The 55,467-nt window shown below is 54.5% G+C and carries 56 protein-coding genes and 1 tRNA gene (1 of these 57 only partly in view); 35 read left to right on the top strand and 22 right to left on the bottom strand.

The window, feature by feature from the left end:
• From ribD to PHX60_RS04735, 9 genes are all read right to left on the bottom strand, one after another.
• Positions 1–327, bottom strand: the 5' portion of a protein-coding gene (gene ribD, locus PHX60_RS04775) for a bifunctional diaminohydroxyphosphoribosylaminopyrimidine deaminase/5-amino-6-(5-phosphoribosylamino)uracil reductase RibD (protein WP_300075367.1). Its footprint begins 795 nt before the window's first position; only the first 327 of its 1,122 coding nucleotides appear in the window; it begins with the start codon at positions 325–327; its stop codon lies beyond the left edge, outside the window.
• 27 nt (positions 328–354) lie between these two features.
• Positions 355–939: a Uma2 family endonuclease gene (locus PHX60_RS04770; protein ID WP_300075365.1), complete on the bottom strand. Its 585-nt coding sequence runs from the start codon at positions 937–939 to the stop codon at positions 355–357.
• Between the two features lie 60 nt (positions 940–999).
• Positions 1,000–1,407: a type IV pilin protein gene (locus PHX60_RS04765; protein WP_300075364.1), complete on the bottom strand. Its 408-nt coding sequence runs from the start codon at positions 1,405–1,407 to the stop codon at positions 1,000–1,002.
• Between the two features lie 42 nt (positions 1,408–1,449).
• Positions 1,450–5,511, bottom strand: coding sequence for a PilC/PilY family type IV pilus protein (locus PHX60_RS04760; RefSeq protein WP_300075363.1), 4,062 nt, complete (start codon positions 5,509–5,511; stop codon positions 1,450–1,452).
• A gap of 40 nt (positions 5,512–5,551) precedes the next feature.
• Positions 5,552–6,331: a PilX N-terminal domain-containing pilus assembly protein gene (locus PHX60_RS04755; RefSeq protein ID WP_300075361.1), complete on the bottom strand. Its 780-nt coding sequence runs from the start codon at positions 6,329–6,331 to the stop codon at positions 5,552–5,554.
• Positions 6,332–6,371: 40 nt separating this feature from the next.
• Positions 6,372–7,193: a PilW family protein gene (locus PHX60_RS04750; RefSeq protein ID WP_300075359.1), complete on the bottom strand. Its 822-nt coding sequence runs from the start codon at positions 7,191–7,193 to the stop codon at positions 6,372–6,374.
• Positions 7,194–7,325: 132 nt separating this feature from the next.
• Positions 7,326–7,961: a type IV pilus modification protein PilV gene (pilV, locus tag PHX60_RS04745; RefSeq protein ID WP_300075357.1), complete on the bottom strand. Its 636-nt coding sequence runs from the start codon at positions 7,959–7,961 to the stop codon at positions 7,326–7,328.
• Positions 7,962–7,975: 14 nt separating this feature from the next.
• A complete protein-coding gene (locus PHX60_RS04740; protein ID WP_300075355.1) occupies positions 7,976–8,578 on the bottom strand; it encodes a GspH/FimT family pseudopilin in 603 nt (200 codons plus the stop codon).
• A gap of 75 nt (positions 8,579–8,653) precedes the next feature.
• Positions 8,654–8,974 carry a hypothetical protein gene (locus PHX60_RS04735; RefSeq protein WP_300075353.1) on the bottom strand — a complete coding sequence of 107 codons (321 nt, stop codon included), beginning with the start codon at positions 8,972–8,974 and terminating at the stop codon, positions 8,654–8,656.
• 166 nt (positions 8,975–9,140) lie between these two features.
• Here PHX60_RS04735 and rpsO point away from each other — a divergent pair, with 166 nt between their 5' ends.
• Positions 9,141–9,407: a 30S ribosomal protein S15 gene (gene rpsO, locus PHX60_RS04730; protein WP_091452952.1), complete on the top strand. Its 267-nt coding sequence runs from the start codon at positions 9,141–9,143 to the stop codon at positions 9,405–9,407.
• Between the two features lie 79 nt (positions 9,408–9,486).
• Here the strand turns inward: rpsO and PHX60_RS04725 are convergent, their stop codons facing one another.
• A complete protein-coding gene (locus PHX60_RS04725) occupies positions 9,487–9,612 on the bottom strand; it encodes a hypothetical protein (RefSeq protein WP_300075351.1) in 126 nt (41 codons plus the stop codon).
• Between PHX60_RS04725 and pnp the strand changes: the two genes are divergently transcribed.
• From pnp to miaA, 22 genes are all read left to right on the top strand, one after another.
• Positions 9,611–11,878 carry a polyribonucleotide nucleotidyltransferase gene (gene pnp, locus PHX60_RS04720; RefSeq protein ID WP_300075349.1) on the top strand — a complete coding sequence of 756 codons (2,268 nt, stop codon included), beginning with the start codon at positions 9,611–9,613 and terminating at the stop codon, positions 11,876–11,878. The genes PHX60_RS04725 and pnp overlap by 2 nt on opposite strands.
• A 66-nt stretch (positions 11,879–11,944) precedes the next feature.
• Positions 11,945–12,703 (top strand): triose-phosphate isomerase, encoded by a 759-nt coding sequence (tpiA, locus tag PHX60_RS04715; RefSeq protein ID WP_300075347.1) that lies wholly within the window; start codon positions 11,945–11,947, stop codon positions 12,701–12,703.
• 65 nt (positions 12,704–12,768) lie between these two features.
• Positions 12,769–13,131, top strand: a complete 363-nt coding sequence (gene secG, locus PHX60_RS04710; protein WP_300075345.1) for a preprotein translocase subunit SecG — start codon at positions 12,769–12,771, stop codon at positions 13,129–13,131.
• 113 nt (positions 13,132–13,244) lie between these two features.
• A tRNA-Leu gene (locus tag PHX60_RS04705) sits at positions 13,245–13,329 on the top strand.
• Between the two features lie 73 nt (positions 13,330–13,402).
• The gene (locus PHX60_RS04700; RefSeq protein ID WP_300075646.1) at positions 13,403–13,762 is read left to right on the top strand and encodes an NADH-quinone oxidoreductase subunit A; all 360 of its coding nucleotides are present in this window, start codon (positions 13,403–13,405) and stop codon (positions 13,760–13,762) included.
• Between the two features lie 36 nt (positions 13,763–13,798).
• Positions 13,799–14,278 (top strand): NADH-quinone oxidoreductase subunit B, encoded by a 480-nt coding sequence (locus PHX60_RS04695; protein WP_300075343.1) that lies wholly within the window; start codon positions 13,799–13,801, stop codon positions 14,276–14,278.
• A gap of 9 nt (positions 14,279–14,287) precedes the next feature.
• Positions 14,288–14,896, top strand: coding sequence for an NADH-quinone oxidoreductase subunit C (locus PHX60_RS04690; protein WP_300075341.1), 609 nt, complete (start codon positions 14,288–14,290; stop codon positions 14,894–14,896).
• Positions 14,897–14,923: 27 nt separating this feature from the next.
• Positions 14,924–16,177 carry an NADH-quinone oxidoreductase subunit D gene (locus PHX60_RS04685; protein WP_300075339.1) on the top strand — a complete coding sequence of 418 codons (1,254 nt, stop codon included), beginning with the start codon at positions 14,924–14,926 and terminating at the stop codon, positions 16,175–16,177.
• Positions 16,174–16,665 carry an NADH-quinone oxidoreductase subunit NuoE gene (nuoE, locus tag PHX60_RS04680; RefSeq protein ID WP_300075337.1) on the top strand — a complete coding sequence of 164 codons (492 nt, stop codon included), beginning with the start codon at positions 16,174–16,176 and terminating at the stop codon, positions 16,663–16,665. The genes PHX60_RS04685 and nuoE overlap by 4 nt, the downstream gene beginning before the upstream one ends.
• Positions 16,662–18,026: an NADH-quinone oxidoreductase subunit NuoF gene (gene nuoF / locus PHX60_RS04675; RefSeq protein WP_300075335.1), complete on the top strand. Its 1,365-nt coding sequence runs from the start codon at positions 16,662–16,664 to the stop codon at positions 18,024–18,026. The genes nuoE and nuoF overlap by 4 nt, the downstream gene beginning before the upstream one ends.
• A gap of 15 nt (positions 18,027–18,041) precedes the next feature.
• A complete protein-coding gene (gene nuoG / locus PHX60_RS04670) occupies positions 18,042–20,183 on the top strand; it encodes an NADH-quinone oxidoreductase subunit NuoG (protein ID WP_300075333.1) in 2,142 nt (713 codons plus the stop codon).
• Positions 20,180–21,256, top strand: a complete 1,077-nt coding sequence (gene nuoH / locus PHX60_RS04665) for an NADH-quinone oxidoreductase subunit NuoH (protein ID WP_300075331.1) — start codon at positions 20,180–20,182, stop codon at positions 21,254–21,256. Before nuoG ends, nuoH begins: the two co-directional genes overlap by 4 nt.
• Before the next feature lie 14 nt (positions 21,257–21,270).
• The gene (gene nuoI, locus PHX60_RS04660) at positions 21,271–21,777 is read left to right on the top strand and encodes an NADH-quinone oxidoreductase subunit NuoI (RefSeq protein ID WP_300075329.1); all 507 of its coding nucleotides are present in this window, start codon (positions 21,271–21,273) and stop codon (positions 21,775–21,777) included.
• Positions 21,778–21,817: 40 nt separating this feature from the next.
• Positions 21,818–22,480 (top strand): NADH-quinone oxidoreductase subunit J, encoded by a 663-nt coding sequence (locus PHX60_RS04655; protein WP_300075327.1) that lies wholly within the window; start codon positions 21,818–21,820, stop codon positions 22,478–22,480.
• Positions 22,477–22,785 carry an NADH-quinone oxidoreductase subunit NuoK gene (gene nuoK, locus PHX60_RS04650; protein WP_300075325.1) on the top strand — a complete coding sequence of 103 codons (309 nt, stop codon included), beginning with the start codon at positions 22,477–22,479 and terminating at the stop codon, positions 22,783–22,785. The genes PHX60_RS04655 and nuoK overlap by 4 nt, the downstream gene beginning before the upstream one ends.
• A 27-nt stretch (positions 22,786–22,812) precedes the next feature.
• Complete coding sequence (nuoL, locus tag PHX60_RS04645) at positions 22,813–24,843, top strand: NADH-quinone oxidoreductase subunit L (RefSeq protein WP_300075323.1); 2,031 nt, start codon at positions 22,813–22,815, stop codon at positions 24,841–24,843.
• 13 nt (positions 24,844–24,856) lie between these two features.
• Entirely contained in the window at positions 24,857–26,332 is a 1,476-nt protein-coding gene (locus PHX60_RS04640; RefSeq protein WP_300075321.1) for an NADH-quinone oxidoreductase subunit M, read from the top strand.
• Between the two features lie 24 nt (positions 26,333–26,356).
• Positions 26,357–27,850 (top strand): NADH-quinone oxidoreductase subunit NuoN, encoded by a 1,494-nt coding sequence (gene nuoN / locus PHX60_RS04635; protein ID WP_300075318.1) that lies wholly within the window; start codon positions 26,357–26,359, stop codon positions 27,848–27,850.
• Between the two features lie 8 nt (positions 27,851–27,858).
• Positions 27,859–28,182: a DUF2818 family protein gene (locus PHX60_RS04630; protein WP_300075316.1), complete on the top strand. Its 324-nt coding sequence runs from the start codon at positions 27,859–27,861 to the stop codon at positions 28,180–28,182.
• Between the two features lie 98 nt (positions 28,183–28,280).
• Positions 28,281–29,540 (top strand): NADP-dependent isocitrate dehydrogenase, encoded by a 1,260-nt coding sequence (gene icd, locus PHX60_RS04625; protein WP_300075314.1) that lies wholly within the window; start codon positions 28,281–28,283, stop codon positions 29,538–29,540.
• A gap of 5 nt (positions 29,541–29,545) precedes the next feature.
• On the top strand, positions 29,546–30,772 hold the full coding sequence (locus PHX60_RS04620; protein WP_300075312.1) for a multidrug effflux MFS transporter: 1,227 nt from the start codon (positions 29,546–29,548) through the stop codon (positions 30,770–30,772).
• Positions 30,769–31,779, top strand: coding sequence for a tRNA (adenosine(37)-N6)-dimethylallyltransferase MiaA (gene miaA, locus PHX60_RS04615; RefSeq protein ID WP_300075310.1), 1,011 nt, complete (start codon positions 30,769–30,771; stop codon positions 31,777–31,779). Before PHX60_RS04620 ends, miaA begins: the two co-directional genes overlap by 4 nt.
• A gap of 11 nt (positions 31,780–31,790) precedes the next feature.
• Here the strand turns inward: miaA and PHX60_RS04610 are convergent, their stop codons facing one another.
• Positions 31,791–32,219: an Hsp20/alpha crystallin family protein gene (locus PHX60_RS04610; RefSeq protein ID WP_300075309.1), complete on the bottom strand. Its 429-nt coding sequence runs from the start codon at positions 32,217–32,219 to the stop codon at positions 31,791–31,793.
• A 299-nt stretch (positions 32,220–32,518) separates the two neighbouring features.
• Here PHX60_RS04610 and PHX60_RS04605 point away from each other — a divergent pair, with 299 nt between their 5' ends.
• Together PHX60_RS04605 and PHX60_RS04600 are read left to right on the top strand one after the other, a co-directional pair.
• Positions 32,519–34,168, top strand: coding sequence for an NAD+ synthase (locus PHX60_RS04605; RefSeq protein WP_300075307.1), 1,650 nt, complete (start codon positions 32,519–32,521; stop codon positions 34,166–34,168).
• 46 nt (positions 34,169–34,214) lie between these two features.
• Entirely contained in the window at positions 34,215–34,553 is a 339-nt protein-coding gene (locus PHX60_RS04600) for a P-II family nitrogen regulator (RefSeq protein ID WP_300075305.1), read from the top strand.
• Here the strand turns inward: PHX60_RS04600 and PHX60_RS04595 are convergent.
• Genes PHX60_RS04595 through PHX60_RS04570 form a run of 6 tightly spaced genes read right to left on the bottom strand, consistent with a single transcriptional unit; the run spans position 34,550 to position 38,074 of the window.
• The gene (locus PHX60_RS04595) at positions 34,550–35,143 is read right to left on the bottom strand and encodes a TIGR00730 family Rossman fold protein (RefSeq protein ID WP_300075303.1); all 594 of its coding nucleotides are present in this window, start codon (positions 35,141–35,143) and stop codon (positions 34,550–34,552) included. The genes PHX60_RS04600 and PHX60_RS04595 overlap by 4 nt on opposite strands.
• Positions 35,136–35,546 carry a diacylglycerol kinase gene (locus PHX60_RS04590; protein ID WP_300075301.1) on the bottom strand — a complete coding sequence of 137 codons (411 nt, stop codon included), beginning with the start codon at positions 35,544–35,546 and terminating at the stop codon, positions 35,136–35,138. The genes PHX60_RS04595 and PHX60_RS04590 overlap by 8 nt, the downstream gene beginning before the upstream one ends.
• Positions 35,543–36,079 (bottom strand): RDD family protein, encoded by a 537-nt coding sequence (locus PHX60_RS04585; protein WP_300075299.1) that lies wholly within the window; start codon positions 36,077–36,079, stop codon positions 35,543–35,545. The genes PHX60_RS04590 and PHX60_RS04585 overlap by 4 nt, the downstream gene beginning before the upstream one ends.
• A 21-nt stretch (positions 36,080–36,100) precedes the next feature.
• Positions 36,101–36,997: a DUF3106 domain-containing protein gene (locus PHX60_RS04580; RefSeq protein WP_300075297.1), complete on the bottom strand. Its 897-nt coding sequence runs from the start codon at positions 36,995–36,997 to the stop codon at positions 36,101–36,103.
• Positions 36,998–37,043: 46 nt separating this feature from the next.
• Complete coding sequence (locus PHX60_RS04575; protein WP_300075295.1) at positions 37,044–37,508, bottom strand: DUF3619 family protein; 465 nt, start codon at positions 37,506–37,508, stop codon at positions 37,044–37,046.
• Positions 37,505–38,074 carry an RNA polymerase sigma factor gene (locus tag PHX60_RS04570; RefSeq protein ID WP_300075293.1) on the bottom strand — a complete coding sequence of 190 codons (570 nt, stop codon included), beginning with the start codon at positions 38,072–38,074 and terminating at the stop codon, positions 37,505–37,507. Before PHX60_RS04570 ends, PHX60_RS04575 begins: the two co-directional genes overlap by 4 nt.
• A gap of 273 nt (positions 38,075–38,347) precedes the next feature.
• Here PHX60_RS04570 and PHX60_RS04565 point away from each other — a divergent pair, with 273 nt between their 5' ends.
• From PHX60_RS04565 to PHX60_RS04540, 6 genes are all read left to right on the top strand, one after another.
• The gene (locus PHX60_RS04565) at positions 38,348–40,114 is read left to right on the top strand and encodes an acetolactate synthase 3 catalytic subunit (protein WP_300075291.1); all 1,767 of its coding nucleotides are present in this window, start codon (positions 38,348–38,350) and stop codon (positions 40,112–40,114) included.
• Positions 40,115–40,212: 98 nt separating this feature from the next.
• Positions 40,213–40,704, top strand: coding sequence for an acetolactate synthase small subunit (gene ilvN, locus PHX60_RS04560; protein ID WP_300075289.1), 492 nt, complete (start codon positions 40,213–40,215; stop codon positions 40,702–40,704).
• Positions 40,705–40,758: 54 nt separating this feature from the next.
• Positions 40,759–41,775, top strand: a complete 1,017-nt coding sequence (ilvC, locus tag PHX60_RS04555; protein WP_091452682.1) for a ketol-acid reductoisomerase — start codon at positions 40,759–40,761, stop codon at positions 41,773–41,775.
• A gap of 124 nt (positions 41,776–41,899) precedes the next feature.
• The gene (gene pssA, locus PHX60_RS04550) at positions 41,900–42,736 is read left to right on the top strand and encodes a CDP-diacylglycerol--serine O-phosphatidyltransferase (protein WP_300075284.1); all 837 of its coding nucleotides are present in this window, start codon (positions 41,900–41,902) and stop codon (positions 42,734–42,736) included.
• A gap of 178 nt (positions 42,737–42,914) precedes the next feature.
• Positions 42,915–44,453 (top strand): 2-isopropylmalate synthase, encoded by a 1,539-nt coding sequence (locus PHX60_RS04545; RefSeq protein ID WP_300075282.1) that lies wholly within the window; start codon positions 42,915–42,917, stop codon positions 44,451–44,453.
• A gap of 221 nt (positions 44,454–44,674) precedes the next feature.
• Entirely contained in the window at positions 44,675–45,820 is a 1,146-nt protein-coding gene (locus tag PHX60_RS04540; RefSeq protein ID WP_300075644.1) for a serine hydrolase, read from the top strand.
• Between the two features lie 26 nt (positions 45,821–45,846).
• On the opposite strand, the gene PHX60_RS04535 is transcribed toward PHX60_RS04540, so the two are convergent.
• The 3 genes from PHX60_RS04535 to aat form a co-directional block, all read right to left on the bottom strand.
• Positions 45,847–46,638, bottom strand: a complete 792-nt coding sequence (locus PHX60_RS04535) for an IclR family transcriptional regulator (protein WP_300075280.1) — start codon at positions 46,636–46,638, stop codon at positions 45,847–45,849.
• Between the two features lie 157 nt (positions 46,639–46,795).
• The gene (locus tag PHX60_RS04530) at positions 46,796–47,554 is read right to left on the bottom strand and encodes an arginyltransferase (protein ID WP_300075278.1); all 759 of its coding nucleotides are present in this window, start codon (positions 47,552–47,554) and stop codon (positions 46,796–46,798) included.
• Complete coding sequence (aat, locus tag PHX60_RS04525) at positions 47,551–48,324, bottom strand: leucyl/phenylalanyl-tRNA--protein transferase (protein ID WP_300075276.1); 774 nt, start codon at positions 48,322–48,324, stop codon at positions 47,551–47,553. Before aat ends, PHX60_RS04530 begins: the two co-directional genes overlap by 4 nt.
• 106 nt (positions 48,325–48,430) lie before the next feature.
• On the opposite strand from aat, the gene phaR reads away from it, so the two are divergent.
• Genes phaR through PHX60_RS04510 form a run of 3 tightly spaced genes read left to right on the top strand, consistent with a single transcriptional unit; the run spans position 48,431 to position 54,092 of the window.
• Complete coding sequence (gene phaR / locus PHX60_RS04520) at positions 48,431–49,030, top strand: polyhydroxyalkanoate synthesis repressor PhaR (protein ID WP_300075274.1); 600 nt, start codon at positions 48,431–48,433, stop codon at positions 49,028–49,030.
• A 55-nt stretch (positions 49,031–49,085) separates the two neighbouring features.
• Positions 49,086–50,477, top strand: a complete 1,392-nt coding sequence (gene rimO / locus PHX60_RS04515) for a 30S ribosomal protein S12 methylthiotransferase RimO (RefSeq protein WP_300075272.1) — start codon at positions 49,086–49,088, stop codon at positions 50,475–50,477.
• Positions 50,478–50,480: 3 nt separating this feature from the next.
• Positions 50,481–54,092 (top strand): DNA methyltransferase, encoded by a 3,612-nt coding sequence (locus PHX60_RS04510; protein ID WP_300075270.1) that lies wholly within the window; start codon positions 50,481–50,483, stop codon positions 54,090–54,092.
• Position 54,093: 1 nt separating this feature from the next.
• On the opposite strand, the gene PHX60_RS04505 is transcribed toward PHX60_RS04510, so the two are convergent.
• Together PHX60_RS04505 and PHX60_RS04500 are read right to left on the bottom strand one after the other, a co-directional pair.
• Positions 54,094–54,507 (bottom strand): type II toxin-antitoxin system HicB family antitoxin, encoded by a 414-nt coding sequence (locus PHX60_RS04505; RefSeq protein WP_300075268.1) that lies wholly within the window; start codon positions 54,505–54,507, stop codon positions 54,094–54,096.
• A gap of 449 nt (positions 54,508–54,956) precedes the next feature.
• Entirely contained in the window at positions 54,957–55,163 is a 207-nt protein-coding gene (locus PHX60_RS04500) for a type II toxin-antitoxin system HicA family toxin (protein ID WP_300075266.1), read from the bottom strand.
• A gap of 63 nt (positions 55,164–55,226) precedes the next feature.
• Between PHX60_RS04500 and PHX60_RS04495 the strand changes: the two genes are divergently transcribed.
• Positions 55,227–55,349 carry a hypothetical protein gene (locus tag PHX60_RS04495; RefSeq protein ID WP_300075264.1) on the top strand — a complete coding sequence of 41 codons (123 nt, stop codon included), beginning with the start codon at positions 55,227–55,229 and terminating at the stop codon, positions 55,347–55,349.
• The last annotated feature ends 118 nt before the right edge of the window (positions 55,350–55,467 follow it).

The raw sequence follows: 55,467 nt of genomic DNA, 5'->3' as shown, positions 1-55,467 counted from the left end.
CGGGTCGGCCAGCGAGGCCACCACCCGGCCTATGCCAGCGGCAATCAAGGCATCACAGCAAGGCCCGGTGCGTCCTTGGTGCGCGCAGGGTTCTAGCGTGACGTAGGCGGTAGCGCCACGCACAGCGCGCCCTGCCGCTGCAGCATCGCGCAGTGCCATGATTTCGGCATGGGGGCCACCGGCTTGCTGGGTGTAACCTTGGCCTAGCACTTGGCCAGCGGCATCGGCAATCACGCAACCGACACGCGGATTGGGGTTGGAAAGAAAAAGCGCCTGAGCGGCCAGCTCAAGCGCTTGCGAGATAAAGGGCGCGGATGTTTGCAACATGCCCACCATGTTAGCGTGGTAACGTTCCTATGCCAGCAGCTCCGGCACATCGGCATACACCTCGTGCAAAGGCACGGCAGCCTCCAAACAGTGCAGCGTCAGCACATCGTCCGGCTGGGTGAAGGTGTGGTGCTGCCAACGGCCTTCGTCATCGCGCTGGTACAAATCGGCCTGCACCCGGTCTTGGCGCAGCAAGAGGTACTCGCGCAGGCTGGGCAGCAGGCGGTAGGCGAGCAGCTTTTCAAGCGTGTCGATGCGCTCGGTGCTGGGGGACAGCACTTCTACCAGCAAACAGGGATGGCGACGGTAGTAGGCCGATTCTCGGTCCTTGGGCTGGCAGCTCAGTAGCAGGTCGGGGTAGTAAAAATAGCTCTCGCCATCGTGGTCCACGCGCACCTTCATGTCGGCCATGAAAAGCTGGCACGCTTTGCGGCGTGCCGCAGGCAGCAGCGCCGCGTACAACGAGCCGCCAATTAAGCTGTGTTTATCGCTTGCACCACCCATAGCCACTATTTGGCCCGCCAGATACTCGTGTTTGATGTCGCTGGCCTGCTCGCCATCCAAATAATTCTGAATGCTGGTGGGTGGCTGGGGTTGGGGTAACGATGTCAAGGGTGTTCTCCTGAAAAAAGCCAGGGTGGCACACAGGGGGCAGGCAGCACAGGGGCGCGCTTACTTGCCCCAGCACTCGGTCACAATAGCGCCAGAGGTTACACCCTTGGCACCGCGCAAACCAGCTTGGTCGAGGGTGTAATTGCCGCATTTATCGCCAGTCTGTGCGCCCTTGGGTGTGGCCGTGAGCGTATAGGTGGACCCATCGGCAGACGTGATAGAAATATCGTACCTATCGTTGGGTACCTTTTTGAGATTGTCAGGAAAAGCCGCTGCGAGTGGATAGGTGCCGGTGGCCGTAGCCGCCCGCTCTAGCCACTGCGCCGCTTGCAGCAAGCCCGCCCGCGCTTCAGCCCGGTGCCCACGGCGCACATACTCGGTATAACTGGGGTAGGCAATCGCTGACAAAATGCCAATCACTGCCACCACAATCATCATCTCTATCAGAGTGAAACCTTTTTGCTGCATGGCGCTTGTTTTTGTGGGTATGGTTTGCATCTGGCACTCCAATTACTGAATTTGACGCCAGCTGGGACGCAAAGATTCTTCCGGCATACGGGCCAATTTTTCTTGGTTGTTTTTAGCATCAATGTCCACGCTTTGGTGTCTGCTGGTGCTGATGATAGTGTGTGGCCCCTTGCTCACTTTAGCACGCGAGATGCCGATGTACTTACCGTTGACCAAAACACCATCGCCGTTGGCCATGTCAAATTTTCCATTTTTATCCTTGTCCACCACTTGTACTGAGGGGGCCTTGCCATCCATGATATTGATAAAAGTGCGGAACTGGAGTTCATCATCTGCTGAAGTGAATTCACAGCTTTCCACATTTTCATCAGTAGATGAACCTCTAGCAGGCACTTGTGACCAAACAGTCAGCACGTTGCTGGCATCGTAAAAACCCATAGGCTTAAGTAAGCGTTCACCCGAAGACGGTAAATCAACGTACCAGCCGTTAAATTTAGACCAAGTTTCCTTCTTTAGTTCGTTTTCTGCAGTAGCTGGTTTGATGGCACCATAATCACCACCACCGACTTCCTCAAATTTTTGCTGTGCCAGTTTGGCCGTAACCACCCCTGCACCTAGGGCTGCTGGGGCAGGGATACCTCCACTGCCGCCAGGATGCACTTCTAGGCGCTTGGCTTCGCCAGTGCCAGTTTCTTTGTAACGGGTATTGTCTAACACTGAATAAAGCGTTTGCACATCCACATTACCAGGGTCAGTACGGCTCACGTTGCGGCCTGTACCAAAGGCCACCATCATGCCGCCTACCCGCTCATCTTTAGCAGTGCTTCCGCTACCAGTGATCTTGGTGCGATCATTGGCTCGTACTGTGGGGGGCGCAGAAATAGGTTGAATTTTGGTGCGTGTAGTAGAACCCTGCGCTACTGGCCCTTTGGCAGTAAACAATGGTTCACCACTAAAGGCTACTTTCCAGCTATCAGCGCTAGAGCTGGTGAGGTCAAATTTCCACAAATTGCCCAAGTTGTCGCCAGCATAGACAATATCAGCACGATTATCGCCATTGAGGTCCACCACGCGCGGTGCCCCTAGGCCGTTGTCGGCAGCCAATCCGGTGCCAGGTGTTGGTACTTTATCTGGCTTGGTGCTGTCTTCCACCACAGGAATACGCTTTAGCTTTTTGTCTCCATCCAGATACTGAATAAGCAGCACCGGGCGTTGGTTGGTGCTGTTATAGCCATTGCCCAGTATCACTGCCCAGCGGTTATCATTCATGCGTGTAATCTGGTTGGTACGCATCAAATCATTATCATCTGATACGGGTTTTGCGCTAATGTGACCAATATCCCTTTCTTCTTTACAGAAATTTTTAAGTGTTGCGTTAGATATGTCATCACAATTAGGCGCAATCTCGGAAGATCCACGAGTGCGGTCTAATTTTACCAATTGGGATGCATTGGTTTCCGAAAAACCAGCCACACCAGAAACGGTGTTGGCAGTGGGGTTGGTTACGTCTAACACAAAATAACCTTTTCCACCCAGTCCCAGCGTTCCTACCAGCAGTGTGCGCCAATTGGGGGTATAAGCATCGTAGCCTTCAGCCTTCGGATCTTGTTTCCCCCCATTCATATCGACATCCCCAGTCATAGGAGAACCATCGACAAAATATTTATGTGATTCGTTGTATTGAGGGTGCGTTAAGTATGTTAGGTTAGGAAGAACACCTCGGGGCACATAGGCTATTTTTTCCTCGCCATCCTTAGCGGCAAAACCATGCAACATGCCATCATTGCCACCCACATACAGCATTCCGGGACGACCGCTGTGGTTACGCACAAAATCTGTATAACCTTTAAGCAGGTAATCGGCTGAGGGGGCACCAGTGTACCATACATCTGAGTTTACAATATCACCTTGACGACTTTGGCGCTGGCGGAAAGGCTTGCCATCACCTTCTAGGCTTTGATCACCACGAACGTAGTTTAATCGTTGTTGTCCTTTAGTAGCACCCTCGTCGCTTCCACTGATATTTTTTTGTAACCAAATTTTTTGTGCTGTACTGAGATAACTCTCATCAGAGGCCCATTTGAAAGGTACTCCTCCTTTGTATTCAGTGCTGCTCCATTTATCACTCCAGCTTAATATAAAACGGGTAGTAACATCGCTAAGGGCATCGAGTTTATCAGCCGTAGTTTTTCCACCCCAATTCGGATCGGTCACTGTGGTGCCATCAGGCTTAACTCGATCGGCAGTAACGGCCCCTTTCCACCCGTTTTTTGGCTCGTAAGATGCCGTGTATTTACCAACTTCGCTGCGTGAAACATTCGAACCACTGGTAGCGCTGGCACTGAGTTCTGGGTCAACGTTGCTATTAATAGTTTTTACAATCTGGCGGAAAGCTTCTTTGAGGTCTTCGCCTTCTTCTACGGCATAAAACTGCCCACGCCCATTGATGGCTGCGTGCCACATATCTTCTTCTGATTGTTCGATGGAGTACCACTGTGCTCGACCAGCGGCATAATCGGCAAAGCTACCGTCGTAACCATAGGGCATATTGCTGGAAGGCTTAATTAAATTTCCACTATTACCATTATTGGTAGTTGCATCTGTACTGTTAGCTTTAGTAGGGCCATCGAGATAATAAAAAAGCCCAGTTGTACTACCCCCGTAGTTTTTGGCTCCTGTGGTGCCTTCACGCCAATACTTACCGATATTGCCGGCAGTTTGGCTGCTTGTTCCCATAGGCCTGTATTGTTCTGAGGGGAGAGATGCCTTGCTAAAACCAATGGTAAAAGTGATCATGTGTGCCCAAGTAGCAGGGTTGTAGCGTGGATTCCAGTATTTTTCGAGTGTTGCGGTTTTTTTTGTTTTCGGATTTGTAAAGGTTTCTGTTGGGCTGGCTTTTTCGTACTCAGGCAAAGGTGCTACTTCACCGTCTAAATCTTCTTTGGCTTGCAAACGCACGGCCCAACTTTTGAAAGTCCAATCTGAAAGCGTGCTAATCAGTCCTGGGCGGCGTGACCCATTGTCTTGTATGTCTGTGCATCGATTAACCCATTTGGGTTTAGATTGTGTGCCAGTATTAACTATTGTAAAAGTTCTGCATGGCCTATAGCCTTCGTGCCAGCTGCTGTAAGTCAGATAGTCGATGTCACGGTAAATCCAAGTGTTTGGGTTGTCTCTGCTGTACGGCGTGCCATCGGGCAAGACAAAGCCAGGATAATCTTGTGGATCTTCGCGTGGGTCAATGCCCAGAGGATCTGGAAGTTGATCAGTGCCAGATTTGGCTGGAGTAGCTGCACGCTTACCATAGGCTTTGAAAGTTTTTGAGTCTTGGTTATCAAAATTGATAGGATCTGTGTTGATATCTTCCTTAGGATTATCCCAATTTGTACCTTGATTATAGGGTGAAGATGAGTTGAAATACGTTCCCCCAGGGCCATAGTAGTCACCATTCCAGCCACCGTCAGTGAGTAGAATGTGATAATTTCGGCGGCAGCCCAAAGGCTTTCCGTTTTCTCCGTTGAGTGTTTCTCCGGGCTTGCTAGCCCAAGGGCCGTTTTGGTGCAACGGGGCGCGCATGTACTCATCTGCACGTTTCACCATTTTATGCGTAGGGGTAGATGTGCAGGTTTCGTAGTTTTGCGCGTACTCAATAAAATTGGTCCGGTGGGTGTTATCCAGCAAGCGTATGGTGTTTGCAGCGGTAGTGCTTGCGGCGCTAGTGCCCAGTGTTGTAAAACTCAGTCCTTCGACCGAAGTGCAGTTACCTAAGGACTGCCAGGCCAAACGAATTTTTTCATCTGGTAATAAGGTGGTGTCGCTGAAAACGACCTGTAGAGCTTCTTGTAAGACTTGAACGCGGGTCTTGGTGTATGGGTTGGTGTCCTTATGGTATGCTTTGCTAGGATTTGTTAATACCATGTCTTTTGCATCCATACTGGTCGAATCATCCAACGAGAGGATAACATTGGGGGCTACATAAGGCATTACAGTACCTGGCGGTGCCTGCATCAAATCTAGCGCCCATACTCCATGTGGGGCCAGTGCCGCACCAGCGGCCAAAGCAATTAAATGTTTACGGAAGCGGGGGGCAGCGGTGCGGGGCATGGCGTGCTCCTTTAATAAAATAATGGTTAAATGCAAAAAATCAATCTTTACGCATTTGGCGTGCGTAGGTTTGTTGCAACACTGCCATCGTGCCAGGCTTGCGGCCATAGGCTAGGGCGGTTATGCGGTACACCACATTGGGCGTTAAGTTCAAACGGAGCAGGTTATTGGCATTGGCATTGCTACGTACAATCAAACCATCATTTTTGCTGCTTTCGTCATAGCGCAAAATTTCAATCCAATACCAACCACCTGCATCATCTGCGCTGCGGTCGGCTAAAATGGGGTTGGCTTTGCCATTTTCGCCCGCAGTGGCTCCGGTAAAATCGCCATAGCGTGCGCCAATAGTAGCCTTGGTCATTTCTTTAAGTTTAACTTCACCGGTTTTTAAATCGGTAGGCGCAGGGCTTGTGCTGTCGGTATAGTTCCAAAAATCTTGTCGCCCGGCACGTTTAGCACACAAGCCATAGCTACATTGCGTAGTTTTGGTATTCAGCATGGCCAGCAGCGGCGTTACGTCTTGGCCTTCTAAGGGTATTTTGGGTGCGCCGCTTACCCGGTCGCGGCAGTTGGTGCCCGTGCAAGGCGTACCATCGGCATTTTCTCCCCGAATATCCAATTCAGCATCTTGCAGCAGCGTTTGCGCGGCTTCAAAAGCACGTTGATAATCGGCATCATTGCCCACCACCAACTCATTAAACATGGAGGTGCGTGAGCCCCACAAGGCCAACAGCATCGACAGCATCACAAACACAATCACCACAAACAGTGCCACGCCCTGTTGCTGTGCGCGCAAACGCCGGGGGAGGGCAATAGGCATAAGCATCTTTGCTTGCATCATGGCTTTTATCTATCCAAAGTTAAAGCACTGAGCCAATCAGCCCTTGGCTACGCAATTGAAACACGTTGTGAAATGCTATGTGCATACGCCGGGCGCGTTTTCCGGTCAGGGTACTCATATCCACTGTGCTACCATCGCAATCAATATAGTTGCTGCCACTGGGTAAATCCATCGCTTCTGTGCCATAAAATACCAAACACACTTCTACCGCTTGCACCTGCCCCCAGCTGGTCACGCCGCTGGCATTCACAGTTTTCAGGGTCGGTATGCCGGGGGTGGTAGTATTGTCTTGCACGATATAACGAACCTGAAAATTGGCTACATTGTCAGCAATGGGTTGTGCTGCGGCACCATTACCTGCACAGCGCAATACACCGGGCTTAGTGGGGTCAGGGTCTAATGCAAACACGCTTTCTAGACGCACATGGGGGCTATTATCTGCCGGGCCGCCTACGCAATTGCGTACCAAGGCTTGCTCTGTGCTGCTACCAAACACTGGCTCGGTGTAACGGCGCGAACCTGCCGTTAAACTGACGGGGGAGTCTGTTCCACCCAAGGTATTGATGGCAGGGTTAAAGCTCTCCATTGAGTTGGCGCTCGAGATTGCTGTTTCAAATGCTACCGGTATCAAGTAAGTTTCAGCCGCCGCCGTGGTGCCCGGATCGAGGTTAAGCCGCATAGAACCTGCTTGGCGCAATTGCAGGCCCATTACGCGCAGCACGTAAGCTGCTTGCTGTTGGATACCGCTGGCATCACCGACCGTGCCCGTAACTCCGCGCGATACCATCAGCGCCCCCATTGCCACCGCCACCACCAGCAAACCCACAGCAATACCGATCATTAGTTCGATTAACGAAACACCGTATTGCCCTAGTAAACGCCTTCTGGATGCTGGGATAGAATTTGGCCGACCAAAAAACTGGGGATGCTCTGTCTGCTGCATGGGGATGGCCCTCAATGGATAAAGCATTTTTCAAGCCCCCGGACAATAATATAAAGAGGCACTAGAGCCGGGGGTGTAGGGCGCACACCGTCCAACCACTGGGATATATTGCACATGGCAAGTAAAACCATCTGGACAAGAGGCCGCTGTGCCTCCCATGCTTTTGAATGTGCTGCCGTCCTTAAATTTAGTAGCATCCATGCTGTCTTTAAAGTTGGCATCCGCATCGGCACGTTCATTTTGCCGCCAAGCCAACATGACCCCCAGTTGGCGCGTACCAGCACCAGATTCTGGAATAAAAATGCTGGCTTGGCCTAGTGGTAAGGCTTGGCGTACCGCTCTTTTCCAAACGGCTAAATCGTAGCTGGCCTGCTGGGCTGGGTTGCAGCCAGTGCTGCAACTACCTACGGTGGGGTTGTTGTTAAAATCAGAGACATACGCATTGATATTGGCCAGCGCATTCGGGTTGACTTTCATGCGCTCGCTCAAATCTTCAATCAAGCGAATCGCTTGGGCGCGGCGCACGGTGGTCGAGGTATCGGTCAGGGTACGCATTTGCACCCCCAAAATACCCAAAATACCCAAAGAAGCAATTACAATCGCAATTAAAGACTCGATGAGTGTAATGCCACGTTCAAATGGAGCAGATTTTGTCATAGGCTGCATAAGATGCTGCGGGTTCAACTGGCGGTGCATGGCAGTTTCTCTGAAGGAATAATATGCACCCGTCCACCAGAACTCATACACACGCCGCGTGCGCTGGTGTTAGAAATGCTTTTACCCTTGGGCGTTAAGTTAAATCCGACCCAAGTGCCACTCACCAGCCCCCAGCGGTTCAGCTTGATGGTTGCACCACTGGATGATGTGCGCTGCACTTCTATTTGGCTGGGCGTGTCATAGCGCTGGAGTACCGTCTCGGTGCTTTCACAGCTGCCATTGTCATTAAGGTCGTGGCAAACAAACCAGCCACAACCCCAAGATGCAGTGGTACTGGCCGTGGTGCAGCCGTTGGTGTTGTTGGGCAGTTTTTCGACCACCACCTGTCCGCCGCGCTTAATGGCTTCAGAGCGGGCATAGTAAAGTGACGATTGCAGCTGCTCTGCCGCTTGGCGCACGCGCCAGCCCTCTATCAGGGGGGTAAAACTGGGTGCCGCCAAGGCCATCAGCACCGCCATGATGGCTACGGTCACCATCAGTTCGATGGCTGTAAAACCTCCCGCCCATCGGGGTGCCAACGAAAAGCGCCATGCCAAGCGGGTTGAAGAAGTGCCGTACTGTGTCATAAAGCCATGCTAACGGCAGTTGCGTTGGCTTGGAAGCCTATACCGACGAATGGCACGCTGGCTCAGACAAACGGTTTAACGCCGGGTGTAACCCAAGCACGCCCCGGCATCAGGGCGGCCCCGGCATTCGCGGCGCAAGCGTTGTTCGCGCTCTTTGGGGCTTTCTTCCGAGCTGCTGCGCTGGGTTCGCATCCGAACGTTGGTCTTTTGCGGCTTACTGGCTGTGGCGCTACTCGGCTGGCCATCGCGTGTTGTCGCTTGCACAGGGGCCATCTGGCCGCCCCAGGCAATGCACAGCACAGCGGCCCACAGCAGCCAGCGGCCTAGACGCGCCCCAGCACCAAGCTTGCCGCCAGAAGGTAAAAAACAGACACAGGACAAACGGTTGGCATTCACTGGAATAGCTCCTCAAAAAAAGGGATACAGGTGGGCTGTTGGCTCGGTTATAATAGAAAGGCTTTGCATGTCGCAAGGCGCACGTCAGCCACGCTTCCAGTGGTTCACGCAAGTCAACTCGCAGCCATTTTGCAAGCAAAATGGTTCGCAATTCAGGAAATTTCCAATGATCGCATCCTCCATCAAGGCCGAAGTTGTCAAGGCCAATGCCCGTTCTGCCACCGATACCGGTAGCCCCGAAGTGCAAGTCGCCCTGCTCACCGCCCGCATCAACGAGCTAACCCCCCACTTCAAAACCCACGCCAAGGACCACCACGGTCGCCGTGGTCTGCTGCGTATGGTTAGCCGCCGCCGCAAGCTGCTCGACTACCTCAAGGCCAAAGACAGCGACCGCTACGTTGCGCTCATCGCCAAGCTGGGTCTGCGTAAGTAAGCCTACGCCCTTGTGATTTTGCAAAACGCCTGGGTTAGCGTGCTAGCTCAGGCGTTTTTTACTTTGCCGGTGTCCGCTGTCAGAGCGAAGCTGTGTCATTCCACTGAAATTCCGCGTGCGGCTTCACTGGAATGGCATCGTGTTCTGGATGGTTCACTGGCTCTTGCTGGCCGCTGTAGGTCAGTGTTTTTTTAGGAGCAAGCATGAGCATTTTTAACAAAGTCACCAAAACTTTCCAATGGGGTGACAAAACCGTCATCATGGAAACCGGCGAAATCGCCCGCCAAGCCACCGGTGCGGTGCTGGTCAACATCGACGACACCGTGGTGCTGGCCACCGTGGTAGCTTCCAAAGGCTCCAAACCCGGCCAAGATTTCTTCCCGCTCACCGTCGATTACATCGAAAAGGCGTATGCCGCAGGCAAAATCCCCGGTAGCTTTTTCAAGCGCGAAGCCAAACCCAGTGAGTTGGAAACCCTGACCAGCCGCCTGATTGACCGCCCCATTCGCCCCTTGTTCCCCGAAGGCTTCTACAACGAAGTCCATTTGGTTGTTCATACGCTGTCGCTCAACCCCGAAGTCGATGCCGATATTGCCGCCCTGATTGCTTCTAGCGCCGCGCTGGCTATTTCGGGCATTCCGTTTGCTGGCCCAATTGGTGCTGCCCGCGTGGGTTATATCAACGGCGAATACGTCCTCAACCCCGGTCAAACCGCGCGCAAAAATAGCCAGATGGATTTGGTAGTCGCGGGCACCGAGGCCGCTGTGCTGATGGTCGAATCCGAAGCGCAACAGCTGTCCGAAGAAATTATGCTGGGTGCCGTGGTGTTTGGCCACGAGCAAGGCAACATCGCTATCAACGCCATCCATGAATTGGTGCGCGATGCGGGCAAACCCGTTTGGGACTGGAGTGCCCCACCCAAAGACGAGGCACTCATCGCCAAAGTCACCCAGTTTGCCGAAGAAAAACTGCGCGCTGCCTACCAAATTCGCAACAAGCAAGCCCGCACCCACGCCTGCCGCGAGGTTTACGCCGTGGTGATGGCCGATTTGGCCGAAGCCGGTATCACCTTTGATAGCGTCAAGGTAGAAAATATCTTGTTCGATATTGAAGCGCGTTTGGTACGCGGTCAAATTTTGGCTGGCGAGCCACGCATTGATGGCCGTGATACCCGCACCGTGCGCCCGATTGAAATCCGCAACAGTGTGTTGCCGCGCACCCACGGATCTAGCCTGTTCACCCGTGGCGAAACCCAAGCCTTGGTGATTACCACCTTGGGCACTGAGCGCGATGCCCAGCGCATTGACGCTTTGGCTGGTGAATACGAAGACCGTTTCATGCTGCACTACAACATGCCTCCCTTTGCCACCGGCGAAGTCGGTCGCATGGGCAGCACCAAGCGCCGCGAAGTCGGTCACGGTCGTTTGGCCAAGCGTGCGCTGGTGGCCGTGTTACCCAACAAAGAAGAATTTCCTTACACCATGCGCGTGGTGTCCGAAATCACCGAATCCAATGGCTCCTCGTCGATGGCTTCTGTCTGTGGTGGCTGTTTGGCGCTGATGGATGCCGGTGTGCCCATGAAAGCCCATGTGGCCGGTATTGCGATGGGGCTGATTAAAGAAGACAACCGTTTTGCCGTCCTGACCGACATCTTGGGCGATGAAGACCATTTGGGTGACATGGACTTCAAGGTAGCTGGCACTACCGCTGGCATCACCGCGCTGCAAATGGACATCAAAATCCAAGGCATCACCAAAGAAATCATGCAAGTAGCGCTGGCCCAAGCCAAAGAAGCGCGCCTGCATATTTTGGGCAAAATGCAAGAAGCCGTGGGCGAAGCGCGCACGGAGGTGTCCAGCTTTGCGCCCAAGCTCTACACCATGAAAATCAACCCGGAAAAAATCCGGGATGTGATTGGCAAGGGCGGTTCGGTGATTCGCGCCCTGACCGAAGAAACCGGTTGCCAAATCAACATCGAAGAAGACGGCACCATCACCATTGCTGCCGCCGAAGCTTCCAAGGCCGACGAAGCCAAGCGCCGCATTGAGCAAATTACCGCCGAAGTCGAAATTGGCAAAATCTACGAAGGCCCAGTCACCAAGGTGCTGGATTTTGGTGCCCTCATCAACCTGATGCCCGGCAAAGATGGTTTGTTGCACATCAGCCAAATTGCCCACGAGCGCGTCGAGCGCGTCAGTGACTACCTGACTGAAGGCCAAATCGTCAAAGTCAAGGTCATGGAAACCGACGAAAAAGGCCGCATCAAGCTGTCCATGAAGGTTCTGACCGAGCGCCCCGCCTACACCGAGCGCGCCGAACGTCCTGCCTACGCCGAGCGTGGTGAACGCACTGAGCGTTCTGAACGCCACGAACCGCGCCGTGAGGCCCCCGTAGCGCGCGAGCCACAGCCAGAAGCTGTACCCGCGTTGCAACAGGCAGCTACCCCAGCCACGCCCGACGCACAGGCATAAACCTAAGCGCTGGCCCGGTGCCAGCGCTGGCTCCTCTCCTTTGGCATTTTGTTTTCAAAAATTTCCATGAACAAAAAACTGATTGCAGGCAACTGGAAAATGAACGGCAGCTTGGCTGCCAACGAGGCACTGTTGCAGGCGGTGGTGGCGGGTTTACCTGCCAGCTTGGCCTGTGAAGTGGCGGTGGCCGTACCTGCGCCCTATTTGGCGCAAGTGCAGTCTTTGGTTGCCGGTGCTGCGGTGGCGGTGGCCGCGCAAGACGTGTCTGCCCACGAAGCTGGTGCCTACACCGGAGAGGTCTCTGCGGCCATGTTGCGCGATTTTGCCGTGCGCTACGCCTTGGCGGGTCACTCTGAGCGCCGCCAATACCACGGCGAAACCGATCACATCGTGGCCTTAAAAACCCAGCGCGCCTTGGCCGCTGGCATTACGCCCATTGTGTGTGTGGGTGAAACTTTGGCCGAGCGCGAAGCCGGTCAAACCGAAGCCGTGGTTAAACGCCAATTGGCTGCGGTCATTCACCTCAACGGCCACTGCATTAGCGAAGTGGTGGTTGCTTATGAACCGGTGTGGGCTATTGGTACTGGCAAAACCGCCACGCCCGAGCAAGCCCAGCAAGTTCATGCCGTGCTACGGGCGCAGTTGGCCGCCGCCAGCGATAAAGCCGCACGCATTCGCTTGCTCTACGGTGGTAGCATGAATGCTGCCAATGCAGCGCAATTGCTGGCCCAACCCGACATTGACGGTGGCCTGATTGGTGGTGCAGCCCTGAAAGCAGCAGACTTTTTGCAAATTGTGGCCGCCGCCCAGTCTCAGGCTAACTAATCCCACTGGCTGATTCCATTGGTGGTAACAGCCAAGCTGGGCTATTGAATGAGGAGTTGATGACGATGAATGTGTTGGTGAATGTAATTTTGGGCGTGCAGATGCTGGCCGCACTGGCCATGATTGGCCTGATTCTGATACAGCACGGCAAAGGGGCTGACATGGGTGCAGCGTTTGGCAGTGGTGGTTCAGGCAGCTTGTTTGGGGCCAGTGGCAGTGCTAACTTTCTGTCGCGTACTACCGCAGGCTTGGCCGCCACTTTTTTTGTGTGTACGCTGGCACTGGCCTACTTTGGTAACCTGCGCCCTGCTACTTCTGGCAGCGTCTTAGAAGGGCCTGCCGCTGCGATTCCTAGTGCTACCACGGTACCTGCACCGGCAGTACCTGCCCCTGCACCCGAAGGATCCGCACAGATTCCTGCAAAATAATGTCTTTCCGTGGCTTTTCAAGCCCGGAAGTCAATTTTTTCAGGTTAGAATTACGGACTGTCTGGGTCAGCAAACAAAAGTTCCTCAAGCCAGCCCAGACAATACAAAAAAAAGCCGTCGTGGTGAAATTGGTAGACACGCTATCTTGAGGGGGTAGTGGCGAAAGCTGTGCGAGTTCGAGTCTCGCCGACGGCACCAAACAAACAAACCTGTGGTCATCGCTGCTTTGCAGCTGTGGCTACGCGGTTCAAGCGGTGAGCGCATCCAGAAGATGAACCTCGATCAATATCTCCCCGTTCTTCTGTTCATCTTGGTAGGCGTAGCGGTAGGTGTTATTCCGCTCGCACTGGGCTATATTCTTGGCCCCAACAGACCAGATGCTCAAAAAAATTCCCCCTACGAGTGCGGTTTTGAAGCCTTCGAAGACGCTCGTATGAAGTTCGATGTCCGCTATTATTTGGTGGCCATTCTCTTCATTCTTTTCGACCTCGAAATTGCCTTCCTGATTCCTTGGGCAGCTTCGCTGCACGATGTAGGCATGACAGGCTTTATCGCCGTCCTGATCTTTTTGGCAGTTTTGGTGGTAGGTTTTGCCTACGAGTGGAAAAAAGGCGCCCTAGACTGGGAATAAGTCTAGCAACAAGTCATTTGCACAAGGATAGAGGCCATGATTGAAGGCGTAATGAAAGAAGGCTTTGTGACCACGAGTTTCGACTCGGTGGTCAATTGGGCCAAAACAGGATCGTTGTGGCCCATGACCTTCGGTCTGGCCTGCTGTGCTGTCGAAATGATGCACGCTGCTGCTGCACGTTACGATATTGGTCGTTTTGGTGCCGAAGTATTTCGTGCCAGTCCACGCCAATCCGATTTGATGATTGTTGCTGGTACGCTGTGCAATAAAATGGCCCCCGCTCTGCGTAAAGTTTACGACCAAATGTCTGAACCACGCTGGGTATTGTCGATGGGTTCTTGTGCCAATGGTGGTGGTTATTACCATTACAGCTATTCTGTGGTGCGCGGTTGCGATCGTATCGTACCGGTCGATGTCTATGTGCCCGGTTGTCCTCCGACTGCAGAAGCTTTGATTTATGGAATCATCCAGCTGCAGCAAAAAATCCGCCGAACCAACACTATTGCGCGTGCTTGAAAGGGTGTCATGACCGTTGTTGCTGTTGCCCCGGAAAAAATCAAGGAAGCCGTTATTGCTGCCTTAGGCAAAAGAGTGCGCCAAATACAGGTAGCTCTGGGTGAAGTTACGCTTCTGGTAGAAGCGGATGTTTATTTAGAATCTATGCGTTTGCTGCGAGAAGCGCCGGGATGCAAGTTTGAGCAGCTGATAGATTTGTGTGCCGTAGATTATTTTGCCTACCATGATGCCGTCTGGGAGGGGCCACGCTATGCGGTGGTATCCCATTTGCTGTCGGTCAGCTTAAACCAACGCCTGCGCGTCAAAGTTTTTTGCCCCGATGATGACCTGCCCATAGTCGCCTCGCTCACTTCGATGTGGGAAGGTGCCGGTTGGTTTGAGCGCGAAGCGTTCGATTTGTTTGGTGTGCTGTTTGAAGGCCATACCGATTTGCGCCGCATCCTGACCGATTATGGTTTTGTCGGCCATCCTTTCCGTAAAGATTTTCCACTATCTGGCTATGTTGAAATGCGCTACGACAATGAGCAGCGCCGTGTTATTTACGAGCCTGTCAGTGTCGAGCCACGCGAAATCACCCCCCGTATCATCCGTGAAGATAAATATGGAGGCCTGCACTAAGGCGTTTTGAGCCTTTTGTGATAAATCATGGCTGAAATTAAAAACTATTCCCTCAACTTTGGTCCCCAGCACCCTGCGGCACACGGCGTGCTGCGTTTGGTGTTGGAGCTAGATGGCGAAGTCGTGCAGCGTGCTGATCCGCACATTGGTTTGCTGCACCGTGGTACCGAAAAACTGGCCGAGCACAAAACATTTATCCAGTCCTTGCCCTATATGGATCGGCTGGATTATGTGTCCATGATGTGCAACGAACATGCTTATTGTTTAGCCATCGAAAAGCTGCTGGGCATTGAAGTACCTTTGCGCGCCCAATATATCCGGGTAATGTTCTCCGAAATCACGCGCTTGCTCAATCACCTGATGTGGTTGGGTTCGCACGGCAACGATTGCGGCAGCTCTACCATCCTGATTTATACCTTCCGTGAACGTGAAGACCTGTTTGATATGTACGAGGCCGTCTCTGGAGCCCGTATGCACGCAGCGTACTTCCGTCCAGGGGGCGTTTATCGTGATTTGCCGGATACCATGCCGCAGTACAAGGCGAACAAAATTCGCAACGGCAAAGCTATTGACGATTTAAATCAAAATCGCCAAGGTTCTTTACTGGACTTTATTGACGACTTCACTCAGCGCTTCCCCGCTTGTGTTGACGAATACGAAATTCTATTGACAGACAATCGTATCTGGAAACAGCGTACCGTGGGCATTGGTGTCGTACAGCCAGAACGTGCTATCAATTTGGGCATGACTGGCCCGATGTTGCGTGGTTCTGGAATTGCGTGGGATTTGCGTAAAAAGCAACCCTACGATGCCTACGATCGTGTGGATTTCGATATTCCTGTCGGTGTCACGGGTGATTGCTACGACCGTTATTTGGTGCGCGTAGAAGAAATGCGCCAATCTAACCGTATCATCAAGCAATGCGTCGATTGGTTGCGCGCTAATCCCGGCCCAGTGATTACCGATAACCACAAAGTAGCACCGCCTAGCCGCGAATCCATGAAAACCAACATGGAAGAGTTGATTCACCATTTCAAGCTCTTCAGCGAAGGTTTTCATGTACCCGAAGGCGAAGCCTATGCTGCTGTGGAGCATCCTAAAGGCGAGTTTGGTATCTACTTGGTCAGTGATGGTGCCAACAAGCCCTATCGCTTGAAAATTCGCGCTCCCGGTTTTGTGCATTTATCCACCCTCGATGAAATGTCGCGTGGTCACATGTTGGCCGACGTTGTCGCCATTATTGGCACTATGGATATCGTGTTCGGAGAGATTGACCGATGATTTCTGAAGCGACAAAAGAACGCTTTGCGCGTGAAGTAGCTAAATACCCACCCGAGCAGAAACAATCTGCTGTCATGGCTTGCCTGTCGATTGTGCAGCAAGAACAAGGCTATGTCAGTGAGGCCAGCGAAGCCGTCATTGCTGAATACTTGGGTATGCCACAGATTGCGGTTCATGAGGTAACCACTTTCTATAACATGTACAACCAGCAACCAGTGGGCAAGTACAAGTTGGCGGTTTGTACCAATTTACCTTGTTTATTGCGTGATGGTGGTAAAGCCCTAGAGCATTTAGAACATAAACTGGGTATCTCTATGGGAGACACCACAGCAGACGGCCTGTTTACCTTGCAGCAATGTGAGTGTTTGGGTGCTTGTGCTGACGCACCTGTCATGTTGGTCAATGACCGTAATATGTGCAGTTTCATGGGCAATGACAAGTTAGACCAGTTGGTCGATAGCTTGCGTGCTGTGGAGGGTAAGCAATGACAACCAATGCAGCAGCTGCCAAGATTTTGGCCCAATTTCAAGCTGCGGGTGTTGAAACCTGCTTTCATGACCGCCATATCGAACCGCAAATTTATGCCGATTTGAATGGCTCCAATTGGAGTATCAAAGATTACGAAGCCCGTGGCGGTTATCAGGCTTTGCGTAAAGTATTGGGTAAAGATGGTGCTGAAGGCTTAAGCCAAGACCAGGTCATTGCTACCGTCAAAGAGTCTGGTTTGCGTGGTCGTGGTGGTGCTGGCTTTCCTACTGGCCTCAAGTGGAGCTTCATGCCACGCCAGTTTCCGGGCCAAAAATACCTCGTTTGTAACTCAGACGAAGGTGAGCCGGGTACCTGCAAAGACCGTGACATTCTGATGTACAACCCTCATATTGTCATTGAGGGTATGATTATTGCTGCCTATGCTATGGGTATCAGCGTGGGCTTCAACTACATCCACGGCGAGATTTTTCAAGTTTACGACCGCTTTGAAGCAGCCCTAGAAGAAGCCCGAGCGGCAGGTTATTTGGGTAATAATATCCTTGGAAGTTCTTTCAGCTTTCAGCTTCATGCCCACCACGGTTTTGGTGCTTATATTTGTGGCGAAGAAACCGCACTGATTGAATCCATTGAAGGCAAGAAAGGCCAGCCACGCTTTAAGCCACCATTCCCAGCAAGTTTTGGTGTGTATGGCAAGCCCACTACCATCAATAACACCGAAACGTTTGCGGCTGTTCCTTGGATTATTCGCCACGGTGGTGCAGCTTATCTGGCCTGTGGCAAACCCAACAACGGTGGCACTAAGATTTTCTCGGTCAGTGGCGATGTGCAGCGTCCGGGTAATTATGAAGTGCCTATGGGCACGCCATTTTCTAAACTGCTAGAGTTGGCAGGTGGTATGCGTCCGGGTCGTCAACTCAAAGCCGTGATTCCGGGTGGTTCGTCGTCTCCGGTATTGCCTGCTTCTATCATTATGGAATGCACGCTGGATTACGACTCCATTGCCAAAGCGGGTTCCATGTTGGGTTCTGGTGCCGTCATTGTGATGGATGATACCCGCTGCATGGTTGAATCGCTCAAGCGTTTGTCGTATTTTTATATGCACGAATCTTGTGGTCAATGCACCCCTTGCCGCGAAGGTACTGGCTGGCTCTGGCGCTTGGTCGATCGCATTCACCGTGGTGATGGTCGCGCGCAAGATTTGGAAGTGCTGGATTCAGTGGCGAGTGATATTATGGGGCGCACCATTTGTGCGTTGGGTGATGCGGCGGCGATGCCGGTGCGTGCCATGATTAAGCATTTCCGTCCCGAATTCGAGGCGTTAATCCAGAAAAAATCCACGCAGGCGGTAGCTTCTGCCTGATCGCGAGAAAAGCATATGGTTGAAATTGAACTGGATGGTCAGAAGGTGGAAATTGCCCCTGGTTGCATGGTCATGCATGCAGCGGACAAGGCGGGCGTGTATATTCCACATTTTTGCTACCACAAAAAGCTCTCCATTGCGGCCAACTGCCGGATGTGTTTGGTAGAGGTCGAAAAAGCCCCCAAGCCGATGCCTGCCTGTGCTACGCCAGTCACCCAAGGTATGGTGGTACGCACCAACAGCGCCAAGGCCATTCAAGCACAAAAATCGGTGATGGAGTTTTTGCTCATTAATCACCCTTTAGACTGTCCCATTTGTGACCAAGGCGGTGAATGCCAGTTGCAGGATTTGGCAGTAGGCTATGGTGGTACTTCTTCGCGTTACGAAGAAGAAAAGCGCGTTGTTTTCCATAAAGATGTCGGCCCGCTGATTTCGATGGAAGAGATGAGCCGCTGCATCCATTGCACCCGCTGTGTCCGTTTTGGCCAAGAAGTGGCAGGGGTGATGGAATTAGGCATGATTCACCGGGGTGAGCATTCCGAAATTACCACGGTTACTGGCGAAACCGTGGATTCGGAATTATCCGGCAACATGATTGACCTGTGCCCCGTGGGCGCATTGACCAGCAAGCCCTTCCGTTACAGCGCCCGTACTTGGGAGCTGTCGCGTCGCAAGTCGGTCAGTCCACACGATTCTACCGGTGCCAATTTAGTGGTACAGGTGAAAAATCATAAAGTCATGCGCGTTCTACCGTTGGAAAACGAAGATGTGAACGAATGCTGGATTGCAGACCGTGACCGTTTTTCTTACGAATCACTCAACACCGATCAGCGTTTGACTGCGCCCATGATTAAGCAGGGCGGTGCTTGGAAAGAAGTAGATTGGCAGACTGCGCTTGAGTATGTTGCTAATGGATTAAAGAATATCAAAACTGAACACGGTGCTAAAGCGATTGGTGCTTTGGTCAGTCCGCACAGCACCTTAGAAGAAATTTACCTGACCAAGGAATTGTTGCGTGGTTTGGGTAGCCAAAATATTGACTATCGCTTACGCCATGCGGATTTTTCTGCTCCTGAAGGTGTGCGCTGGTTAGGTCGTTCCATCGCTTCGCTGTCTAGTTTGCAATCGGTGTTGGTACTTGGTTCCAATTTGCGTAAAGACCACCCCTTGTTTGCCCAGCGTATTCGCCAAGCGGCGCGCAAAGGTTGCACTGTCACTGCTATTAATGCCGTGGTACACGATTGGGCCTTGCCGGTCGCTCAAACTTTGGTGGCTAACCCTCAGCAATGGTTTCAAGCCCTGTCGGACGTAGCCGCCGCAGTGGCACAACAAAAAGGCATTGACGCACCCAATGCACAAGGCCAAGCCGGTACCGTGGCTAAAGCCATTGCCAATGCGCTGTTGATAGGTGACCACAAAGCGATTTTGTTGGGTAATGCAGCAGCGCACCATGCTCAAGCTGCTTCATTGTTGGCTTTGGCTGGCTGGATTGCCGAGCAAACCGGCGCTACCGTGGGTTATCTGACCGAAGCTGCCAACACCGTTGGTGCCCAGTGGATGAAGGCAGTGCCTGGCCAAGAGGGCCTGAATGCCGCACAGATGCTAGAGGGCCGCCTCAAGGCAGCTTTGTTGCTCAATACCGAACCAGTGTTTGATAGCGCTGCCGCTGCCAAGACCGCCACCGCTTTGGCTGGTGTGGATATGGTGGTTACCCTCAGTCCTTTCAAAGCGAACATGGAATTCAGCGACGTATTGTTGCCGATTGCACCATTCAGCGAAACTTCCGGTACCTTTGTGAATGCTGAAGGTCGGGCGCAAAGTTTCCATGCTGTGGTGCGCCCCTTAGGCGATACCCGTCCAGGCTGGAAGGTGTTGCGCGTCTTGGCCAATTTGTTGGATATTCCTGGTATTGATTTTCAAACTTCGCAAGAAGTATTAGAAAAAGCCACCCATGCCCCTCAAGGCGATCGCATGGAGTTTGTTCCTGCTGCCGAGTTAAATAACCGCAGCAAAGCCAGTTTAACCACTGTGGCTGCTACATCGGCGGCCGAGCCAGTGGTTGCGGCCATTTATCAGCTGGATGGTTTGGTTCGGCGTTCATCTTCTTTGCAGCTGACGGCTGATGCACGTCTGGCTTCTACAGGAGTGCAGGCATGATTGATGCAATTTACAACGGTGGTTTAGGCCTGTCCTCCGAAGTGTGGTGGACCGCCGCAGCTTGGCCAGTGCTTTGGATTTTGCTCAAAATTGTGGTCATTTTGGCCCCATTGATGGGCGCTGTGGCTTACCTAACGCTTTGGGAGCGCAAGCTGCTGGGTTTTATGCAGGTGCGTCTAGGTCCTAACCGGGTGGGGCCGAAGGGTTTATTGCAACCGATTGCTGATGCACTCAAGTTGCTGACCAAAGAAATTATTCAACCTTCTGCTTCTAGCAAAGGTTTGTTTATTCTTGGCCCTATCATGGCCATCATGCCAGCTTTGGCCGCTTGGGTAGTGGTTCCCTTTGGCCCTGATGTAGCCTTGACCAATGTCAACGTGGGTATTTTGCTATTGATGGCCATTACCTCGATTGAAGTCTATGGCGTGATTATTGCGGGTTGGGCTTCTAACTCTAAGTATGCCTTTCTGGGGGCCATGCGTGCATCGGCGCAAATGGTGAGCTACGAAATCGCGATGGGTTTTTGCTTTTTGGTAGTGATTATGGTGTCGGGTAGCATGAACCTGACTGCCGTGGTGACCAGCCAAGCCTCGGGTATGGCTGCTTCTTATGGCCTGAATTTCCTGTCTTGGAATTGGTTGCCCCTGTTCCCCATTTTTATCGTTTACCTGATTTCGGGTGTGGCTGAAGTCAACCGCCATCCTTTCGACGTGGTCGAAGGTGAAGCCGAAATTGTGGCGGGTCACATGGTTGAATACTCGGGTATGGGTTTCGCCATCTTCTTCTTGGCTGAATATGCTAGCATGTGGCTAGTGTCTATTGTGGCTGTGTTGATGTTCTTGGGTGGTTGGTTGTCGCCGATTGCTGCCCTTGATTTCATTCCCGGTTGGATTTGGTTGGGCCTGAAAACCTTTGTCGTTGTTTCCATGTTCATCTGGATTCGCGCTACCTTTCCACGTTTCCGCTATGACCAAATTATGCGTCTGGGCTGGAAAATTTTCATTCCTGTCACTCTGGTGTGGCTGGTGGTGGTGGGGGGCTGGTTGCTCTCGCCTTGGAATATTTGGAAATGAACGGGGATACACGAATGTCTGCCGCTACTGCATCCTTTTCCTTCAAGGATTTTTTCAAAAGCTTCATGTTGGTGGAGCTGGTCAAGGGTATGTCCTTGACCGGGCGTTACACCTTCAAGCGCAAAGTAACAGTGCAGTTTCCTGAAGAGAAAACGCCGCTATCGCCGCGTTTTCGTGGGCTGCACGCCTTGCGTCGCTATGACAATGGCGAAGAGCGTTGCATTGCTTGTAAATTGTGCGAAGCCGTTTGTCCTGCAACGGCGATCACCATTGAGTCGGATGTGCGTGCCGATGGCTCGCGCCGTACAACACGCTATGATATTGATCTGACTAAGTGCATTTTCTGTGGATTTTGTGAAGAAAGTTGTCCGGTCGATTCGATCGTGGAAACGCAAATTCTCGAATACCACGGTGAAAAGCGGGGCGATCTTTATTTCACCAAGGATATGCTCCTTGCCGTGGGTGATCGGTATGAGACTGAAATTGCTGCCGCTAAAGCAGCAGATGCCAAGTACCGTTAAGTTGCATCCCCATCCGTCAGACCTCTAAAAAGACCGATTCATGGACGCCACGACAGGTTTCTTCTATTTGTTCTCGGTGGTGCTGCTTTATTCAGCCTTCCGAGTAATTACTGCACGCAATCCGGTACAAGCCGTTTTGCATCTAATTTTGGCATTTTCGCAAGCTGCTGGTATTTGGTTGCTGCTGAAGGCTGAATTTTTGGCCGTCGTACTGATCCTGGTGTATCTAGGGGCTGTGATGGTGCTATTTATGTTTGTCGTCATGATGTTAGACATCAAGGTCGATGAGATACGCCAAGGTTTTTGGAAGCACTTTCCATTGGCAGCTGCAATGGGTGCTTTGATTGCTCTCGAAATGGCGGCAGTTTTGATGGGCGGCTTTGGTGGCATTGATGAGCCTAAGGCGATGGTAGCCGCAGTAGATGCTGCTGGTAATGCAGTGCCTTACTCCAATGCCCGCGAGTTAGGTCGCTTGATGTACACCGAGTACCTTTATCCAGTAGAAATTGCTGCTGTAATTTTGTTGCTGGCGATGGTGGCTGCGATTGCTTTGACCTTGCGTCGGCGCAAAGATACCAAGGCGATTAACCCCGCTATTCAAGTGCGTGTTCGGGCGGAAGATCGTGTGCGCTTGATCAAGCTAGAGGCTACCAAGCCCGCCAGCGCTGAACCTACCACGGTTAGTGAGGAGAAAAAAGCATGATACTCACTTTAGGGCATTTCCTTTCACTGGGAGCCATGCTGTTTGCTTTGGCTGTGATTGGTATTTTTCTGAACCGAAAAAATCTGATTGTGCTGTTGATGGCTATCGAATTGATGCTGTTGGCAGTCAACATGAATTTCGTTGCTTTCTCCCATTATTTGGGTGATATGCACGGACAAGTGTTTGTGTTCTTCATCTTGACGGTTGCGGCAGCAGAATCTGCCATCGGCTTGGCCATTTTGGTGCTGCTGTTCCGCAACAAGTCGAACATTGATGCAGAATCTCTCGACACCCTTCGCGGTTGACATGCCGGATATGCAAGGTTCTCCACAATGAGTCAAACCCTTTCTGCTTCAACGCTGTTGGCAGTGCCGCTAGCCCCGCTGGTGGGTGCTGCGCTCGCCGGCATTTTTGGTACTGCCTTTGGTGGCAACTGGATTGGTCGTCGTGCTTCGCACATGCTGACGATTGCCGGTGTGCTGATTGCTTTTGTGTTATCAGCCATGACGCTGCAAAGCGTGTTGGTCGATGGTGCCCGCTTCAATGAAACCATTTACACCTGGATGGTGGTGGGTGGTCTAAAAATGGAAGTGGGTTTCTTGATTGATTCACTCACTGCCATGATGATGTGCGTGGTGACCTTCGTGTCCCTGATGGTGCATATCTACACCATTGGTTACATGAAAGAAGACGAAGGTTACAACCGCTTTTTCTCTTACATTTCGCTGTTTACCTTCTCCATGCTCATGCTGGTCATGAGCAACAATCTGCTGCAATTGTTCTTTGGTTGGGAAGCAGTGGGCTTGGTGTCCTACCTATTAATTGGTTTTTGGTTCAATAAGCCATCAGCCATTTTTGCCAACATGAAGGCTTTTCTGGTCAACCGGGTAGGTGACTTTGGTTTCATTCTTGGTATTGGCTTGATTGCTGCCTATACAGGGACCCTCAACTACAGCGAAATTTTCAGCAAAGCGACTGAGCTGGGTGCTGCACCCTTCGGTTACGGCACCGACTGGATGCTGGTGACAGTCATTTGTATCTGTCTGTTTATTGGCGCAATGGGTAAGTCGGCACAGTTTCCGCTGCACGTTTGGCTGCCAGACTCGATGGAAGGCCCCACCCCCATTTCTGCGTTGATTCACGCTGCTACGATGGTGACAGCGGGCATCTTCATGGTGGCACGTATGTCGCCCTTGTTTGAATTGAGTGATACCGCCCTGAACTTTATTTTGGTGATTGGTTCTATCACCGCCCTGTTCATGGGTTTCTTGGGCATCATTCAAAACGATATTAAGCGCGTGGTGGCCTACTCTACCCTGTCGCAGTTAGGATACATGACGGTGGCATTGGGTGCTTCGGCTTACTCGGTGGCAGTATTCCATTTGATGACCCATGCCTTCTTCAAAGCCTTGTTGTTCCTGGGTGCCGGTTCAGTGATTATGGGTATGCACCACAACCAAGATATTCGCTGGATGGGGGGTGTACGTAAATACATGCCTATCACTTGGATTACCTCTTTGTTGGGCTCTTTGGCCTTGATTGGTACCCCATTGTTCTCTGGTTTTTATTCCAAAGACAGTATTATTGAGGCCGTGCATTTTAGTCAATTGCCAGCGGCTGGTTTTGCCTATTTTGCTGTGTTGGCGGGTGTATTTGTGACCGCTTTCTATTCCTTCCGTATGTATTTCTTGGTGTTTCATGGGAAGGAGCGTTACGATCAGAATCCTGATGCCCACCATGATGATCACGGCCATGACGATCACCACGGTCATGGTGATGGTAAACCCCATGAATCGCCTTGGGTAGTCACTTTGCCTTTGGTATTGCTGGCTATTCCTTCGGTCGTGATTGGTTTTGTTGCTATTCAGCCGATGCTGTTCGGTGATTTTTTCAAAGGTGTCATTTTTATTGATGCCGTGAAGCATCCGGCAATGACCCAGTTTGCAGAAATGTTCCACGGCCCCTTGGCAATGGCAGCACATGGTTTGCAAACACCACCTTTCTGGTTGGCTTTGGCTGGGGTGGCTTTGTCCTACTATATGTATATGGTCAATCCGGCGTTGCCCACCGCTATCAAGAAGGCAGTTATGCCTATCTATTCTTTGTTGGAAAACAAATACTATCTGGACTGGATCAACGAAAACATTTTGGCACGTGGTGCCCGTGGTTTAGGCGTTGGTTTGTGGAAGGGTGGTGATCAAATGCTGATCGACGGTGCCGTAGTTAACGGTTCTTGGAAGCTGGTCGGATGGATTGCGGGAATCGTTCGCCGTATGCAAACGGGGTACGTGTACCACTATGCCTTGGTCATGCTGCTGGGCATCTTTGGTCTGATGACCTGGTTCGTCTGGCTCAACAAGTAGGAGAAAAACAAAAATGGGTTTGTTGAGTCTTGCTATCTGGACGCCCATCGCGTTTGGTGCGCTACTGCTGGCCTTTGGCCGTGAAGAGCAGGCGCGGGCCGTGCGTTGGCTGGCCTTGATTGGCGCGCTGATCAGTTTTCTGGTCACTCTGCCTTTGTACACAGGGTTTCAAATTGGCACTGCTTCGATGCAGTTTGTCGAAAGAACTCCCTGGATCGAAACCTTCAATGTGTTTTATCACTTGGGTGTCGATGGTATTTCTTTCTGGTTTGTACCCCTGACAGCCTTTATCACTGTGATTGTGGTGATGGCTTCTTGGGAGTCGATTACAGAGCGTGTGAATCAATACATGGGCGCTTTCCTGATTTTGTCAGGGCTGATGATTGGTGTCTTTGCTTCGCTCGATGGTATGTTGTTCTACGTCTTCTTTGAGGCGACGTTGATTCCGATGTACCTGATTATTGGTATTTGGGGTGGGCCACGCAAAATCTATGCTGCGTTCAAGTTTTTCTTGTACACGCTGTTGGGTTCTTTGCTGACTTTGATTGCCCTGATTTATTTGTACCATAAATCGGGCGGTAGTTTTGATATTGCCACTTGGCATAAACTACCTCTGAGCGCCCACGCACAGACTTTATTGTTCTTTGCTTTCTTTGCTGCTTTCGCTGTCAAGGTGCCCATGTGGCCTGTGCATACGTGGTTGCCAGACGTTCACGTTGAAGCCCCTACGGGTGGTTCCGCCGTGCTGGCAGCGATTATGCTGAAACTCGGTGCCTATGGTTTTCTGCGTTTTTCGATGCCGATTGCTCCTGATGCTTCGCGTGAATGGGCTTGGTTGATGGTTGCCCTGTCTTTGCTGGCCGTGTTGTATGTCGGTTTGGTGGCGATGGTGCAAAAAGATATGAAAAAGCTGGTCGCCTACTCTTCGGTGGCGCACATGGGTTTTGTGACCTTGGGCTTTTTCTTGTTTAATGATTTGGGCGTGTCCGGTGGCTTAGTGCAGATGATTTCGCACGGCTTTGTTTCTGGTGCCATGTTCTTGTCGATTGGTGTGCTATACGACCGTATGCACTCACGCGAAATTGCCGATTACGGCGGCGTGGTCAATACCATGCCCAAATTTGCCGCTTTTGCATTACTGTTCACGATGGCCAATGCTGGCTTGCCTGGTACAGCCGGTTTTGTCGGCGAGTGGATGGTGATTCTGGGGGCTGTCAAAGCCAATTTTTGGATTGGTATGGGGGCCGCCACTGCACTGATTTGGGGTGCCGCTTATAGCCTATGGATGTTTAAGCGCGTCTATTTGGGTCCAGTGGGCAATGACCATGTCAAGGCTTTGAAAGATATTGATGGCCGTGAATTCCTTATCATGGCTGTTTTAGCTATGGCTGTGTTGTACATGGGCCTGTATCCCCGTCCCTTCACTGATGTGATGGATGCTTCTGTGGCTGAGCTGCTCAAGCACGTGGCCTTGTCCAAGCTGAACTGAGCATACTGAACTGAGAGACCCGAGATGATTGACAACATCAGTTGGCTTGCGATTTACCCAGAGATACTGCTGCTGGTCATGACCTGCGTGATCGCTTTGGCTGATCTGGGTGTGAGCAGTGCGCGCCGTACCGGAACCTACATTCTCACCATTTTGACTTTGGTGGTGCTGGCTGTATTACAAGGGGTGTATGCCAGCAGTGGCAACACCTTCTATGGCTTTGGTAACATGGTAGTTAGTGACCCTATGGGTAATTGGCTAAAATGTTTTGCCTCGGTGGCCATGATTGTGACCTTGATTTATGGTCGTCCTTATGCGGCTGATCGTGACATGCTGCGCGGTGGAGAGTTTTTCACTTTAGCGCTATTCTCTTTGTTGGGAATGTTTGTCATGATTGGTGGAAATAATTTCTTGCTCATTTATTTGGGTCTGGAGTTGTTGACGCTGTCGGGTTATGCAATGGTGGCTTTGCGCCGTGATCACACTACCGCTACCGAAGCGGCAATGAAGTATTTTGTCCTTGGTGCAATGGCCAGTGGTTTCCTGCTTTATGGTTTGTCCATGATTTATGGTGCCACCGGTTCTTTGGATATTGGCGAAGTGTTCAAGGCGGTAAATTCAGGCCAAATTCGCCACCAAGTGTTGGTGTTTGGGGTTGTGTTTGTGGTGGCTGGTCTGGCCTTTAAGCTGGGTGCTGCACCATTTCACATGTGGGTGCCTGATGTTTACCAAGGTGCCCCTACTGCTATCACCCTGATGATTGGTGGTGCGCCTAAGTTGGCCGCCTTTGCGATTGTGATGCGGTTGTTAGTTGATGGTTTATTGCCTTTGGCGATTGACTGGCAGCAAATGTTGGGTGTGCTGGCAGTGGCTTCGCTGTTGGTGGGTAACTTGGCTGCTATTGCACAAACCAACCTCAAGCGGATGTTGGCTTACTCCACCATTTCGCAGATGGGTTTTGTGCTGATTGGCTTAATGTCTGGTGTAGTGGATGGTAACGTAGAAGCGGCCACTATTCAGAGTGCCTACAGCTCGGCCATGTTCTATGTGGTCACTTATGTGTTAACCACTTTGGCGGCTTTTGGTGTCATTTTGCTGTTGGCGCGCGAAGGGTTTGAGAGCGAAGAAATTGCCGATATGGCAGGTTTGAACCAGCGCAGTCCTCTGTATGCGGGTGTGTTGGCTATTTGCTTGTTCTCGATGGCTGGTATTCCTCCACTGGTGGGTTTTTATGCCAAGTTGGCGGTCTTGCAATCATTGATGGCATCTGGTCAAGCAGCTTATATTGGCTTGGCAGTGTTTGCTGTCATGATGTCGCTGATTGGCGCTTTCTACTATCTGCGCGTAGTGAAGGTAATGTATTTTGACGCACCACTCACAGCGACCCGTGTCTCTGCTCCGCTGGAAGTGCGTGTAGTTTTGACTATTAATGGTGCTCTGGTATTGATTTTGGGTATTTTGCCCGGCGGTTTAATGTCGCTGTGTGCTGATGCGATTGTCCGTTCTTTAGCTACTTGAGATTGTTCATGAGCCAAACCGGTGCTGTCTGGTTGGTAGTGCTGCTGGCGGTGCTGGCAGCCAATCTACCATTTTTTCATCGCCGTATTTTGCTGCTAGGGCCACTACCTCCACAAGGAAAAACTTGGTGGGGTCATTTGCTAGAACTGGTATTTTGGTATTTTTTGGTTGGTTTGTTTGCTTTATGGCTAGAGCAGCGGGTGGGTCAGGTGGCAGCGCAAGGGTGGGAGTTTTATGCCGTCACCGGAACCTTGTTTTTAACGCTGGCTTTTCCAGGATTTGTTTTTCGTTATTTGGTGCGCCATCGGTCGGATGCGTTGGCGACTGCTTAGCCAAAAAATACCAGCTACGGCTTAAATAAAAATTGCACAGGCTGTGGCATTTGCCCAGCCTGTTGTTTTTTAATGGTTTCCATAAAATCTTTATTGCCATGACCCACTATCAGCATATTCAGGTGCCTGAGCAAGGCCAGCCCATCACTTTGCAGCATGATTTTTCGTTGCAAGTACCAGAGCAGCCTATCATTCCTTTTATTGAAGGCGATGGCGTGGGGGTAGATGTTACTCCGGTGATGAGGGCCGTGGTGAATGCAGCGGTAGAGCGGGCTTATGCTGGCCAGCGCCAAATTCGGTGGATGGAGGTCTATGCCGGTCATAAAGCCACCCAAATTTATGGCCCCGATGCTTGGTTGCCCGAAGAAACCATCACCGCACTGCGTGATTATGTCGTTTCGATTAAAGGGCCATTGGCTACCCCAGTGGGGGATGGTATTCGGTCTTTGAATGTGGCTTTGCGCCAAGCGCTGGATTTGTATGTCTGTCTGCGACCTGTGCGTTACTTTAAGGGCGTACCTTCGCCCTTGAAAGAGCCAGAAAAAACCAATATCGTTATTTTTCGTGAAAACTCTGAGGATATTTATGCCGGTATTGAGTTTGAAGCCGGTTCTGAGCAAGCGAAAAAACTGATTGCTTTTTTACAGCAAGAATTGGGTACGCAAAAAATTCGCTTTCCTGAAACTTCGGGTATTGGTATTAAGCCAGTTTCGCAGGAGGGTACCGAACGCTTGGTGCGTAAAGCGATTCAGTATGCTATTGATCATGATAGACCCAGTGTTACCTTGGTACACAAGGGTAACATCATGAAATACACTGAGGGTAGTTTCCGTAATTGGGGTTATGCTTTGGCGCAGCGTGAGTTTGGTGCCCAGTTGATAGATGGCGGCCCGTGGTGCCATCTTACTAATCCCAAAACTGGTCGAGAAATTATTATCAAAGATAGTATTACCGATGCCTTTTTGCAGCAAATTTTATTGCGTCCGGCAGAGTATTCAGTGGTGGCGACGCTGAATCTGAATGGTGATTATTTGTCCGATGCTTTGGCGGCACAGGTAGGCGGGATTGGTATTGCACCGGGGGCCAATATGTCCGATGCAGTGGCTTGCTTTGAAGCCACGCATGGCACGGCACCGCGTTATGCGGGTAAAGATTATGTTAATCCCGGTTCGGCGATTTTATCTGCAGAAATGATGCTGCGCCATATGGGTTGGACAGAGGCTGCTGACCGTATTCTTGTGGCATTGGAGCAGGCGATTGCTTCCAAAAAAGTAACTTATGATTTTGCCCGTTTGATGAATGGGGCCACCCAAGTGAGTTGTTCTGGTTTTGGGCAAGTGGTGATTTCTTACCTCTGATGGTAATGGGTAGGCCCGATTCAGGGGGTGCCTTCACGCCGATGCCAGCGGCTTTGGTGGTGCTGATGTTGGCCCTGTTGTTGGGCTTGCAGCCGCTTAGCACCGATTTGTACCTGCCTGCTCTGCCCGCCTTACAGGGGCAGTTGGCAGCGGGTATGGCGCAGGCGCAATTGACGCTCACAGCTTTACTGTTGGCTTTTGGTTGCTCGCAACTGGTGTGGGGCCCTTTGTCCGACCGCTGGGGGCGGCGGCCTATTTTGTTGCTGGGTTTGTCGGCTTATGTGCTGGCAGCTTTGGGCTGTGCGCTGGCGCAATCCATAGAAGCCTTGATTGTCTGGCGTGCTGTGCAGGGCGTAGCGTTGGGGGCGGCTGTGATGTGTGCGCGCGCGGTCGTTCGTGATTTCTATGCACCCGTCGAGGGCGCGCAAGCGATGTCGCGGGCTTTAACTGGCCTAGGTGTGATTGCCTGCCTGAGTCCACCGGTGGGTGGTTGGTTGGCAGGGCAATTGGGCTGGCGTGCCACGATGGCAGCATTGGCGGTTTTTGGTGTCTTGGTATGGTTGCTGGTGCTTTTGCGCTTTCAAGAAACTTTGCACCAGCCCAATCCGCAGGCTTTGCAACCTGTCCATTTGTTACGCACCTGGGGGCAGATACTGCGTCACCCAACATTTTTAGCTTTTACTGCCACCACTACTTTTAGCTACGCGGGTTTGTTTACCTATCTGGCCGCATCTTCGTTCACTTTTATCCAAGTGTTAGGTTGGAGCGGCACTGCTTATGGCATTTTGTTGGCGTGCAACGGCCTGCTTTACGTCAGTGGCACGGTATTGTGTCGGCGTTGGGTGGCACGCTGGGGGGTGCGCCGCAGTATGCAGCTGGCGGGGGCTTTGAGTTTGACCGGTGGTTCGCTGATGGGTATTTTTGCGCTGCTGGGGGTGCAAAGCGGTTGGGCTTATGTGCTACCTTTCTGGTTGTACATCGTTGCCCACGGTATCCACATGCCCTGTGGCCAAAGTGGGGCAGTGGGGCCATTTCCACAGGCGGCTGGCACAGCGGCTGCTGTCAATGGCAGTGTGACAATGGTGGTGGCTTTTGGCATTGGCCATTACTTAGGCCAGCACATGAATGGCACCGTATGGCCACTGGCCTTGGGGGTTTGGTTTTGGGGTATTTGTGCTGCGCTGACTGCTTGGACGCTGGTACAAAAATTTGGTGAATCGCAAAAATCATGAACACCGCCAGCTCTAGCTCCTTGCCTTGTATCGCACTGGCAGGGCCAACCGCATCAGGGAAAACTGCTGCCGCACTGGCCCTTGCCCAAGTGCTGGCTGCCCAAGGCCAGTCGGTAGAAATTATCAGCGTTGATTCTGCTTTGGTTTATCGTGGGATGGATGTGGGCACCGCCAAGCCCAGTCCACCAGAGTTGGCGATGGTGCCACACCACCTGATTGATATTCGTGACCCATTGCACGCTTATAGCGCCGCTGAGTTTGTGCAAGATACGCACCGTTTGCTGGCCGAGATTCGCCACCGTGGCGCCTTGCCGTTGTTGGTAGGTGGCACCATGTTGTATTTCAAAGCCTTGTTCGATGGCTTGGATGCTATGCCCAGCGCCGACCCAGCGGTACGCGCCCGCATTGAGGCGCAGGCCGCTGTGCAAGGTTGGCCCGCACTTCATGCAGAATTGGCACGCATAGACCCTATCACGGCCGCGCGCTTGGCCCCAGCAGACAGCCAACGCATCCAGCGGGCATTAGAGGTGTGGCAGGTGTCTGGACAACCGCTGTCGTATTTTCACCAAACCCAACAGCGCTCTAAGGCCCAAAATAGCTGCGTGGCAGCGGGTGCCTTTTTTTCTTTAGAACCCCAAAACCGCGCTTGGCTGCACCAGCGCATCGCCCAACGTTTTGATGCCATGCTCGATGCGGGTTTCATCGACGAAGTGCGCCAATTGCGCGCGCGGGGTGATTTGCACCCCGATTTACCATCCATGCGCTGCGTAGGCTATCGGCAGGTATGGCAGGCACTGGATGAGCAAGCACTTCAGGGCAGCACGGCAATAGACCATGCCTTGTTGCGCGAACGTGGCTTAGCGGCAACCCGCCAATTGGCCAAACGGCAAATCACTTGGTTGCGCGGTATGCCCCAGCGCCAGACGATTGCGTGTGACCAAGCCGATGCCTTGCAACAGGTGCTGCAGCAGGTACTCAAGCACCTGAATGCACCACCACGCCCTTGAGCAGGCGGTTTTTAGTCAATGGCTAGGCGCTGGGCATTGCCACCTTGTTTTTTCGGTAAGGTCAGGGTAAGTACCCCGTTGTCATACTTGGCCTTGGCCCGTGCTGTGTCAATGTCGGCAGGCAATTGGAAGCTGCGTGCCACTTGACCGAAATAACGCTCCGAGCGTAGCACTTTCTCTCCTTCTACCTGTTGATCGAGTTGGCGCACTTCAGCGCGCAAACTGACCACATTGCCTTCGACCGAGACGTGGATGTCTTCTTTGGGTACACCGGGCACTTCTGCCTGCACGGTATAGCCGCCATCGGTTTCTTTGACATCAACCTTCATTTGCGAGGGAGTGGGCAAAGGATCGCCATGCAACGGACGAACGTAGAAACCGGGGTTCACGTCCTTGAAGAGTTCATCTAGCAGACCACCACGACCCATCAATGCGTTCATAAGTTTGCTCCTTTGAAAAGATGAAAACACATGCCAATACAGTACAGACACCCCTCCAAGATAAGCCTATGGCGGCCAAATTTCAAGGGGAATAACGCAAAAAATGATGCCCACCAACGGTGGTGCTAACGTCAGTGCTTGGGCGTGGGCTGGCCTTGCTGTGTCTGCACATCAGCACAAAGCCGGTAGGCGGGTGATAATCGCCAGCTTTGGCTTACAGCTGCTGCTATTTCAGCGCTATTTCAGCTTGCTGAAAGTGGCTGTTTTTATTTGGTAGTCTTGTCGTTGCTTTCTTACCCATGACGCTTTCCTTTTGCAGCGCACAGCTTAATTTGGCTGTCGGTGACTTGTCCGGCAACGCACAAAAAATCATGCTGGCGGCACGCCAGGCCCATGCAGCGGGTGCCCAAGTGTTGCTAACTCCCGAGTTGGCCATTTGTGGCTATGCGGCAGAGGATTTGTTTCTGCGTCCGGCATTCCAAGCCGCTTGTGATGAGGCAGTGCGTGCCGTAGCCCAAATGACGGCTGATTTACCCGGTTTGGTGCTGGTGTTGGGCCATCCCCAAGCCAACGCTGGTGCTGGTTTGCCCCACAATGCGGCCAGCGTGTTGCGTAATGGCCAGATGGAGCAAACCTATGCCAAGCAAATGCTGCCCAACGATAGCGTGTTTGACGAGCAGCGCTATTTTGCTCCCGGCGCATCGCCTTGCGTGTTTGAGGTGCAAGGCGTGCAGGTGGGGCTGTTGCTGTGTGAAGATGCTTGGTGGCCGCAGCCAGCACGTGCTACGGCAGCTGCTGGGGCGCAGGTGCTGGCGGTGCTGAATGCCTCGCCTTTTCATGCGGGTAAACCGGCTCAACGGGAGCAGGTGTTGCGCCAGCGCGCCCAGGAAACCGGCTTGCCAGTGCTATATGCCCATATGGTGGGCGGCCAAGATGAGCTGGTATTCGATGGCCACTCTTTTGCTCTCAATGCCGATGGTGCTGTGGCCGGGCGCGCAGTGGGGTTCCAAGAAACCTTGTTCTATACCCAGTTGCAGCTGTCACCTAACGGCGGAGCGCATTGGCAGGCCGATAGGGTGCCCCACGCCAGCACCGAGGCTGATTTGTGGCACGCTTTGGTGTTGGCGGTGCGCGATTACGTTCGTAAGAATGGTTTTCCGGGGGTGTTGATTGGTTTATCGGGCGGGATGGATTCGGCCTTGGTGCTGGCGATTGCCGTAGATGCCTTGGGGGCCGATAAAGTCCGCACCGTGATGATGCCATCGCCCTATACCGCAGACATCAGTTGGATAGATGCCCGCGATATGGCCGCCCGTTTGGGGGTGCGTTATGACGAAATTGCCATTGCGCCGCAGTTCGATAGCTTCCGGCAAGCCTTGGCTGGTGCGTTTGCGGGCCGTGTAGAAGACACCACCGAAGAAAATATCCAAGCCCGTATCCGGGGTACCTTGTTGATGGCCATGTCGAACAAATTTGGCTCCATCGTTCTGACCACCGGTAATAAAAGCGAAATGGCGACCGGCTATTGCACTCTGTATGGCGATATGGCTGGCGGCTTTGCCGTGATTAAAGATGTACTCAAAACCACGGTTTACGCTTTGGCCCGTTGGCGCAATGCCCACGACCCTTACGGCACCGGCTTGAATCCCATCCCAGAGCGCATCATCACCCGGCCTCCCAGCGCTGAACTGCGCCCAGACCAAACCGACCAAGACAGCTTGCCCGCCTACGAGGTACTGGATGCGATTGTGCAGCGCTACATGGAAAACAATGAGCCTATCGCCACCATTGTGCAGGCAGGCTTTGCCGCTGCCGATGTAGAGCGCGTTACGCGCCTCATCCAAATCAATGAGTACAAGCGTCGCCAAGCTCCACCCGGCCCACGTCTGAGCCGACGCAGTTTTGGCAAAGACTGGCGTTATCCCATTACCAACCGTTTTAGGGCCTGAGTTGGTGCAGGCCCACCGATTTCACCATTACAGGAGTTTTTCCCCCATGAAAATGATTACCGCCGTTATCAAACCCTTCAAACTAGAAGAGGTGCGCGAAGCCTTGGCCGAATGTGGCGTGACGGGCCTGACCGTGACCGAAGTGAAGGGCTTTGGCCGCCAAAAAGGCCATACCGAACTCTACCGAGGTGCAGAATACGTGGTGGATTTTCTGCCCAAGGTGAAAGTGGAAGTGGTGGTGAAATCGGACGATGTGGACCGCTGTGTTGATGCCATCGTCAATGTAGCGCGCACGGGCAAAATTGGCGACGGCAAAATTTTTGTCACACCCGTAGAGCGCGTGGTGCGTATTCGCACCGGCGATTTGGACGACAACGCGGTTTAAAGCACCGCCTCTAACGGGACACCCACAGCGCGGCAACCGGCCGCCTGTACTAAGTCACGCAGCAAGGCCGGGCCGTCGGTGCCGCTTTGCAGCAACCCCAGTTGCCACGACCCCATAAAGCCTTGTTGTACGCTGTGCTGGATGAACGCGAGCAGGCCATCGTAGTAACCAGCCACATTGAGCAGGCCAATCGGTTTGTGGTGGTAACCCAGCTGGTGCCAAGTCCAGACTTCAAACAACTCTTCAAAGGTGCCGATGCCGCCGGGCAGGGCCAAAAAGGCATCACTGCGCTCGGCCATCAGCGCTTTGCGCTCGTGCATGGTTTGCACGATATGGAGTTCATCACAGGCTTGGCGCGCGTGTTCTTTGGCGACTAAACTTTCTGGAATCACGCCCACCACCCGGCCCCCAGCGGCTTGGGTAGCATCGGCGACGGTGCCCATCATGCCACTGCAGCCACCACCATAGACCAATTGGCCGCCGTGGCTGCCAATCCAATGGCCAACCAAGCGGGCGGCCTCGGCAAAGCGTGGGTCTTCGCCAAGGCGTGAGCCACAATAAACAGCTAAGGAAAAATGGGGTTCAGCCATGAAAAAATCTTTGCAAAATGGCACCTGTCCAAATACCGATGCACAGCAAAAGAGTGAGCAACACCGCAGCGCTGCCCATGTCTTTGGCCCGTTTGGACAAGGGGTGCCATTCGGGGCCGATGCGGTCAATGGCGGCTTCGATGCCGGTGTTGAGCAGTTCTACCACCATCAGCAACACGACACAGCCAGCCAGCAAGGCTACTTCTAGCCAATTGTGTCCTAGCCAGTAGGCTGTAGGCAGCAGCAGCACCGCAGCGATAGCTTCTTGCCGAAAAGCGGGTTCTGCCCAGCCAGCGCGCAGGCCGTGCAGTGAATAACGGGTGGCATGCCACAAGCGCTGTAAGCCCGTGCGGCTTTTTTGTGCGTTAGGTGCTTCGCGCGTGGGGGTGCTGGCGCTGCTCATGGTTTTTGGGGTGTGCGGGTGTGGACAAAATGCACCAAGCGCGTGCCCGCCAGTGCATCGTGCCAAAACTGGCCCAAGGGATGAAAGCGGCTGAGAATGGCCCAGACAGCCACCCATCCAAACAGCAGCACGGTGATTTCTGCGGCAGACAGGCCAAAGGGTGCTGCACCGAGTAAAGGCGGTAAAAACCAGAGCCAACTGAGGACATAGCGCCGCAGGGCGCGGGTTTGGGTGAGGGCTTGGCCTTGGGCATCGACCACGCGGATATGCCAAGTTTTCATGGCCAAAGTATGGCCCTTGGCCCAAAACCAAGTGAAGTAAATGCCAAACACAATGAACAAAAAGCCTTGCAGCGCGTGCCGATTGTCCAGCGCATGGCGGGTTTGGCTCAGGGTGCCAAACAGGTAGCCCGCGATAAACACCACGCCAAACAGCAATAGCCCCTCGTACAACCAGCAGGCCATGCGCCGCCACAGTGGCGGGGCTTGTAGTGCTGGAGCAGAACAGGCAGAAACAGAAGCAGAAGCGTGCATGGAGGCGAGAGATGGAGGTGCTTAGTGCCCGTGGGCTGGTGTGGTCGCGCCAAGCGTAGGCGCTGGCAATTCTGGGGCGCTGCTCATGGGGGCGATGGGTACCGATGGTGCTGCTGGCTCGGCCAGAGGGGGGAGCGCCAAAGTGACGGGGTTGCTGGGCACCGAAACGGGAGCAGTTTCAACCACCACAGGGAAGGGGGGCGTGTGGGCCTTATGCTGCTCTGAAAAGGGAGTGATGGTCGCCGAGGCGGTTTGCGGCGGAATTTTAGGCGGATTGGCGCGGTTGGCATTGCTGGCGCTGGCCGCAGGCACGCGCACCAGTTTGCGCGCGGGCACCGGGCGTAAAGCCGTGGCCGCACCTTTGGGGCGTGGATTGGCGTTGGCAGCAGCCAAGCGGAGTTTTTCTTCGGCGCTCAGGGCTTGATAGGCTTCCCATTGCGCCCGTTTGTTGTCGGGGGCTAGTTTGTTGGCGGTAGCAAAATTGAGCCGCGCTTGGTTGCGTTGTTGGGCGCTCAAGCTGGCCCATTCGCTCATGCGGTTGTGCAGCTTGGTTTGCTCTGTTGCGGGCAGGGTGGCAAACGTTGTTGCCAGTGCCAACCAGCGGCGTTTTTGTAGCTCGCTGAGCAAGCCCCAACGTGCCGCCAAAGGTTGGAGCGCTTGGCGCTGCCCTGGCTCTAAGGCACTCCAAGCGGGGCCAGAAGCCAGTACCCGTGCTTCGGTGCGACCGGACTCTTGGCCTAGCTGACGGGCGGGGGCCAAGGCTTCGGCCACCAACACGGTCCCGGGGGCCATGCGTACCTGTTGCAGCACATGGCCGCCGTAGGCTGCCAGCAGGCCCAACACCGCCCCAGCCAAAAGCAGCGGCAAGCGCAGGTGCGTGCGTGGGGGGTTAGGGGCAGGGGCAGAAGGGGGCAACATGCAGGCGGACAGGATTTCGCACAAAAGGTAGCTTAATACTTAAACCTTAATAATTTTGTTGACTGCCACCGTTTTTAAGGAACTGGACAAAACCAGGGTCGGCATAGGCTTCGGGGGGTAAATCATCCGTGAGCAGGGCGGCATCGACTTCGGCCACTTCGGCGGCACCGTATTCATCTTGCGCGCTGTTAATGACCACCAAGCCTACCACCAGTGCCATCATCGGAATGGCCCCCAGTAAAGATTGCCACCAGCCGCCAACCTCGCCGCGCCAGCCACCCAAGGTGGCTGCGCCACCCGATGGCAGCACCACAGTGGCTGTTTGGTGTGCGTGAACCAGCACTTCTTTTTTGCGCTTGGCCAGCGCTTGCACGCGCGCGGCGCGCAGGCGCTCGGAAATATCGTAGGGCAGGGCGCTGGCGCTGTCGTCCAGATGCGCTACTACGCGGCGCGCATAGGCGTGGGCGTGCAAAACCTGTTCTTCAGGGGGCAGGTGTAGATTGGTGTTCATAACTTGATTCCTTTGGCCCGCAGGGCTTTGCTGAGGGCTTGGATGGCACGAAAGCAATGGGTTTTGACACTGCCTTCGGAGCAGCCCATAGCAGCCGCCGTCTCTGCGACATCCATCTCTTCCCAATAACGCATTAAGAAGGCTTCTCGTTGACGTGCGGGCAGGGCTTGGATTTCTTCTTCGATGCCGTGCAGGGTTTGGCCACGCTCGGCCATGTCTTGGGCGCTGTGCGCGCGTTGCTCGGGGTCGTTGTCGCTCCAGACTTCCAGCAGGTCAAAACCGCCAGCTTCATCACCATCAGCTGCAAAATCGCCCAAGTCGGAGAACAAGGTATGGTGGCGCTTTTGCCGCCGGAACCAATCGAGGGTGCAATTGGACAGAATGCGCTGAAACAGCATCGGCAACTCGTTGGCTGGTTTGTCACCGTAATGCTCGGCCAGCTTCATCATGCTGTCTTGCACGATGTCCAAGGCGGCCTCCTCGTTGCGAACGTGGTAAAGCGAGCGCTTGAACGCGCGCTTTTCCACGCTTTTGAGGAAATCAGAGAGTTCTTGTTCGGTGGCCAAGACAGACGCGCCTGCGGAGGGTCGTGGGGCGCACCATGCGCCATGCAAAAGACTTTGATTATCGCACTGGCCGTGGCTTTTTTGTGGTCTTGGCTTCAACAATCATGTTGCAGTGCGATAATCGCGCCCGCATACTCAAACGCAAACGGGTCACGGTCCGGCGCGGCAATCATCTCGCCCATGTCCTTGGCCTCAAGTTCCGAGCCGGCTTCACGAGAGCGCGTGCAAGGCGCACCCAAGGTTTTTCGTTAGAGAAATTCACAAAGGTTCATCATGGAAATTAACAAGGCTGACGCCACTACTTCCCCCGCTACCGATGCTCCAGAGCTGATGGGCTCTGAAATTTTGGTTCGCGCCCTGCAAGCCGAAGGCGTGCAACAAATCTGGGGTTACCCCGGCGGCGCGGTGCTCTACATTTACGACGCTATTTACAAGCAAGACACCATCCAGCACGTGCTGGTGCGCCACGAACAAGCAGCGGTTCACGCTGCCGACGGTTTCGCCCGCGCTACCGGCGAGGTTGGCGTGGCGTTGGTCACTTCTGGCCCCGGCCTGACCAATGCCGTCACCGGCATTGCCACCGCTTACACCGATAGCATCCCGATGGTGATTATTTCGGGCCAAGTGGGCACGGCTGCCATTGGCTCGGATGCTTTCCAAGAATGCGATACCGTGGGTATTACCCGCCCCATCGTCAAGCACAATTTCTTGGTCAAAGATGTGCGCGACATGGCCGACATCATGAAAAAGGCTTTCCACATTGCCCGCACTGGCCGCCCCGGCCCGGTGGTGGTGGATGTGCCCAAGGATGTGTCGTTCAACAAAACGGCTTACCACGGCTACCCCGAGAGCGTTACCATGCGTTCGTACAACCCGGTACGCAAGGGCCACGGCGGTCAAATTCGCAAGGCGTTGCAACTGTTGCTTAATGCCAAGCGCCCCTACATTTACACCGGCGGTGGTGTCTTGCTGGGCAATGCCTGCAACGAACTGCGTACCTTGGTCGATATGCTGGGCTACCCGGTCACGCACACCCTGATGGGCTTGGGTGCCTATCCTGCTACCGATAAAAAATTCTTGGGCATGTTGGGTATGCACGGCACGGTAGAGGCCAACTATGCCATGCAGCATTGCGATGTGCTACTGGCCGTGGGTGCGCGTTTTGATGACCGTGTGATTGGCAATCCCAAGCACTTTGCTTCAGTCGAGCGCAAAATCATCCACATTGACATTGACCCGTCCAGCATCGCCAAGCGTGTCAAGGTGGATGTGCCCATTGTGGGCGACGTGAAAGACGTGTTGGCCGAATTGATCACCATGATCAAAGAAACGCCGCAACGCCCCGATGCTGGAGCCTTGGCTGCTTGGTGGGACACGATTGAAGGCTGGCGCGTCAAAGACTGCTTGGCCTACGACCGCGCCAATACCGAAGTTATCAAACCACAAGCCGTGGTGGAAACCCTCTGGAACCTGACCAAGGACGATGATTGCTACATCACCTCGGACGTGGGCCAACACCAAATGTTTGCCGCGCAGTTCTACAAGTTCAACGAGCCACGCCGCTGGATTAATTCGGGTGGTTTGGGCACGATGGGTGTCGGCCTGCCGTATGCGATGGGTATCAAGCTGGCCAAGCCGCAAGCCGATTGCTGGTGTATTACCGGCGAAGGCTCGATTCAGATGAACATCCAAGAGCTGTCCACCTGCCAGCAGTACGGTACGCACGTCAAGGTCATCTCGCTCAACAACCGCTATTTGGGCATGGTGCGCCAGTGGCAGGAGCTGATTTACCAAGGCCGTTACAGCCACAGCTACATGGATGCGCTGCCCAACTTCGTCAAACTGGCCGAGGCTTACGGCCATATCGGGATGCTGATTGAGCGCCCTGAAGACGTAGAGGGTGCCCTGCGCGAAGCCCGTGCCATCAAAGACCGCACCGTGTTCCTCGACTTCCGCACCGACCCGACCGAAAACGTCTGGCCGATGGTGGAGGCGGGCAAGGGCATCACTGAGATGCTGTTGGGTTCGGAAGAACTCTAACGCGGGCTTTTTCTCTCACTTTTTTTGAATGAATCTATTGTTCGCCAAGCCTGTTGCTTACCGGTAACAGGGGAGGGCGGCAAAAAGAGGAATTTGCTATGAAACATATCATTGCCGTTTTGCTCGAAAACGAACCCGGTGCGCTGTCGCGCGTGGTCGGCTTGTTTTCTGCCCGTGGTTACAACATCGAGTCGCTCACGGTGGCCCCCACCGAAGACCCGTCGCTGTCGCGCATGACCATCCAGACCACCGGCTCGGAAGACGTGATTGAGCAAATCACCAAGCACCTCAACCGCCTGATCGAAGTGGTCAAAGTGGTTGATTTGACCGAAGGCGCTTATACCGAGCGCGAGTTGATGCTGATCAAGGTACGCGCCGTGGGCAAAGAGCGCGAAGAGATGAAGCGCATGGCCGACATCTTCCGTGGCCGTATCATCGACGTGACCGATAAAAGCTACACCATTGAGCTGACCGGTGACCAAAGCAAGAACGATGCTTTCCTGCAAGCGCTGGACCGCACCGCCATCTTGGAAACTGTGCGTACTGGTGCCAGCGGCATTGGCCGTGGCGAGCGCATTTTGCGCGTGTAAGCGCAAGTTTTTACCCCCTGTTTTTTCAACGATTTAACCCCCTCTGGAGCCAACATGAAAGTTTTCTACGATAAAGACTGTGATCTGAGCCTGATCAAGGGCAAGACCGTCGCCATCATCGGTTACGGCAGCCAAGGCCATGCCCACGCGCAAAACCTGAACGAAAGCGGCGTCAAAGTCGTGGTCGGTCTGCGTAAGGGCGGTGCCTCTTGGGACAAAGTGGCCAAGGCTGGCCTGACCGTGATGGAAGTCAACGATGCCGTCAAGGCCGCTGATTTGGTCATGATTTTGTTGCCCGATGAGAACATCCCTGATGTCTATAACAACAACGTCGCCCCCAACATCAAGCAAGGCGCTACGCTGGCGTTTGCCCACGGCTTCAACGTGCATTACAACCAAGTCGTGCCGCGCGCTGATTTGGATGTCATCATGGTGGCCCCCAAAGGCCCCGGCCACACCGTGCGCTCCGAGTACCTCAAGGGCGGCGGCGTGCCCACGCTGATTGCGGTCTATCAAGACAAGTCTGGCAAGGCGCGTGATTTGGCCCTGTCTTACGCTTCGGCCAATGGCGGCGGCAAGGGCGGCATCATCGAGACCAACTTCAAGGAAGAAACCGAAACCGACCTGTTCGGCGAACAAGCCGTGCTGTGCGGCGGTGCGGTGGAACTGGTGAAGATGGGCTTTGAAACCCTGACCGAAGCCGGTTATGCCCCCGAAATGGCCTACTTCGAGTGCCTGCACGAACTCAAGCTGATTGTCGATTTGATGTACGAAGGCGGCATTGCCAACATGAACTACTCCATCTCCAACAACGCAGAGTATGGCGAGTACGTGACCGGCACCGAAGTCATCAATGATAAATCGCGTGAAGCCATGCGCGCTGCCCTCAAGCGCATCCAAACCGGTGAATACGCCAAGATGTTCATCTTGGAAGGTAAGACCAACTATCCAAGCATGACGGCCCGCCGCCGCCTGAACGCCGAGCATTCCATCGAAATCGTGGGCGAAAAACTGCGCGCCATGATGCCTTGGATTTCCAAGAACAAGCTGGTGGACCAAACCCGCAACTGATCGGTTAGCCTCTCGCGCCGAAACAGCCAAGGCCACTTCGGTGGCCTTTTTTTTATGGGTGCAGGTACACTGCGGCCTCTGATATGTTTGCCGTGCGCGGGCCAAAGCGCTGGAGGTTGATGGAATGGATGAAGGTACACCGGGTGGGCAAAACCCTCCATTGCTGGTGCGTAAGCGCCGCAAGGGAATTTACATTCTGCCCAACCTGTTCACGTTGGCTGCCCTGTTTGGCGGTTTCTATGCCGTGGTGATGGCCATGAATGGCCGTTTTGATTTGGCAGCCATTGGCGTTTTTTGCGCGATGGTGCTCGATAGCCTCGATGGCCGCATCGCCCGCATGACCAACACCCAAAGCGCCTTTGGCGAGCAGATGGATTCGTTGTCGGATATGGTGTCGTTTGGGGCTGCCCCGGCCTTGATTGCCTACATCTGGGCGCTGAAAGATTTGGGCCGCTGGGGCTGGATTGCCGCCTTTGTTTATTGTGCCTGTGCGGCGCTGCGGCTGGCGCGCTTCAACGTGAATACGGCGGTGGTGGACAAACGCTATTTTCAAGGACTACCATCGCCCGCCGCTGCCGCGTTGGTGATGGGCTTTATCTGGCTGATGACCGAGTTGGGCGTGCAGCGTGGCCACAGTGGCTTGTGGCTGGGCTGGTATGGCATCACTTGGGTGATGTTTGCCTTCACCCTCTATTCTGGCTTGACGATGGTCACCAACGTACCTTTTTACAGCTTCAAAGATGTACGCATGAAAAAAAGCGTGCCCTTTGCCGTGATTGTGCTGATCGCCTTGGGCATTGCCATCATCAACATCCATCCGCCCATTGTGCTGTTTGCTGTGTTCGTCTTCTATGGCCTCAGTGGCTATCTCATCTACGTTTGGCGCAAGGCCAAAGGCTTGCAAACCAGCGTGATTAGCACCTCGACCGACGAGCCAGAAGAACGTGGCCTGCACCAATAAATTCTGCAAATAGCGCGCAACTGTGCTACATTGAGCGCCATGAAAACGTTGGCTATCGCTCTACTACTATCCTCCACTGGGCGGAGACAGTAAGCGCGCGCGCACACTTTTTCTTCAAAAGCCCGTATGCAGCCGCAGCGGGCTTTTTTTTTGCTATTTCAGACTCTAGGAGCCAGCTATGTCCGACCAATTGATTATTTTTGATACCACCTTGCGCGATGGCGAACAATCGCCCGGTGCCTCCATGACCAAGGACGAAAAACTGCGGATTGCACGCCAGTTGGAGCGCCTCAAGGTCGATGTGATTGAAGCTGGTTTTGCCGCCAGCTCGAATGGGGATTTTGAAGCGGTGCAAATGATTGCCAACGCTATCAAAGACTCCACCGTCTGCTCGCTGTCGCGCGCCAATGACCGCGACATTGCCCGCGCTGCCGAAGCCCTCAAGGGAGCCAACCGGGGCCGTATCCACACCTTTATTGCCACCTCGCCGCTGCACATGGAAAAAAAGCTGCGTATGAGTCCAGAGCAGGTGTTGGAACAGGCCAAACAGGCGGTGCGTTTTGCCCGTAACCTGTGTGGTGATATTGAGTTCAGTCCTGAAGACGGCTACCGCAGTGAGATGGACTTTTTGTGCCGTGTGATTGAAACGGTGATTGCCGAAGGGGCCACTACCATTAACGTGCCGGATACCGTGGGTTACGCTGTACCGGAGTTGTACGGCAACTTCATTAAAACCCTGCGCGAGCGCGTGCCCAACAGCGACAAAGCCATTTGGTCGGTGCATTGCCACAACGATTTGGGTATGGCGGTGGCCAACTCTTTGGCCGGGGTCAAAATTGGCGGGGCGCGCCAAGTGGAATGCACCATCAACGGCTTGGGCGAGCGCGCTGGGAACTGTGCCTTAGAAGAAGTGGTGATGGCCGTGAAAACCCGGCGCGATTATTTCAACCTCGATTTGAACATCGACACCCAGCACATTGTGGCCGCCAGTCGCATGGTGAGCCAGATTACCGGCTTTGTGGTGCAGCCCAACAAGGCCGTGGTCGGGGCCAATGCCTTTGCCCATGCCAGCGGTATCCACCAAGATGGCGTACTTAAGGCGCGTGACACCTACGAAATCATGCGCGCCGAAGACGTGGGCTGGAGCAACAACAAAATTGTCTTGGGCAAGCTCAGTGGCCGCAATGCCTTCAAGCAACGCCTGCAAGAATTGGGCGTGAGTTTAGACAGCGAGACTGAAACCAACACCGCCTTTGCCCGCTTCAAAGAACTGGCCGACCGCAAGAGCGAGATTTTTGACGAGGATATTTTGGCCTTGGTCAATGACGAGAGCCTGAGCCACGCACAAGAGCATTTTGGTTTTGTCTCGCTGGCCCAGCACAGTGAGACCGGCGAGCGCCCCCATGCTACGGTGGTGTTTACCGTCGCTGGCCAAGAAATCAAGGCGCAATCGGACGGCAATGGCCCCGTGGATGCCTCGCTCAAGGCGATTGAGTCGCATGTGCATAGCGGTGCCGAAATGGTGCTGTATTCGGTCAATGCCATCAGTGGCTCGACCGAGAGCCAAGGCGAAGTCACGGTGCGTTTGCAAAGCAGTGGCCGCGTCGTCAATGGCGTGGGTGCCGACCCGGACATTGTGGTGGCCTCGGCCAAAGCCTACCTGAGCGCTTTGAACAAGCTGCACAGCAAAACCGAGCGCGTGGCCGCCCAAGGCTAACGCTGCAAGGCCAATGGCTTAGATGTAGGGGGCGATAAGCTCCTTATATCGGCACGGCAAACTTATAATGAAGGACAAGATACAAAAAGTCACGCAAAACGTTACCATTGCGTGGCTTTTTGTTTTTTTATTTGCTGTGTTTGCTGTTTGCTGTTTGGAGATTCCCTGTGATTTACCGTCGTTCACCCACAGCACTGCGTCCTCTGGTTCAGTGGTTGTCTATGGCTGTTTTGGGGGCGGCTTTGTTGTCGCCGTCCGTAGAAGCCGCAGGGCCTAAGAATGCCCCGGCCAAAAAGGCCGTTAAAGTCAGTGTAGTTGCTGCCAAGCCTAAGAGCAGCGCCGTAGCTGCCAAGTCCGTCAAAGTGGTGGCCCAGCGGGCCGCGCCCGCCAAAGCCGTGGCGCGCGCACCTGCCCCCAGCCGCGTGAAAACCGTGTTAGCCCAGCAGCAGCCTAAGGGACGCGGCAAAGCCGCTGGCCGTGCTGCGGTTGCCGTGGCAGCTGCTGCGACGGCTACCACCGTAGCGGCGACGGCGCGCCCCTCGTTTGGCGAATTGGCTGGTTTGCACCACGCCACCGACCCGCTAGACCTCAAATCGAGTGTGGCCTTGGTGATTGACCAAGATACCCAAGAGGTGCTGTTGCGTAAAAACGAGCAGGCCGTGCTGCCGATTGCCTCTCTCACCAAACTCATGACTGGGCTATTGATTTCTGAGGCCCGCTTGCCGATGGAGGAGCCTATTACCATCACCCAAGACGATGTGGATACCGAAAAGGGCAGCCGCTCACGCTTGAGTGTGGGCACGACCTTGACGCGCCAAGAAATGCTGCATCTGGCCTTGATGTCGAGTGAAAACCGCGCCGCCAACGCCTTGGGGCGCACCTATCCGGGCGGCTTGGGCGTGTTTGTGGCCAAAATGAACGCCAAGGCGCGCCAGTTGGGCATGATGGATACCCGTTATGTCGAGCCTACCGGCTTGTCGAGCAACAACCAATCGAGCGCGCGTGATTTGGCCATTTTGGTCAATGTAACTTACCGCGATAGAACATTGCGTGAGTTTTCTACCTCGCCGGGTTACGAAGTGGCGGTGGGGCCAAAAACTTTGCAATACAACAACACCAACCAACTGGTCAAAAACCCCGACTGGGATATTGGTTTGCAAAAAACCGGCTACATCTCTGAAGCTGGGCGCTGCTTGGTCATGCAAACCAAGATTGCGGGGCGCAAGCTCATCATGGTGTTTTTGGATTCTTCGGGCAAATTTAGCCGTTTGGGCGATGCCGAACGGGTACGCAACTGGGTAGAGACGGGTTTGTCGGCCTCTACGCTGCATTCCGCCGTGACCCAAGGGCGCAGCCTGAGCCGTTGAGTCGAGGGTTTTTGCGCCTAATCGGTCTAATCGGTGCTGCTGGCCTGGTTGTAGCCCAAAGCGGCAGAAATCCGCTGCGCGGTGGCCTGCAATTTAGACAGCCAGCCTTCATCGAGCCGGTCGGCGGGGGCAGAAATAGACAACCCAGCCAGCAGTTTGCCTTGGTCGTCATAAACTCCGGCGGCCATGCAGCGCACGCCCAGTTCTAGCTCTTCGTTGTCACGCGCGACACCGCTTTGGCGCGCTTTGCTTAGTTCACGCTCTAATACCGCCAGCTGGGTGATGCTGTTGTGCGTGTGGCCGGGTAGGCCGGTGCGGGTGGCGTAATTGCGTACCTGTTGTGGGTCATCGGCGGCCAAAAACAGCTTGCCGGTAGAGGTCAGGTGCAATGGTGCCCGTCCGCCAATCGCGCGCACCACCTGCATCCCCGAGCGCTCGCTGTAAGTGCGTTCTACATAGACGATTTCATCGCCTTGGCGCATACTTAAATTGACCGGTTGTTGAATTTGCTTGTGCAGCTCGCGCATTGGGATGAGGGCAGCATCGCGCACATTCAGGCGACCCTTGACCAAGTTGCCTAGCTCTAACAGGCGCATCCCGAGGCGGTAGCTGCCCGATTCGGGACGGTCCACAAAGCGGCCTGTGGCCAAATCGTTCAGGATGCGGTGGGCGGTGGAAGGGTGCAGGCCCGATTTTTCGCTGATTTCTTTGAGCGAGATGCTTTCTTCGCGTGCAGCCAAGATGTCTATCAGCGTGAACATGCGTTCAATCACCTGAACGTTGGGTTTGGGGGGCAAGGCAGAATCTTTTCTTTTCATCAATTTACGCGCAATCTATAAGAGCGCGTATTTTATAGCGTGAAATTTTGCCCGTTGTTGGAGGCGTTCATCAGAAACTAGCTCCGGTTTGAAACCTCCCCCTTCAGGGGGATAGAATTCGTTTGGGAGAGGGGTAACCTCTTCCAAAGTCGCCCCGCTAGGGGTGTGGATTGAAACATGCGCTCACGCGCTGCCAGTGCTGGTGCTGTAACACTTCGTGCGGGAGGTAGTTGGATTTGTAACGCATCTTGGGGCTGTCGGCAATCCAGTAGCCCAGATAGAGGTAGTCCATGCCTTGCAAGCGGGCTTGCTCAATTTGCCAGAGTACGTTGTAGGTGCCGTAACTGCAAGCGGCATCGGGCGCGTAAAAGGTATAGACCGCCGAGAGGCCATCGTCGAGCAAATCTAGGATAGAAACCATCTTCAGGATGCCCTCCGGGTGCTGCGCCGAGGGCTGGCGGAACTCAACCAAGCGGGTATCAACGCGGCTTTGCAGCAAAAATTGGCTGTATTGGTCGATGCTGTCGTGGTCCATGCCGCCACCGGCGTGGCGTGCTTGTTGGTAGCGCAGGTAAAGTTGGTAATGTTCGGGCACAAAATGGGGGGCCAGCACACGCGCTTGCAAATCGGCATGGCGCGCCCATGCGCGGCGTTGGCTGCGGTCAGGGGCAAATTCTTGCACCAGTACGCGCAAGGGCAGACAGCTTTGGCAGCCGTCGCAATACGGGCGGTAGGTAAACATGCCACTGCGCCGAAAGCCCAGCCGCACCAGCTCCGAGAAGGTGTCACTGCGGACTAAATGGCCCGGCGTGGCTACCTGTGAGCGCGCCTGTCGGTCGGCCAAATAGCTGCATGGGTAAGAGGCTGTGGCGTAAAACTGCAAGGTCGGGGGCGGGAGGTCGTAGGGTTGCGTCATGCGGCAGGGGCGGTGGGCGGCATCAGTGCTTTGGGCGGCATCAGGGCTTCCCAGTCTAGTGGGCTAAATTGCCAGTGCAGGGCCGGTAGCTGCTGTGCTTGGCCTAGGTGTTGCAAAAAATCAGCGCGGGTTATTTCGTGCGCCCCCAAAGATGCCAAATGGCGCGTGTTTTGCTGGCAATCAATCAAAACCACCCCTTGGCGGCGGCACAGGCCCACCAAAGCGGCCAAGGCGATTTTGGAGGCATCGGTTTGGTGCGCGAACATGGATTCGCCAAACACGGCCTGCCCGATGGCCACACAATACAGGCCACCCACCAATTGTCCCTCTATCCAGGTCTCTACGCTGTGGGCATAGCCAGCGGCGTGCAGTTGCTGGTAGGCGCGGTGCATGGCTGGCACAATCCAAGTGCCGGGCTGGCCGGGGCGGGTGGTGTTGGCGCAGGCTTGCATTACGCGGCCAAAGGCGCTGTCGATGCGAATTTCACAGTCAGGGTTGGCACGAAACTTGTGAAGAGTACGCCGCAATGAGCGGTGCAGCCGAAACTGCGCCACCGGTAGCACCATGCGCGGCTGCGGGCACCACCACAAAATGGGCTGGCCCTGGCTAAACCACGGAAAAATCCCCTGTGGGTAGGCGCGTAGCAGGTGGGGCACATCCAGCGCGCCGCCAGCGGCCAGCAAGCCGGGCGCGGGGCTGTGTGCGCCCCAAGCGGTGTGCGGGTCAGGAAACGGCTCGCCCGGCGCTAACCAAGGCAAATCAGCGGGCATAGGTAAATAGACAGTGGTGCATGGGCTGGCGATTGTCGTACCCAGCGCGCTGGTATGCAAGCGCGTAGGGGTATCGTTGATTGCTGGGTCTTACGGGCAGCCTAGAATGGAAAGCAATGCAATTGAGATAGATGGGCTGCAAGGCCCACAGGGAGTTTTAGTAGTGCAAGAAGAGAAAACCGTGCCACCCACCATCCCCAAGTTGGCACCGCGCGTGATTAAAAAATACCCCAATCGCCGCCTTTACGATACCGATACCTCGGCCTACATCACCTTGACCGAAGTGCGGCAGCTGGTGATGGAGCATCAAAATGTGGTGGTGCGCGATGCCAAAACCGGCGAAGACATCACGCGCAGCATTTTGTTGCAGATTATTTTGGAAGAAGAAGCCGGGGGCGCACCCCTGTTTACCGAAGCCGTGCTGTCGAACATCATCCGCATTTATGGCCATGCCATGCAGGGCTTTATGGGCAGCTACTTGGAAAAAAATGTGCAAATGTTTACCGACATGCAAACCAAAATGGCCGAACAATCGCAAAGCATGACCCCCGAGGTTTGGGCGCAGTTCATGAGCGCCCAATCGCCCATGATGCAGGGCCTGATGGGCAACTATGCCGAGCAATCGCGCAGCATGTTTGCCCAAATGCAAGAAAAAATGCAGCAGCAGACCGAGCAAATGCTGGGCGTGTTGGGCCTCAAACGCTAAAACAGCGTTGGGCTGGCCGTGCCCGTTCTCGGCGCAATGCTGGGACAATACGGGCATGACTGAAGCATCTTCTCCCGCCAAAATTCCTAAAATCGGCTTTGTGAGCTTGGGCTGCCCCAAAGCCCTGACCGATTCCGAACTCATCCTGACGCAACTGAGCGCCGAAGGCTACCAAACTTCCAAAACCTTTGACGGGGCCGATTTGGTCATCGTCAACACCTGCGGCTTTATTGACGATGCCGTGAAAGAGAGCCTAGACACCATTGGCGAGGCGCTGGCCGAAAACGGCAAAGTGATTGTCACGGGGTGCTTGGGCGCGCGCGCTGGCGAAAGCGGCGGCAATATGGTGCGCGAGATGCACCCCAGCGTGCTGGCCGTCACGGGGCCGCACGCCACGCAAGAGGTGATGGATGCGGTACACCAAAACCTGCCCAAGCCGCACGACCCGTTTATTGATTTGGTGCCCGGCGGCTTTGGCGTGGCGGGCCTCAAGCTCACGCCCAAGCATTACGCTTACCTCAAAATCAGCGAGGGCTGCAACCACCGTTGCACTTTCTGCATTATTCCATCCATGCGTGGCGATTTGGTCTCGCGTCCGGTGGGCGATGTGCTATCCGAAGCTAAAGCCTTGTTTGAGGGTGGCGTGAAAGAGCTGCTGGTGATTAGCCAAGACACCTCGGCCTATGGGGTGGATGTGAAATACCGCACGGGCTTTTGGGATGGTAAACCCGTCAAAACGCGCATGTTAGAGCTGGTGCAGACGCTGGGCGAAATCGCCAAGCCTTATGGCGCTTGGGTGCGTTTGCACTATGTGTATCCTTATCCCAGTGTGGATGAGGTGATTCCGCTGATGGCCCAAGGCTTGGTGCTGCCGTATTTGGATGTACCGTTTCAGCACAGCCATCCCGATGTGTTGAAGCGCATGAAACGCCCGGCCAGCGGTGAGAAAAATTTGGAGCGCATCCAGCGTTGGCGCGAAATTTGCCCCGACATCATTATCCGCAGCACCTTTATTGCCGGGTTTCCGGGCGAGACCGAGGAAGAATTCCAGCACCTGTTGGATTTTCTGCGCGAGGCGCAAATTGACCGCGCCGGTTGCTTTGCTTACAGCGATGTGAAAGGCGCACTGGCCAACGAGTTGCCCGGTATGTTGCCGTTAGCACTGCGCGAAGAACGCCGCGCCCGCTTTATGGCGGTGGCCGAAGAGGTCTCGATTGCCCGTTTGCAGCGCCGCGTGGGTGCCACCATGCAGGTGTTGATTGATTCTGCCCCCGGCTTGGGGCGCAAGGGTGGCGTGGGCCGCAGTTATGCCGATGCCCCCGAGATTGACGGCACCGTGCAATTGTTGCCGCCTGAAAAAATCAGCAAGCAGCTCAAGGTGGGCACCTTCACCAAGGCGCGCATTGTGGCAGTGCGCGGGCACGATTTGGTCGGCCAACCGTTCTAAAAAATGCCATCGCCATCGTCTGCCAGTGCGGCCCCCGCGTTGTTTATTAAGCGCTGGCAGGGCGTGCGCGCCAGCGAGTTATCTACCGCGCAAAGCTTTATCAATGAGCTGTGCGAGCTGCTGGGCGCGCCCAAGCCGCACCCCACGCCCGCGCAAGATTACATGTTTGAACGCCCCGTCACGTTTGTGCATGGCGATGGCAGCAGCAGCGCTGGGCGCATTGATTGCTATAAGCGCGGCCATTTTGTGCTGGAGGCCAAAAAACTCAAAGCGGCCACGCATACCAAAGGCTTTGACGATGGCCTGTTGCGCGCCCGCAGCCAAGGCGAAGGCTATGCCCGCGCCCTGCCAGCGGCGGAGGGGCGACCGCCGTTTGTCTTGGTGGTGGATGTGGGCACGGTGATAGAGGTTTATGCCGAATTTAGCCGCAGTGGTGGCACCTATACGCCTTTCCCAGACCCGCGCAGCCACCGCATCGCCTTGGCTGACTTGGCCCAGCCCGAGATTTTGCAGCGCCTGCGCCTGATTTGGACCGCCCCCGATAGCCTGAACCCAGCGCTGATTGCCGCCCAAGTCACGCGCCAAGTGTCGCAGCAGCTGGCGCTGTTGGCGCGCTCGTTAGAGCAAGCCGGGCACGCGCCGCACAGCGTGGCGGCTTATTTGTCGCGCTGCTTGTTTAGCATGTTTGCCGAAGATGTAGAGTTGCTGCCCAAAGGCTCGTTTTTGGCCTTGTTGCGCCAGCAGCGGCAAAACCCAATCGCCTTGCAGCAGATGTTGCGAATTTTGTGGGCCGATATGGACCACGGCGGCTTTTCTGCCGCGCTGGTGCAGCCGGTGTTGCGCTTTAACGGCAAACTGTTCAAGGGGGCGGACGTTGAAGGTTACAGCCTGCGGCTCACGCCGGAGCAAATAGATTTGTTGATTGCCGCCGCGCAAGCCAATTGGCGCGAGGTAGAACCGGCCATTTTTGGCACGCTGCTAGAGCGCGCCCTCAACCCGGCAGAGCGCCACGCCTTGGGCGCGCATTACACGCCACGCGCCTATGTCGAGCGGCTGGTATTGCCCACCGTGATAGAGCCTTTGCGCGCCGAATGGGCCAACGCCCAAGCCGCCGCGCTGCTGTTGGCGCACGAGGCCAGCGCCCTAGAGGCGCAACCGCCCAGCGTGAAAAACAAAAAAGATTTTGCCGCGCTAGACCGCCACCATGCCGCCGTGCGTGCCAAATGGCAAGAGGCGCGCCAGCCAGTGAAAGATTTTTTGCACCGCCTCTGCACCTTGCGCGTGTTAGACCCAGCCTGTGGCAGTGCCAATTTTTTGTACGTCACGCTAGAGCATCTCAAGCGGCTAGAGGGCGAGGTGCTGAACCAGCTTAACACCTTGGGCGACACCCAAGACGCTTTGGATTTGGGCCGCGAGACCGTTACTTTGCAGCAATTGCGCGGTATCGAGTTAAACCAGCGTGCCGCCGCTTTGGCCGAGTTGGTGTTGTGGATAGGCTTTTTGCAGTGGCAGATTCGCACCAACGGCCAAGCCAGCGTGGCCGAGCCGGTGGTACACGATTACGGCAACATTGAGTGCCGCGATGCCGTGCTGGCCTACGATGGCCAAGAGCCGATGGTGGATGCCGCCGGGCAGGTGTTAAGCCGTTGGGATGGCAGTACCTTCAAGACGCGCCCAGCCACTGGGCAGCCGGTGCCCGATGAGGCGGCGCAGGTGGTGCAGTGGCGTTACTGCAATCCCCGGCAGGCGCAGTGGCCGCAGGCGGATTTTGTCGTGGGCAATCCGCCGTTTATTGGTAACAAGCGGCTGCGCGTGGCGCTGGGCGATGGCTATGTCGATGCCTTGCGCGCGGCATGGCCCGAAGTGCCCGAAAGTGCCGATTTGGTGATGTATTGGTGGTACAAGGCGGCAGAAACAGTGCGTAAGGGCCAGGCGCAACGCTTTGGCCTGATAACTACCAACAGCCTGACCATGATTTTTAACCGGCGCGTGGTGCAGGCGGCTTTGTCTGGCGGCGGGGGTAGCGCCGAGGCCGGACATGCCGGGGGCCTCATACTGCCAAAGGCGCAGAAATCGGCCCCCGGCACGCCCAACCCCGACGCATCGGTGCTGCATTTGGCGTTTGCTATTCCTGACCATCCTTGGGTTGATGGCAGCAATGGGGCCGCCGTGCGGATTGCCATGACGGTGGCCGCCCGTGGCAGCGCAGAAGGCAGCTTGCAAACCGTCATCCAAGAATCCCAAGCTGAAAATGGGGAAATCGCCGTAGAGTTGGCAGAGCAGCAGGGTGTGATTCACCCTGATTTGAAAATTGGAGCCAACCTCACCAGCACACACAAACTGCGCGCAAACATTGGAATCAGTTCGATGGGCATGATGCGTGCAGGAAACGGTTTTATCGTTGAAGACGAAGCCACCGCTCGGACGCTTGGGCTTGGCGGAATCGAAGGGTTACAAACACGCTTGCGCCCATTCCGCAATGGCAAAGACCTGACAGACCGCCCGCGTGGATACTGGTTAATTGACCTGTTTGGACTGACAGAAGACGAGGTTCGTGCCCAGTTCCCAGAGGTTTATCAATGGGTGCGAGAGCGGGTAAAACCAGAGCGGGATGTGAACCGCCGCTCCCGTTTACGCGATCAGTGGTGGACTTTTGGAGAGCCACGGCAGGGGCTGCGTGCTGCTTTAGCTGGGTTGCCGCGCTATATCGCCACAACGGAAACCGCAAAACACCGCATTTTCATCTTCTTGGATGCAGCCGTTCTACCCGACCACAAGCTGGTAGCAGTTGCCAGCAGCGATGCGCTGCATTTGGGGATTCTTTCCAGCAGTGTGCATGTGCAGTGGGCATTGGCGACTGGCGGAACATTAGAAGATCGACCGGTTTACAGCAAATCCCGCTGCTTTGACCCCTTCCCCTTCCCCAGCGACGATACCGGCCTGACCCCGGAGCTGGCCAGCCGCATCCGCCAACTGGCCGAACACATCGACGCGCACCGCAAAGCGCGCCAAGCCGCCCATGCTGGAGTCACGCTCACGGCACTCTACAACGTGTTGGAGCAACTGCGCCAAGGCCAAGCCCTCACGCCCAAAGAAAAAACCATCCACACCCAAGGCTTGGTCGGCGTGCTGCAAAGCCTGCACGATGAACTCGATGCCGCCGTGCTACAAGCCTACGGCTGGCCCGAGCTGCGCCTGCCCCAAGACACCGATACCCTGCTGCTGCGCTTGGTGGCCCTCAACGCCCAACGCGCCACCGAAGAAGCCGCAGGCACCGTGCGCTGGTTGCGCCCCCAGTTTCAGCAGCACACCGGCCAAGGCGAACAGGTGGCCTTGGATACCAGCTTGGAACCCTCCACCGACGACCCAGCCACAGCCAAACCCCCCAAGCTGGCGCTGCCGCCCCGCCCTTGGCCCACCGAGGTGACGGAACAAATCAAAGCCGTGGCCCAAGTGCTGGCGGGCGCGGGCCACAGCCTAGACGTGGAGGGCATCGCCGCCCACTTTAGCGGCAAAGGCCGTTGGCGCGAACGTCTGCCCACGCTGCTCGATACCTTGGTGGCGCTGGGGCGCGCACGCACTACCGCTGGCGGGTGGATGGATGCCGGTGGGTGAGCTATTCGATGCTCAACACCAGCCGCTTGCCCAGCACACGCGCGGCGCGGTCTAGCTGCTTCAGACTGGGCCAGTGGTGCGGATTGTCTAAACGCTGGGCCGCTGCCCAAGAGGTATCCAACCCTCGGGCAAGGTCGGCAATCGGCCTATCGCCTCGGGCCTCGCGCAAAACCATCACCGCTTGTACGGCACCACTAGGCACCGCCACCGGGCGGCCAGCGGGGTCAGAGGGCGGCGGTATCTCTTGGCCGTGGTCTAGGCGGTAGGCCAGCACGCCCGTCAGCACCTCGGCGGCATTGAACGCGGCATCCTCCAAGGTATCACCCTCGGTAATGGCTTCTTCAATGTCGATAAACTGCACAAAAAAGCCGCCCGACTCTTGCGGCGTAGCAGTGTAGGGATAGGCAAATTTCATCAGGTTGCGCGTGAAACCTCGGCATTCACGCCGGGGAGGCAGAGCGCGGAACGCATCGCGTTCCTTGCTTTGGGCCGGTACCTGCTCACGTCCATTCAATAGCCCGACTGACAGAAATTAGTGCAAGGCTTTTCACCTCTGCTGGGCCTTGCGGCTCTGCCCGTAAGGGCCTAGTGACGCGCACCTTTCGGTGCGGCTCCCCTCGACCATGTTGTGTACCGGCTTGCCCTTGCGGGTGGTTCCGATCCGTTTCGTGCTTACCCTGTCGCTTGTCTGCAACCGGAACTTTCAGAGCTTGGGACTGAGGAAGCATCCCAAGGTGAGTCTTCGCACCTGTACACAACGCAAGCGCCCGCTCTACTCGGCAATGAAGCCCGGATTAAGGCATCCGGGGCGCTGGGTCTGGTCAACCCGAACTTACAAAGCTTTCGCCTTCCAAGCTCCGACCTTCAGGTCGGGGTAGTTGACTTGAAATTAACTCCAGTTTGGCGTTGTATCTCGGCCAGCAGGCCCGAACCGATGTCTTTGTTTCCATGCACCGGAACAGGAACGCTGCGCGGCATACCGGCTTTTTCCATTAGGTGGTGGCTGCCATTGATGCGTGCCAACGTCCAGCCTGCCGCCTTGAGTTTGTCGATGACTTGTTTCCCGTTCATAGCTTGATGGTAGCTCAAAAAAGATACATTTCAAACCTGAGTTGCCAGGCTATCATTGCTTGCATGAACAGCAAGCACCGCAAAACGCTCGAAGCCATTTTTGGCCAACCTACGCCAGCAAATCTGGAATGGGCGCGCATTGAATCACTGCTGATGGCGGTGGGTTGCCGTGTGGTAGAGGGTTAGCAGCAGCACTCAACAAATCTACTCAAATCTATGCTAATATATCCATTATGAAGAGCTTAGTAAGCATAGGAGAAGCAGCAAAGGCGTTAGGTGTGTCCATAACAACCTTGCGCCGCTG

Source organism: Giesbergeria sp. (genome assembly GCF_028686475.1).
In the GTDB taxonomy this organism is placed as follows: domain Bacteria; phylum Pseudomonadota; class Gammaproteobacteria; order Burkholderiales; family Burkholderiaceae_C; genus Simplicispira.
The sequence above is the reverse complement of the archived record's forward strand: the minus strand, read 5'-3'. Positions and strand labels throughout refer to the sequence as shown.

Coding starts and splice junctions, on each gene's coding strand:
- PHX60_RS04585 (WP_300075299.1), bottom strand. CDS start 36,079: ATGCACGCTTCTGCTTCTGTTTCTGCCTGTTCTGCTCCAGCACTACAA.
- PHX60_RS04500 (WP_300075266.1), bottom strand. CDS start 55,163: ATGAACGGGAAACAAGTCATCGACAAACTCAAGGCGGCAGGCTGGACG.
- tpiA (WP_300075347.1), top strand. CDS start 11,945: ATGAACAAAAAACTGATTGCAGGCAACTGGAAAATGAACGGCAGCTTG.
- PHX60_RS04495 (WP_300075264.1), top strand. CDS start 55,227: ATGAACAGCAAGCACCGCAAAACGCTCGAAGCCATTTTTGGCCAACCT.
- nuoF (WP_300075335.1), top strand. CDS start 16,662: ATGACAACCAATGCAGCAGCTGCCAAGATTTTGGCCCAATTTCAAGCT.
- PHX60_RS04600 (WP_300075305.1), top strand. CDS start 34,215: ATGAAAATGATTACCGCCGTTATCAAACCCTTCAAACTAGAAGAGGTG.
- PHX60_RS04725 (WP_300075351.1), bottom strand. CDS start 9,612: ATGCTTGCTCCTAAAAAAACACTGACCTACAGCGGCCAGCAAGAGCCA.
- PHX60_RS04685 (WP_300075339.1), top strand. CDS start 14,924: ATGGCTGAAATTAAAAACTATTCCCTCAACTTTGGTCCCCAGCACCCT.
- PHX60_RS04565 (WP_300075291.1), top strand. CDS start 38,348: ATGGAAATTAACAAGGCTGACGCCACTACTTCCCCCGCTACCGATGCT.
- nuoH (WP_300075331.1), top strand. CDS start 20,180: ATGATTGATGCAATTTACAACGGTGGTTTAGGCCTGTCCTCCGAAGTG.
- PHX60_RS04505 (WP_300075268.1), bottom strand. CDS start 54,507: ATGAAATTTGCCTATCCCTACACTGCTACGCCGCAAGAGTCGGGCGGC.
- PHX60_RS04760 (WP_300075363.1), bottom strand. CDS start 5,511: ATGCCCCGCACCGCTGCCCCCCGCTTCCGTAAACATTTAATTGCTTTG.
- PHX60_RS04620 (WP_300075312.1), top strand. CDS start 29,546: ATGGGTAGGCCCGATTCAGGGGGTGCCTTCACGCCGATGCCAGCGGCT.
- PHX60_RS04575 (WP_300075295.1), bottom strand. CDS start 37,508: ATGAACACCAATCTACACCTGCCCCCTGAAGAACAGGTTTTGCACGCC.
- PHX60_RS04750 (WP_300075359.1), bottom strand. CDS start 7,193: ATGATCGGTATTGCTGTGGGTTTGCTGGTGGTGGCGGTGGCAATGGGG.
- PHX60_RS04640 (WP_300075321.1), top strand. CDS start 24,857: ATGGGTTTGTTGAGTCTTGCTATCTGGACGCCCATCGCGTTTGGTGCG.
- miaA (WP_300075310.1), top strand. CDS start 30,769: ATGAACACCGCCAGCTCTAGCTCCTTGCCTTGTATCGCACTGGCAGGG.
- PHX60_RS04610 (WP_300075309.1), bottom strand. CDS start 32,219: ATGAACGCATTGATGGGTCGTGGTGGTCTGCTAGATGAACTCTTCAAG.
- PHX60_RS04740 (WP_300075355.1), bottom strand. CDS start 8,578: ATGACACAGTACGGCACTTCTTCAACCCGCTTGGCATGGCGCTTTTCG.
- PHX60_RS04765 (WP_300075364.1), bottom strand. CDS start 1,407: ATGCAGCAAAAAGGTTTCACTCTGATAGAGATGATGATTGTGGTGGCA.
- rpsO (WP_091452952.1), top strand. CDS start 9,141: ATGATCGCATCCTCCATCAAGGCCGAAGTTGTCAAGGCCAATGCCCGT.
- pilV (WP_300075357.1), bottom strand. CDS start 7,961: ATGCAGCCTATGACAAAATCTGCTCCATTTGAACGTGGCATTACACTC.
- PHX60_RS04690 (WP_300075341.1), top strand. CDS start 14,288: ATGACCGTTGTTGCTGTTGCCCCGGAAAAAATCAAGGAAGCCGTTATT.
- PHX60_RS04695 (WP_300075343.1), top strand. CDS start 13,799: ATGATTGAAGGCGTAATGAAAGAAGGCTTTGTGACCACGAGTTTCGAC.
- PHX60_RS04580 (WP_300075297.1), bottom strand. CDS start 36,997: ATGTTGCCCCCTTCTGCCCCTGCCCCTAACCCCCCACGCACGCACCTG.
- phaR (WP_300075274.1), top strand. CDS start 48,431: ATGGAAAGCAATGCAATTGAGATAGATGGGCTGCAAGGCCCACAGGGA.
- pssA (WP_300075284.1), top strand. CDS start 41,900: ATGGATGAAGGTACACCGGGTGGGCAAAACCCTCCATTGCTGGTGCGT.
- PHX60_RS04535 (WP_300075280.1), bottom strand. CDS start 46,638: ATGAAAAGAAAAGATTCTGCCTTGCCCCCCAAACCCAACGTTCAGGTG.
- PHX60_RS04540 (WP_300075644.1), top strand. CDS start 44,675: ATGGCTGTTTTGGGGGCGGCTTTGTTGTCGCCGTCCGTAGAAGCCGCA.
- PHX60_RS04755 (WP_300075361.1), bottom strand. CDS start 6,331: ATGCCTATTGCCCTCCCCCGGCGTTTGCGCGCACAGCAACAGGGCGTG.
- PHX60_RS04655 (WP_300075327.1), top strand. CDS start 21,818: ATGGACGCCACGACAGGTTTCTTCTATTTGTTCTCGGTGGTGCTGCTT.
- nuoN (WP_300075318.1), top strand. CDS start 26,357: ATGATTGACAACATCAGTTGGCTTGCGATTTACCCAGAGATACTGCTG.
- PHX60_RS04545 (WP_300075282.1), top strand. CDS start 42,915: ATGTCCGACCAATTGATTATTTTTGATACCACCTTGCGCGATGGCGAA.
- ilvN (WP_300075289.1), top strand. CDS start 40,213: ATGAAACATATCATTGCCGTTTTGCTCGAAAACGAACCCGGTGCGCTG.
- nuoK (WP_300075325.1), top strand. CDS start 22,477: ATGATACTCACTTTAGGGCATTTCCTTTCACTGGGAGCCATGCTGTTT.
- PHX60_RS04630 (WP_300075316.1), top strand. CDS start 27,859: ATGAGCCAAACCGGTGCTGTCTGGTTGGTAGTGCTGCTGGCGGTGCTG.
- PHX60_RS04510 (WP_300075270.1), top strand. CDS start 50,481: ATGCCATCGCCATCGTCTGCCAGTGCGGCCCCCGCGTTGTTTATTAAG.
- rimO (WP_300075272.1), top strand. CDS start 49,086: ATGACTGAAGCATCTTCTCCCGCCAAAATTCCTAAAATCGGCTTTGTG.
- icd (WP_300075314.1), top strand. CDS start 28,281: ATGACCCACTATCAGCATATTCAGGTGCCTGAGCAAGGCCAGCCCATC.
- secG (WP_300075345.1), top strand. CDS start 12,769: ATGAATGTGTTGGTGAATGTAATTTTGGGCGTGCAGATGCTGGCCGCA.
- PHX60_RS04595 (WP_300075303.1), bottom strand. CDS start 35,143: ATGGCTGAACCCCATTTTTCCTTAGCTGTTTATTGTGGCTCACGCCTT.
- nuoI (WP_300075329.1), top strand. CDS start 21,271: ATGTCTGCCGCTACTGCATCCTTTTCCTTCAAGGATTTTTTCAAAAGC.
- nuoL (WP_300075323.1), top strand. CDS start 22,813: ATGAGTCAAACCCTTTCTGCTTCAACGCTGTTGGCAGTGCCGCTAGCC.
- nuoG (WP_300075333.1), top strand. CDS start 18,042: ATGGTTGAAATTGAACTGGATGGTCAGAAGGTGGAAATTGCCCCTGGT.
- ilvC (WP_091452682.1), top strand. CDS start 40,759: ATGAAAGTTTTCTACGATAAAGACTGTGATCTGAGCCTGATCAAGGGC.
- nuoE (WP_300075337.1), top strand. CDS start 16,174: ATGATTTCTGAAGCGACAAAAGAACGCTTTGCGCGTGAAGTAGCTAAA.
- PHX60_RS04590 (WP_300075301.1), bottom strand. CDS start 35,546: ATGAGCAGCGCCAGCACCCCCACGCGCGAAGCACCTAACGCACAAAAA.
- PHX60_RS04530 (WP_300075278.1), bottom strand. CDS start 47,554: ATGACGCAACCCTACGACCTCCCGCCCCCGACCTTGCAGTTTTACGCC.
- aat (WP_300075276.1), bottom strand. CDS start 48,324: ATGCCCGCTGATTTGCCTTGGTTAGCGCCGGGCGAGCCGTTTCCTGAC.
- pnp (WP_300075349.1), top strand. CDS start 9,611: ATGAGCATTTTTAACAAAGTCACCAAAACTTTCCAATGGGGTGACAAA.
- PHX60_RS04700 (WP_300075646.1), top strand. CDS start 13,403: ATGAACCTCGATCAATATCTCCCCGTTCTTCTGTTCATCTTGGTAGGC.
- PHX60_RS04605 (WP_300075307.1), top strand. CDS start 32,519: ATGACGCTTTCCTTTTGCAGCGCACAGCTTAATTTGGCTGTCGGTGAC.